General features: G+C 68.3%; 54 protein-coding genes and 1 tRNA gene (2 of these 55 only partly in view). 32 read left to right on the forward strand and 23 right to left on the reverse strand.

The window, feature by feature from the left end:
• The 4 genes from rsmA to ABD104_RS05710 all read right to left on the reverse strand — a co-directional run.
• Window positions 1–414 carry the 5' portion of a 16S rRNA (adenine(1518)-N(6)/adenine(1519)-N(6))-dimethyltransferase RsmA gene (gene rsmA / locus ABD104_RS05695; protein WP_087837699.1) on the reverse strand. 366 nt of this gene lie to the left of the window's left edge, so 414 of the gene's 780 nt are visible here — the first part of the coding sequence; its start codon is at window positions 412–414; its stop codon lies beyond the left edge, outside the window.
• Window positions 411–1,409 carry a 4-hydroxythreonine-4-phosphate dehydrogenase PdxA gene (gene pdxA / locus ABD104_RS05700; protein ID WP_132979926.1) on the reverse strand — a complete coding sequence of 333 codons (999 nt, stop codon included), beginning with the start codon at window positions 1,407–1,409 and terminating at the stop codon, window positions 411–413. Before pdxA ends, rsmA begins: the two co-directional genes overlap by 4 nt.
• A 149-nt stretch (window positions 1,410–1,558) precedes the next feature.
• Window positions 1,559–3,022 carry a peptidylprolyl isomerase gene (locus tag ABD104_RS05705; protein WP_165963183.1) on the reverse strand — a complete coding sequence of 488 codons (1,464 nt, stop codon included), beginning with the start codon at window positions 3,020–3,022 and terminating at the stop codon, window positions 1,559–1,561.
• Window positions 3,023–3,045: 23 nt separating this feature from the next.
• Window positions 3,046–5,322, reverse strand: a complete 2,277-nt coding sequence (locus ABD104_RS05710; RefSeq protein ID WP_279820480.1) for an LPS-assembly protein LptD — start codon at window positions 5,320–5,322, stop codon at window positions 3,046–3,048.
• Between the two features lie 165 nt (window positions 5,323–5,487).
• On the opposite strand from ABD104_RS05710, the gene ABD104_RS05715 reads away from it, so the two are divergent.
• From ABD104_RS05715 to ABD104_RS05805, 19 genes are all read left to right on the forward strand, one after another.
• Window positions 5,488–6,567, forward strand: coding sequence for an aminoglycoside phosphotransferase family protein (locus tag ABD104_RS05715; protein ID WP_343927241.1), 1,080 nt, complete (start codon window positions 5,488–5,490; stop codon window positions 6,565–6,567).
• A complete protein-coding gene (gene murU / locus ABD104_RS05720; protein ID WP_343927242.1) occupies window positions 6,567–7,244 on the forward strand; it encodes an N-acetylmuramate alpha-1-phosphate uridylyltransferase MurU in 678 nt (225 codons plus the stop codon). The genes ABD104_RS05715 and murU overlap by 1 nt, the downstream gene beginning before the upstream one ends.
• A gap of 33 nt (window positions 7,245–7,277) precedes the next feature.
• The gene (locus tag ABD104_RS05725) at window positions 7,278–8,627 is read left to right on the forward strand and encodes an aminopeptidase P N-terminal domain-containing protein (RefSeq protein ID WP_087837705.1); all 1,350 of its coding nucleotides are present in this window, start codon (window positions 7,278–7,280) and stop codon (window positions 8,625–8,627) included.
• A 7-nt stretch (window positions 8,628–8,634) separates the two neighbouring features.
• Window positions 8,635–9,813: a UbiH/UbiF/VisC/COQ6 family ubiquinone biosynthesis hydroxylase gene (locus tag ABD104_RS05730; RefSeq protein ID WP_343927243.1), complete on the forward strand. Its 1,179-nt coding sequence runs from the start codon at window positions 8,635–8,637 to the stop codon at window positions 9,811–9,813.
• Window positions 9,814–9,913: 100 nt separating this feature from the next.
• On the forward strand, window positions 9,914–10,912 hold the full coding sequence (dusB, locus tag ABD104_RS05735; protein WP_087837707.1) for a tRNA dihydrouridine synthase DusB: 999 nt from the start codon (window positions 9,914–9,916) through the stop codon (window positions 10,910–10,912).
• Window positions 10,913–10,935: 23 nt separating this feature from the next.
• A complete protein-coding gene (locus tag ABD104_RS05740) occupies window positions 10,936–11,172 on the forward strand; it encodes a helix-turn-helix domain-containing protein (RefSeq protein WP_087781600.1) in 237 nt (78 codons plus the stop codon).
• Window positions 11,173–11,233: 61 nt separating this feature from the next.
• Window positions 11,234–12,820 (forward strand): bifunctional phosphoribosylaminoimidazolecarboxamide formyltransferase/IMP cyclohydrolase, encoded by a 1,587-nt coding sequence (purH, locus tag ABD104_RS05745; protein ID WP_087837708.1) that lies wholly within the window; start codon window positions 11,234–11,236, stop codon window positions 12,818–12,820.
• Between the two features lie 182 nt (window positions 12,821–13,002).
• On the forward strand, window positions 13,003–13,551 hold the full coding sequence (gene ruvC / locus ABD104_RS05750; protein WP_279820493.1) for a crossover junction endodeoxyribonuclease RuvC: 549 nt from the start codon (window positions 13,003–13,005) through the stop codon (window positions 13,549–13,551).
• Between the two features lie 30 nt (window positions 13,552–13,581).
• Complete coding sequence (ruvA, locus tag ABD104_RS05755) at window positions 13,582–14,157, forward strand: Holliday junction branch migration protein RuvA (protein ID WP_343927244.1); 576 nt, start codon at window positions 13,582–13,584, stop codon at window positions 14,155–14,157.
• A 16-nt stretch (window positions 14,158–14,173) separates the two neighbouring features.
• Window positions 14,174–14,821, forward strand: coding sequence for a glutathione S-transferase family protein (locus tag ABD104_RS05760; RefSeq protein ID WP_338615999.1), 648 nt, complete (start codon window positions 14,174–14,176; stop codon window positions 14,819–14,821).
• 70 nt (window positions 14,822–14,891) lie between these two features.
• Window positions 14,892–15,962: a Holliday junction branch migration DNA helicase RuvB gene (ruvB, locus tag ABD104_RS05765; RefSeq protein WP_087837712.1), complete on the forward strand. Its 1,071-nt coding sequence runs from the start codon at window positions 14,892–14,894 to the stop codon at window positions 15,960–15,962.
• 486 nt (window positions 15,963–16,448) lie between these two features.
• Complete coding sequence (ybgC, locus tag ABD104_RS05770) at window positions 16,449–16,886, forward strand: tol-pal system-associated acyl-CoA thioesterase (RefSeq protein ID WP_243724537.1); 438 nt, start codon at window positions 16,449–16,451, stop codon at window positions 16,884–16,886.
• Between the two features lie 50 nt (window positions 16,887–16,936).
• Window positions 16,937–17,614, forward strand: coding sequence for a protein TolQ (tolQ, locus tag ABD104_RS05775; protein ID WP_087837714.1), 678 nt, complete (start codon window positions 16,937–16,939; stop codon window positions 17,612–17,614).
• A complete protein-coding gene (gene tolR / locus ABD104_RS05780; protein ID WP_087837715.1) occupies window positions 17,614–18,060 on the forward strand; it encodes a protein TolR in 447 nt (148 codons plus the stop codon). Before tolQ ends, tolR begins: the two co-directional genes overlap by 1 nt.
• A 6-nt stretch (window positions 18,061–18,066) precedes the next feature.
• Window positions 18,067–19,032, forward strand: coding sequence for a cell envelope integrity protein TolA (gene tolA, locus ABD104_RS05785; RefSeq protein WP_343927245.1), 966 nt, complete (start codon window positions 18,067–18,069; stop codon window positions 19,030–19,032).
• Window positions 19,032–20,393: a Tol-Pal system beta propeller repeat protein TolB gene (gene tolB / locus ABD104_RS05790; protein ID WP_087837717.1), complete on the forward strand. Its 1,362-nt coding sequence runs from the start codon at window positions 19,032–19,034 to the stop codon at window positions 20,391–20,393. The genes tolA and tolB overlap by 1 nt, the downstream gene beginning before the upstream one ends.
• 157 nt (window positions 20,394–20,550) lie before the next feature.
• Entirely contained in the window at window positions 20,551–21,087 is a 537-nt protein-coding gene (locus ABD104_RS05795; protein ID WP_087837718.1) for an OmpA family protein, read from the forward strand.
• 12 nt (window positions 21,088–21,099) lie between these two features.
• Complete coding sequence (gene ybgF, locus ABD104_RS05800; protein WP_087837719.1) at window positions 21,100–21,873, forward strand: tol-pal system protein YbgF; 774 nt, start codon at window positions 21,100–21,102, stop codon at window positions 21,871–21,873.
• A gap of 136 nt (window positions 21,874–22,009) precedes the next feature.
• Window positions 22,010–22,086, forward strand: a tRNA-Lys gene (locus tag ABD104_RS05805).
• Between the two features lie 88 nt (window positions 22,087–22,174).
• On the opposite strand, the gene ABD104_RS05810 is transcribed toward ABD104_RS05805, so the two are convergent.
• The 5 genes from ABD104_RS05810 to ABD104_RS05830 form a co-directional block, all read right to left on the reverse strand.
• Window positions 22,175–22,465, reverse strand: a complete 291-nt coding sequence (locus ABD104_RS05810) for a hypothetical protein (protein WP_207958647.1) — start codon at window positions 22,463–22,465, stop codon at window positions 22,175–22,177.
• A 254-nt stretch (window positions 22,466–22,719) separates the two neighbouring features.
• Window positions 22,720–23,727: a Bug family tripartite tricarboxylate transporter substrate binding protein gene (locus tag ABD104_RS05815; RefSeq protein ID WP_132979925.1), complete on the reverse strand. Its 1,008-nt coding sequence runs from the start codon at window positions 23,725–23,727 to the stop codon at window positions 22,720–22,722.
• Between the two features lie 40 nt (window positions 23,728–23,767).
• Entirely contained in the window at window positions 23,768–24,622 is an 855-nt protein-coding gene (locus ABD104_RS05820) for a metal-dependent hydrolase (RefSeq protein WP_343927246.1), read from the reverse strand.
• Between the two features lie 154 nt (window positions 24,623–24,776).
• Window positions 24,777–26,024, reverse strand: coding sequence for a LysR family transcriptional regulator (locus ABD104_RS05825; protein WP_343927247.1), 1,248 nt, complete (start codon window positions 26,022–26,024; stop codon window positions 24,777–24,779).
• Window positions 26,021–26,800 carry an IclR family transcriptional regulator domain-containing protein gene (locus ABD104_RS05830; RefSeq protein WP_343927248.1) on the reverse strand — a complete coding sequence of 260 codons (780 nt, stop codon included), beginning with the start codon at window positions 26,798–26,800 and terminating at the stop codon, window positions 26,021–26,023. Before ABD104_RS05830 ends, ABD104_RS05825 begins: the two co-directional genes overlap by 4 nt.
• A gap of 126 nt (window positions 26,801–26,926) precedes the next feature.
• On the opposite strand from ABD104_RS05830, the gene ABD104_RS05835 reads away from it, so the two are divergent.
• The 5 genes from ABD104_RS05835 to ABD104_RS05855 all read left to right on the forward strand — a co-directional run bounded on the left by ABD104_RS05835 (window position 26,927) and on the right by ABD104_RS05855 (window position 31,427).
• On the forward strand, window positions 26,927–27,904 hold the full coding sequence (locus ABD104_RS05835; RefSeq protein ID WP_087837723.1) for a Bug family tripartite tricarboxylate transporter substrate binding protein: 978 nt from the start codon (window positions 26,927–26,929) through the stop codon (window positions 27,902–27,904).
• 17 nt (window positions 27,905–27,921) lie between these two features.
• Window positions 27,922–29,070 (forward strand): M24 family metallopeptidase, encoded by a 1,149-nt coding sequence (locus ABD104_RS05840; protein WP_343927249.1) that lies wholly within the window; start codon window positions 27,922–27,924, stop codon window positions 29,068–29,070.
• Window positions 29,071–29,087: 17 nt separating this feature from the next.
• Window positions 29,088–29,930 (forward strand): TauD/TfdA dioxygenase family protein, encoded by an 843-nt coding sequence (locus ABD104_RS05845; RefSeq protein WP_343927250.1) that lies wholly within the window; start codon window positions 29,088–29,090, stop codon window positions 29,928–29,930.
• Window positions 29,931–29,954: 24 nt separating this feature from the next.
• The gene (locus ABD104_RS05850; RefSeq protein ID WP_087837726.1) at window positions 29,955–30,914 is read left to right on the forward strand and encodes an alpha/beta fold hydrolase; all 960 of its coding nucleotides are present in this window, start codon (window positions 29,955–29,957) and stop codon (window positions 30,912–30,914) included.
• An 87-nt stretch (window positions 30,915–31,001) separates the two neighbouring features.
• The gene (locus tag ABD104_RS05855) at window positions 31,002–31,427 is read left to right on the forward strand and encodes an OsmC family protein (RefSeq protein WP_343927251.1); all 426 of its coding nucleotides are present in this window, start codon (window positions 31,002–31,004) and stop codon (window positions 31,425–31,427) included.
• Here the strand turns inward: ABD104_RS05855 and ABD104_RS05860 are convergent.
• Both ABD104_RS05860 and kynU read right to left on the reverse strand, forming a co-directional pair.
• Window positions 31,399–32,817, reverse strand: a complete 1,419-nt coding sequence (locus ABD104_RS05860) for an amino acid permease (protein ID WP_343927252.1) — start codon at window positions 32,815–32,817, stop codon at window positions 31,399–31,401. The two genes, ABD104_RS05855 and ABD104_RS05860, sit on opposite strands and share 29 nt — an antisense overlap.
• A 66-nt stretch (window positions 32,818–32,883) precedes the next feature.
• Entirely contained in the window at window positions 32,884–34,113 is a 1,230-nt protein-coding gene (gene kynU / locus ABD104_RS05865; protein ID WP_087837729.1) for a kynureninase, read from the reverse strand.
• A 402-nt stretch (window positions 34,114–34,515) separates the two neighbouring features.
• Between kynU and ABD104_RS05870 the strand changes: the two genes are divergently transcribed.
• The 3 genes from ABD104_RS05870 to ABD104_RS05880 all read left to right on the forward strand — a co-directional run bounded on the left by ABD104_RS05870 (window position 34,516) and on the right by ABD104_RS05880 (window position 39,508).
• The gene (locus tag ABD104_RS05870) at window positions 34,516–35,577 is read left to right on the forward strand and encodes a porin (protein ID WP_343927253.1); all 1,062 of its coding nucleotides are present in this window, start codon (window positions 34,516–34,518) and stop codon (window positions 35,575–35,577) included.
• A 59-nt stretch (window positions 35,578–35,636) separates the two neighbouring features.
• Window positions 35,637–37,412 carry an LVIVD repeat-containing protein gene (locus ABD104_RS05875; RefSeq protein WP_343927254.1) on the forward strand — a complete coding sequence of 592 codons (1,776 nt, stop codon included), beginning with the start codon at window positions 35,637–35,639 and terminating at the stop codon, window positions 37,410–37,412.
• 347 nt (window positions 37,413–37,759) lie between these two features.
• Window positions 37,760–39,508: a sensor domain-containing protein gene (locus tag ABD104_RS05880; RefSeq protein ID WP_343927255.1), complete on the forward strand. Its 1,749-nt coding sequence runs from the start codon at window positions 37,760–37,762 to the stop codon at window positions 39,506–39,508.
• A gap of 53 nt (window positions 39,509–39,561) precedes the next feature.
• On the opposite strand, the gene ABD104_RS05885 is transcribed toward ABD104_RS05880, so the two are convergent.
• The 4 genes from ABD104_RS05885 to ABD104_RS05900 all read right to left on the reverse strand — a co-directional run bounded on the left by ABD104_RS05885 (window position 39,562) and on the right by ABD104_RS05900 (window position 43,724).
• A complete protein-coding gene (locus ABD104_RS05885) occupies window positions 39,562–40,431 on the reverse strand; it encodes a proteasome-type protease (RefSeq protein WP_279820508.1) in 870 nt (289 codons plus the stop codon).
• A gap of 89 nt (window positions 40,432–40,520) precedes the next feature.
• Window positions 40,521–41,312: a transglutaminase family protein gene (locus ABD104_RS05890; RefSeq protein WP_279820510.1), complete on the reverse strand. Its 792-nt coding sequence runs from the start codon at window positions 41,310–41,312 to the stop codon at window positions 40,521–40,523.
• A gap of 13 nt (window positions 41,313–41,325) precedes the next feature.
• Window positions 41,326–42,279 carry an alpha-E domain-containing protein gene (locus ABD104_RS05895; protein WP_087837735.1) on the reverse strand — a complete coding sequence of 318 codons (954 nt, stop codon included), beginning with the start codon at window positions 42,277–42,279 and terminating at the stop codon, window positions 41,326–41,328.
• Entirely contained in the window at window positions 42,273–43,724 is a 1,452-nt protein-coding gene (locus tag ABD104_RS05900; protein ID WP_343927256.1) for a circularly permuted type 2 ATP-grasp protein, read from the reverse strand. The genes ABD104_RS05895 and ABD104_RS05900 overlap by 7 nt, the downstream gene beginning before the upstream one ends.
• Window positions 43,725–44,044: 320 nt before the next feature.
• Between ABD104_RS05900 and gtdA the strand changes: the two genes are divergently transcribed.
• The 3 genes from gtdA to maiA are packed head-to-tail and all read left to right on the forward strand — an operon-like array spanning window position 44,045 to window position 46,489.
• Window positions 44,045–45,097 (forward strand): gentisate 1,2-dioxygenase, encoded by a 1,053-nt coding sequence (gene gtdA, locus ABD104_RS05905; protein ID WP_343927257.1) that lies wholly within the window; start codon window positions 44,045–44,047, stop codon window positions 45,095–45,097.
• A gap of 38 nt (window positions 45,098–45,135) precedes the next feature.
• Entirely contained in the window at window positions 45,136–45,834 is a 699-nt protein-coding gene (locus tag ABD104_RS05910) for a fumarylacetoacetate hydrolase family protein (RefSeq protein ID WP_087837738.1), read from the forward strand.
• Between the two features lie 16 nt (window positions 45,835–45,850).
• Complete coding sequence (gene maiA / locus ABD104_RS05915) at window positions 45,851–46,489, forward strand: maleylacetoacetate isomerase (RefSeq protein WP_087837739.1); 639 nt, start codon at window positions 45,851–45,853, stop codon at window positions 46,487–46,489.
• Between the two features lie 304 nt (window positions 46,490–46,793).
• Here maiA and aptA read toward each other — a convergent pair whose 3' ends face one another.
• Entirely contained in the window at window positions 46,794–48,116 is a 1,323-nt protein-coding gene (gene aptA, locus ABD104_RS05920; protein ID WP_343927258.1) for an omega-aminotransferase AptA, read from the reverse strand.
• A gap of 62 nt (window positions 48,117–48,178) precedes the next feature.
• Between aptA and ABD104_RS05925 the strand changes: the two genes are divergently transcribed.
• Together ABD104_RS05925 and ABD104_RS05930 are read left to right on the forward strand one after the other, a co-directional pair.
• Window positions 48,179–48,859, forward strand: coding sequence for a Fe2+-dependent dioxygenase (locus tag ABD104_RS05925; protein WP_087837741.1), 681 nt, complete (start codon window positions 48,179–48,181; stop codon window positions 48,857–48,859).
• Window positions 48,860–48,879: 20 nt separating this feature from the next.
• Entirely contained in the window at window positions 48,880–49,995 is a 1,116-nt protein-coding gene (locus tag ABD104_RS05930; protein WP_343927259.1) for an alpha-hydroxy acid oxidase, read from the forward strand.
• Between the two features lie 4 nt (window positions 49,996–49,999).
• On the opposite strand, the gene ABD104_RS05935 is transcribed toward ABD104_RS05930, so the two are convergent.
• The 7 genes from ABD104_RS05935 to ABD104_RS05965 form a co-directional block, all read right to left on the reverse strand.
• Window positions 50,000–50,980: a tripartite tricarboxylate transporter substrate binding protein gene (locus ABD104_RS05935; RefSeq protein ID WP_132979919.1), complete on the reverse strand. Its 981-nt coding sequence runs from the start codon at window positions 50,978–50,980 to the stop codon at window positions 50,000–50,002.
• 209 nt (window positions 50,981–51,189) lie between these two features.
• On the reverse strand, window positions 51,190–52,392 hold the full coding sequence (gene fdhA / locus ABD104_RS05940) for a formaldehyde dehydrogenase, glutathione-independent (RefSeq protein WP_087837744.1): 1,203 nt from the start codon (window positions 52,390–52,392) through the stop codon (window positions 51,190–51,192).
• 67 nt (window positions 52,393–52,459) lie between these two features.
• Window positions 52,460–53,194 (reverse strand): alpha/beta fold hydrolase, encoded by a 735-nt coding sequence (locus ABD104_RS05945; protein ID WP_420495795.1) that lies wholly within the window; start codon window positions 53,192–53,194, stop codon window positions 52,460–52,462.
• Window positions 53,191–53,904 (reverse strand): ABC transporter ATP-binding protein, encoded by a 714-nt coding sequence (locus tag ABD104_RS05950; protein ID WP_087837745.1) that lies wholly within the window; start codon window positions 53,902–53,904, stop codon window positions 53,191–53,193. Before ABD104_RS05950 ends, ABD104_RS05945 begins: the two co-directional genes overlap by 4 nt.
• Window positions 53,897–54,655 (reverse strand): ABC transporter ATP-binding protein, encoded by a 759-nt coding sequence (locus ABD104_RS05955; protein WP_087837746.1) that lies wholly within the window; start codon window positions 54,653–54,655, stop codon window positions 53,897–53,899. Before ABD104_RS05955 ends, ABD104_RS05950 begins: the two co-directional genes overlap by 8 nt.
• Complete coding sequence (locus ABD104_RS05960) at window positions 54,652–55,638, reverse strand: branched-chain amino acid ABC transporter permease (protein WP_087837747.1); 987 nt, start codon at window positions 55,636–55,638, stop codon at window positions 54,652–54,654. The genes ABD104_RS05955 and ABD104_RS05960 overlap by 4 nt, the downstream gene beginning before the upstream one ends.
• A gap of 2 nt (window positions 55,639–55,640) precedes the next feature.
• Window positions 55,641–56,394, reverse strand: partial view of a branched-chain amino acid ABC transporter permease gene (locus ABD104_RS05965; RefSeq protein WP_343927260.1) — the 3' portion only. The gene runs 116 nt beyond the window's last position; only the last 754 of its 870 coding nucleotides appear in the window; its start codon lies beyond the right edge, outside the window — the gene reads right to left on this strand; its stop codon occupies window positions 55,641–55,643.

Consider the following 56,394-nt stretch of genomic DNA (forward strand, 5'->3'; position numbering starts at 1 on the left):
CACCATGCGGTCGATGACTTCCCGCTGCAGCATGAAATGCTGGTCGCGCACCTGGTCGGCATAGGCCATCAGGTGAAACAGCAGCGGGCTGGAAATGTTGTAGGGCAGGTTGCCCACCACGCGCAGCGCCTGGCCGAACGGCGCGAAATCCACCGTCAGCACGTCGGCCTCGGTCACCTGCAGGCGCTCGGGCGGATACTGCCCCCGCAGCCGCGCCGCCAGGTCGCGGTCGATCTCGACGACCTTCAGGCAATCGAGCCTGTCCAGCAGCGGCCGGGTCAGCGCCGACAGGCCGGGACCGATCTCGACCACGTTGTCGGACCGGCGCGGGTTCACCGCGCGGACGATGGAATCGGTGATGCTTTCGTCGACCAGGAAGTGCTGGCCGAAGCGCTTGCGCGCCTGATGTTTCATGCGGAAGCTCCGGAGCCGGCGGCCTGGGCACCCGCTCGTATCATCTGGAGGGCCGTGACGATGGCCTCCTGCAAACTGCCGGGATCGGCCTTGCCCGTTCCCGCCAGGTCCAGCGCGGTGCCGTGGTCCACCGAGGTCCGCACATAGGGCAGGCCCAGGGTGATGTTGACGCCGTGCCCGAAACTCGCGTGCTTGAGCACGGGCAGGCCCTGGTCATGGAACATGGCCAGGGCCGCGTCGAACTGCGCGACGTGCGCGGGCACGAACAGCGTATCGGCGGGCAGCGGCCCGCGCGCGTCGATACCCGCGGCGCGGGCGCGCGCGATGGCAGGTTCGATGACCTCGATTTCTTCACGCCCCAGGTGGCCGCCTTCGCCGGCGTGCGGATTCAGGCCGCACACGGCGATGCGCGGGTTCGCCAGCCCGAAGCGCCGGCGCAGGTCGGCGTCCAGGATGCGCAGGACCTGGTCCAGCGTCTGCGCGGTGACCGCATCGGGCACCGCCCGCAGCGGCAGGTGCGTAGTCGCCAGCGCCACCCGCAGGCCGCCGCCGGCCAGCATCATGACGACCTTGTCGACGCCCGCCCGCTCCTGCAGATATTCGGTATGCCCCGAGAAGGCCACGCCGGCATCGTTGATCACGCCCTTGTGGACCGGCGCGGTAACGATGGCCTGCGCCCGGCCATCGGCCACCATGGCGATGGCCGCATCCAGCGTGTCGAGCACGTAGCGCCCATTGGCCACCGCCAGCCTGCCCGGCTCGGAGGGCACGCGCAGCGGCACATGATGCACCGCCACCCCCGCCAACGCCGCGGCATCCCGCCCGCCGCGCTGCGCGAGCAGATCGCGATCGCCCACCAGCACCAGCTCCACGTCCGCCGGCACCCGCCCCGCCCCGCGCTCGCCCGCGAACCACGCCGCGGCCGCGACCGACAACTCAGGCCCGATCCCCGCCGGTTCGCCGGTCGTCAAGACCAGCCTGCGCATCGCACTCATCTCACTCATCCGCCAGCCCAACGACCGGCCATCACAAAAAAACAAAAAACGGCGCCCAAGACGCCGTCCCCCACCCGCCGGGTAGTACCCCAGGGCACCGCGGATCCGGCTCCGCCGGTCCGCCAGTGCCGCCCCCTGGGGGGCGCCCGTCAGGGCGTAGGGGGGGGATTCAGTCTCATTTCGACATAGGCCTTGTCCCGCAACTGCCGCGCCCAGTCTTCGTACGCCTGGTCCAGCTTACGCTGGAACAGCGTCTGGCGCGCCTCGGCCCGCTGCCGTTCGCGGCCGACGTCCTGCGTGCGACGCTCGACGACCTGGATCAGGTGCCAGCCGAACGGCGACTGCACGGGCTCGCTCACCTGGCCGGGCTGCAGCGCGTCCATGGCGCGCTCGAACTCCGGCACGGTTTCCTGGGGCGACAGCCAGCCCAGGTCGCCGCCCTGTGGCGCCGACGAATCGTTGGAATACTGGCGGGCCATGTCGGCGAAGTTCGCCCCACCCTGCACGATGCGCTGGCGGATGTTCACCAGCCGCTCGCGCGCCTGCTCGGCGGTCAGCACCTCGGTGGGCCGGATCAGGATGTGGCGGGCATGGGTCTGCCGCACCGGCATCGCGCCGCCCGTGCCGCCGCCGGACGACTTGCGGTCGACCAGCTTGATGATGTGGAAGCCGTTGCCGCTCTGGATGATCTCGCTGATGCCGCCGGGGCTCAATTGCGCCACCGCGTCGACGAACATCGACGGCCAGCGGTCGGCGGGACGGGAACCGAGATCGCCGCCGCGCAGGGCCTCTTCGCCATCCGAGGACGACGCCGCCAACTGGGCGAAGTCGGCGCCGCCGCGCGCCTGCTGGAGCAGGGTCTCCGCCTTGCGGCGCAGGCGCGCCACCATGTCCGACGAGCTGCCCTCGGGCACGCGCACCAGGATCTGCGCCAGCGTCAGGTCGGAAGGCGCGGCTTCGTGCTGCTCGGACAGATAGGCATCGATCTCGGGTTCCGAGATCTGGATCTGGCTGTCCACCGCGCGTTCGCGCAAGCGCAGCAGCGTGATCTCCTGCCGCAGGTCTTCGCGATAGACCGAGAACGGCAGCCCGTCGCGTTCGATCTGGTCGCGCATCTGCGACACGGACACGTTGTTCTGCTGGGCGATGCGGCTGATGGCGCGGTCCAGTTGCAGGTCGTCGATGCGGATGCCGGTCTGCGCCGCTTCCTGCAACTGGGTCTTCTCGACGACCATGCGTTCGAGGACCTGCCGCTCGAGCGTGGCCGCGTCCGGCGGCGCGATCTGCTGGCGCGCCAGCGTGGCCTGGGCGGCGTGCACGCGGGCGTCGAGTTCGCGGCGGGTGATGACGTCGGTGTTGACCACCGCGACGATGTTGTCGCCCATCTGGATGCGCGAACCGTTCGTGCTGCGCGGCGCCTGCGCGGCGGGAGCCGCCGGGGCCGCGGGAGCCTGGCTGGCGGGCGGCGCGGATTGAGGTCCGAGCAGGGTGGGACCGTTGCCGCCCGGCGAGCCGCCGAGGTCGCCGGGCATGCGCAGCCCCTGGGCCACCGCCGAACCGCCCGCCAAAGCGGCCAGGCAGCAAAGGGCGACGCCGTGGGCCGCTTTCGTCATTCTGGGCAATACCTTGGAAACCATCATTCGTACCTTTCGAACACCGTCCCTTTCTCAGGCGGCGGGTTGATTACCTGATAACCCGGGATGCTCCGGCGCAGCGTCGTCATCGGGCTCGCCCCGATGCCGCCGAATCCGGTCAGCTCGAGCTGGAAGAACATCGCGGTCGTGGCGTTGTCCTTGGCCACCGCGTAGCGCTGGCCGACCAGGCGGAAAGCCCAGCAGCACCCGCCGTTGTATTCGATGCCGGCCACCGCCTCGGCAATCCGGTTCTCGAGCAGCGAATAGTTGATGCGCCCGATGCCGAACCAGCGGGGCGCGAGCGGCCACTGGAAGGCGATGTCGATCAACTCCTGCCCCGGCACGCTGATCGTCTCCCGCTTGTAGCGGTAGGCCAGCGATATCGTGCTGAGGCGTTGCGGGCTCCATCGCGCGCCGATCGTGGACCGGGTCACCCGCTCGATCTTGGGATTGTATTGCACCGTCGTCTCGCCGCTGAGCGTGGACGTCAGCGCGCCATAGACCGACACCAGGAAATCGGAACGGCCGTCGGAACTGGGCTCCTCGCCCGGCAGCGTGACCCGCTGGTCGCTGAAGTACAGCCGCTGGGCGCCCATGATGCGCGCGCGCTCCACGCCGGTCTTGGGATCGAGCCAGCGCGTGGTCAGCGCCGCGGTCAGCTGGTTGGCCTCGGCGATCCGGTCCCAGCCCGAGTAAAGGTTCTCGGAGAAGATCTGGGCGAAGTTGAAGTCGGCCAGCGCCGTGTCGTAGATGGGCAGGTTCGACTGGTTGCGGTACGGCACCCGCAGGTAGTACAGGCGCGGCTCCAGGGTCTGGCGGGCTTCCTTGCCGAGCAGCGTGCTGTCGCGCTCGAAGATCAGGCCGGTGTCCAGCGACATGATGGGCACCGTCCGGTTCGCGGTGTAGGACGCCGCGCCCTGGTAGGAATCGGTGTTGTAGCGGGTGGAATGGATGCCGATCTTGGGAATGAAGAAACCGCCCGGCCGGATGATGGGGTACGACACCGACGGATACGCATAGGCGCGCGAACCGTTCACCAGCGTATTGCTGCGAAAGCGCGTGGCGTCGGCGTCCATGCGCACGTCGAAACCGTTCCAGTCGTAGCGCTGGCCGGTCAGGTGCAGTTGCGGCTCGCGGCCGTACGGCGGCACGATGGGCGCCAGCGGATCCTGCAAGGTCTGGTAGCTGATCACGCGGCCATAGGCTTCCCAGTATCCCTGCTGCCAGTTCAGCGAGAACGAGCGCTCCAGCGTCGCGGTCGAGGCCAGGCCCGTGCCCAGCACGGACAGGTCGCGGAAATAGGCGTCGTCCGAGGCCTTGGAGACGTTCCAGTTGAAACCCAGGTTGGGCGTCAGTTGCTGCCGGTGCTGCGAACTGAACAGATAGCGGTCGCGCTGCGCGACCCGGTCGTCGGGCAGGTAGCTCAGCCGCGTCACCCCGCTGAACGAAGGCTCCAGGTAGCGGAACTCGCCCGACAGCTGCAGCCCGCGGCGGGTCATGAACTTGGGCGTCAACGTGGCGTCGCGGTTGGGCGCGATGTTGAAGTAGTACGGGATCGAGAATTCCGGACCGCTCTTGCTGGTCAGGCCGAACGTGGGCGACAGGAAGCCCGACTTGCGCTCGTTGTTCAGCGGGAAGGAAATGATGGGCGAAGCCAGGATGGGGACGTTCTTGAAATAGAGCACCCCGCCGTAGCCCACCCCGGTGCCGGCGTCATAGTCGAAGTCGGCCCGCCGGGCGCGAAGCTCCCAGTCAGGCGTCTCGCACGCGCATCCCGAATAGCGCACCCTGTCGGCGCGGACCCGGTTCTGCCCCAGCATGCGGATGCGCTCGGCCGAACCGCTGCCGCCATTGAGGCCGAAGAAGAACCGGGCGTTGTCGATCTCGCCCGTGCCGCTGCTCATGTTGAGCTTGAGCCTGGGGCCGGTCAGCAGGTTGCCGTCGCGGATCAGCCGTACGTTGCCCAGCGCGTCCAGTTCGTCCTCGACCTGGTCGTACTCGATGGCGTCGCCCTTCAGGATGATGTCCTGGCGCCGCACCTGCGCATTGCCTTCCAGCCTGAGCTTGTCCTGGTCCTCGGCCGTGAGCGTGTCGGCCTGCATGAACACCGGCAACTGGTCGGGATCATAGGTATGTTCGCGCAGGCCCGGCGACAGGCGCAGGCCGGGGCCGGATACCGGCCCGGCACCGGCCGGGGACTCGGACGGACCGTCTTGCGCATAGGCCAGCGGCGCTACCGCAAATGCTGCAAACAGGCTGAACCACCGGATCAATCGCACGGGCCTCGAGGAATGAAAAAACGGAAAGTCGAAGAATACGCGAGCCGGCGGCCGCGCGCGGTAAAAAAAGATAGCGGCCCGCCGGCTTTCGCCGGGGGCGCCGGACCCCGCCGAAAAGGGGCCGGTTCGTTCCGGGAACCGATATCGGTCGGTATTATAGGAGGCATGAATGCCATCCCCGATCAAGCCGCCGGCCAGGCCGGCGCCGACCCCCGGCGAGCCCAGGCCGCCGCCTGGCTGTCCAGCCTTCCCCCCGAGCTCGAACTCGACCCGTCCAGCCTCCAGCCCGCCTCCAGCGACGCCAGCTTCCGGCGGTATTTCCGGGTCGCCATGGGCCCGGGCACCGCGGTCGTGATGGACGCCCCGCCCGACAAGGAAGACTGCCGCCCCTTCCTGCACGTGGCCGGACTGCTGCACGACGCCGGGGTGCACGTGCCGCGCGTGCTGGCGCAGGACCTGGGCCAGGGCTTCCTGCTGCTGTCCGACCTGGGGCGCACGACCTACGTCGATTACCTGCGCGGCACGCCGACCCCGCACGATACCCACCGCATCTACATGGACGCGCTGGCGGCGCTGGTGAAGTTGCAACAAAGCGCAACCACCGGCCTGGTGCGCTATGACAAGGCCCGCCTGGCAACCGAACTCGAGCTGTTTCCCGACTGGTACGCCGCGCGCTACCGCGGCCTGCCCCTGGACGCGGCCGACCGGACCGCGCTCGACGCCGTGTTCCAGACGCTGATCGATGCCAATCTGGCCCAGCCCTTCGTGCTGGTGCACCGCGACTACCACTCGCCCAACCTGATGCTGACCGACCTGCCGGCGGGCGGCCCCGACTACGGCCCCAATCCCGGCGTCATCGACTTCCAGGACGCGGTCGTGGGCCCCATCACCTACGACCTCGCCTCGGTGCTGACCGACGCCCGCACCACCTGGGACGAGTCGCAGCAGCTCGACTGGGGCATCCGGTACTGGGAAATGGCGCGCAAGGCCGGCCTGCCGGTGGCGGCCGACTTCGCCGATTTCCATCGGGCCTACGAATGGATGGGACTGCAGCGCAACCTGCGCATCCTGGGCGTCTTCTCCCGCCTGGCCCACCGCGACGGCAAGCTCGGCTACCTGGACCACATGCCGCGCGTGAACACCTACGTGCGGCAGGTCGCCGGCCGCTATCTGGCCTTCAAGCCGCTGATCAAGCTGCTGGACAAGCTGGACGGGCGGACTCCCGACACCGGGTACACGTTCTGATGCGTGCCATGATCCTGGCGGCCGGACGCGGCGAACGCATGCGGCCGCTGACCGACACCACCCCCAAGCCGCTGCTGCCGGCCGGCGGCAAGCCCTTGATCGTCTGGCACATCGAACGGCTGGCGCGCGCGGGACTGCGCGACATCGTCGTCAATCATGCCTGGCTGGGCGCGCGCATCGAGGAAGCGCTGGGCGACGGCTCGCGCTGGGGCGTGCGCGTGCGCCATTCGGCCGAGGCCACCGCGCTGGAAACGGCCGGCGGCATCCGCCAGGCCCTGCCCCTGCTGGGCGACGAGCCCTTCCTGGTGATCAACGGCGACATCTGGACCGATTGGGATCCCGCCCTGGCACAGGCCGCCGCCGGCGACCTGTCGCGGCAGGACCGCCTGGCCTGGCTGGTACTGGTCGACAATCCCGCCCACCATCCCACCGGCGATTTCCACCTGGCATCCTGCGGCCTGGTCCGGGACGGCGATCCGCGGCTGACCTTCGCCGGCATCGGCGTCTACCAGCCGGCCTTGTTCGCCTGCCTGCCGGCGGGCGAGCCGGCCAGGCTGGCGCCCCTGCTGCGCGCCGCCATGGCCCGCGGCCAGGTCGGCGGCATGCACCACCGGGGGCGCTGGACCGACGTGGGCACGCCGCAGCGCCTGGCCGACCTCGATGCCAGCCTACAATAAACCCTGGTCATTCCCGCGCACGGATCCATCGCCATGAGCATTCCCGCCCAGGACCTCTCCCCCTTCGCCGCGCGCCGCCGCCGCGTGCTGGACGTCATGCGCGCCCGAGGCGGCGGCATCGCGATCCTGCCCACCTCGCGCGAGCTCGTCCGCAACCGCGACGCCGAATTCCCGTTCCGCTTCGACAGCGATTTCTTCTACCTGACCGGCTTTCCCGAACCCGAGGCCTGGCTGGTCCTGATCGCGGGTGCGCAAGACCGCAGCATCCTGTTCTGCCGCAGCAAGAACCTGGAACGCGAGATCTGGGACGGCTACCGGGTCGGCCCGGACGCGGCCGCCGAGCAGTTCGGCTTCGACCGCGCGCTGCCGGTCGAGGCGCTGGCCGACGAACTGCCCAAGCTCATCGCCGACCAGCCCGCGCTGTTCGTGCCCATGGGCAGCGACCGCCTGTTCGACACCCACCTGCGCGGATGGCTGGAGCGGGTGCGCGCCATGGGCCGGTCCGGCGCCACCGCGCCCGCCAGCAGCTACGACCTGCGGGCCATCCTGGCGGAAATGCGCCTGGTCAAGGACGCCTTCGAGATCGAAACCATGCGCCGGGCCGGCGCCATTTCCGCAGGCGCCCACGTGCGCGCCATGCGAGCGTCGCGCCCGGGCCTGCGCGAATACGAGATCGAGGCCGAACTGCTGCACGAATTCCGCCGCCACGGCTCGCAGTCGGTCGCCTACAACTCCATCGTCGCCACCGGCCACAACGCCTGCGTGCTGCACTACCGCGCCGGCGACGCCGAGCTCAAGGACGGCGACCTGCTGCTGATCGACGCCGGCTGCGAACTGGATGGCTATGCGTCGGACATCACCCGTACCTTCCCCGTCAACGGCCGCTTCAGCGGACCGCAGCGCGCGCTGTACGACCTGGTGCAGGAAGCGCAGAACGCTGCCGCCGCCCTGACCCGTCCCGGCGCGCGCTGGAACGAGGGCCACGACGCGGCGGTCCGCGTGCTGGCCCAGGGCATGATCGACGAGGGCCTGCTGACCGGCACGCTGGACGGCGTACTGGAATCCCAGCAGTACACCCGCTTCTACATGCACCGTACCGGCCACTGGCTGGGCATGGACGTGCACGACGTGGGCGACTACCGCGAACCGGGCGCGGCGGCGTCCGCGGACGAGCCCCGCCCATGGCGCGAGCTGCGGCCGGGCATGGTGCTCACCATCGAGCCGGGCATCTACGTCCGCCCCGCGGCCGACGTGCCCGAGCGGTTCTGGGACATCGGCATCCGCATCGAGGACGATGCCGTCGTGACCGAATCCGGCTGCGAACTGATCACCCGCGGCGTCCCCGTTGCCGCCGACGAGATCGAAGCCCTGATGCGGGGCTGAAGCGGGCATGCAAGCGGACGTCACCATCCTGGGCGGCGGCCCGGTCGGGGCCACGCTGGCGCTGCTCCTGGCCCGGGCGACCTCCCGGCCCGAGCGCATCGTGCTGTGCCGGCCCCGGCGCCCCGCGGTCGTCTCCGCCGACACGACGGCCGACCCGCGCTCGATGGCGCTCAACCATGGCAGCCGGGTGCTGCTGGCGTCGCTGGGAGCCTGGCCGGCCGGCGGCGCCGACATCCTGCACGTCCACGTCTCGCAGAAGGGCCGCCTGGGCCGCACCCACATCTCGCACGCCGATTTCGGCGTGCCGGCGCTGGGCACGGTGGTGCCCTATCCGGGCATCGTCGAAGCCCTGGACGCCGCGCTGGCGCTGTCGGGCATCACCATCCGCGCGGGCGAGCCTGCCGCCATCCTGCGCCAGGAGGGCGACGCCGCGGTGGTCGGCCAGGACGGCCAGGAATGGACCACCCGGGCCTGCGTCCACGCCGAAGGGGGTACCTTCGACCACCAGGCCCGCAACGACCTGCACCGCGACTACGGCCAGCATGCCGTGCTGGCCATCGTCCGCGCCAGCCGCCCGCGCCCGGGCTGGGCCTGGGAACGCTTCACCACCGAGGGCCCGCTGGCGCTGCTGCCCTACCCCGCCGGCCCCGCCCACGACACCGGCCGCTACGCGCTGGTCTGGTGCTGCCGCCCCGGCCATGCCGAGCGCCTGGCGGCCCTGGACGACGGCGCCTTCGCCGACGCCCTGGGCCGGACCTTCGGCACCCGGCTGGGCGGCTTCGCCGCCGCCGGCCCGCGCCACCGCTATCCCTTGGGCATCAATCTGCGCCGCCACGTGGTCGATGGCGTCACCGTGGCCATCGGCAACGCCGCCCAGACCCTGCACCCGGTGGCCGGCCAGGGCATGAACCTCGGCCTGCGCGATGCCGCCCGGCTGGCCGAAAGCCTCGCGCCCCTGCTGCGCGACCCGTCCGCCCGCGCGGCGCCGCTGCTGTCGGCCTATGCCCGCGCCCGTGGAGCCGACCGCTGGCTGACCAGCGGCCTGACCGATTTCATGCCGCGCATCTTCGCGACCGGCCTGGCACCGGTCGAGCATGCCTGCGGCCTGGCCTTGCTGGGCCTGGACGTGTCGCGCACCCTGCGCGGGCCGCTGGCGCGACAATTGATGGAAGGGCTGCGGGCCTGATCGCCGCGGCGCCCCGACAGCGGTACAATCCCCGCCTTCCTCGGACATTTTTGCCCACGCGCCGCAACCCCCATGAATGGGGCTGACGGCGCATCCAGCCATGCGCATCGGCCCCTACGACCTTCCGAACAACGTTTTCGTCGCTCCCATGGCCGGCGTGACGGACCGTCCGTTCCGCCAGTTGTGCAAGCGGCTGGGTGCCGGCCACGCCGTGTCCGAGATGGCCGCCAGCAACCCGCGCCTGTGGAACAGCGTCAAGACTTCGCGCCGCCTGGACCACGAGGGCGAAAGCGACCCCATCGCCGTGCAGATCGCCGGCAGCGATCCCGGGATGATGGCGCAGGCCGCCGTCTTCAACGTCGGCAAGGGTGCCCGCATCATCGACATCAACATGGGCTGTCCGGCCAAGAAGGTCTGCAACGTGGCCGCCGGCTCGGCCCTGCTGCGCGACGAGGATCTGGTCGCGCGCATCCTGGAAGCCGTCGTGCGCGCCTGCGAGCCGCTGGGCGTGCCCGTCACGCTCAAGACCCGCACCGGCTGGCGCCGGGCCGACCGCAACGTGCTGCGCGTGGCGCGGCGCGCGCAGGACATCGGCATCGCGGCCCTGGCCCTGCACGGCCGCACCCGCGAGGACCTGTACATGGGCGAGGCGGAGTACGAGACCATCGCCGCGGTCAAGGCCGAGCTCGCCATTCCCGTCATCGCCAATGGCGACATCGACTCTCCCGAGAAGGCGCGCAGCGTGCTGGAGGCCACCGGCGCCGACGCCGTCATGATCGGCCGGGCGGCCCAGGGCCGGCCCTGGCTGTTCCGGGAAATCGACCACTACCTGCGCACCGGAACCCGCCTGCCCGCTCCCACGCAGTCGGAGATGCGCGAACTGCTGCTGCAGCACCTGGACGACCACTACCGTTTCTACGGCGAGTACACGGGCGTGCGGACCGCGCGCAAGCATATCGGCTGGTATCTGGGCTCGCTGCCGGGAGGGCCGCAGTTCTGTGCGCAGCTGAATTTGATAGAAAACACGCGCGACCAATGGCAGGCGGTGGCCGACTGGTTCGATCGCCCCGCAACGCCAGCCTCGCGGCTGGCCGCCTAGGCCGCGCATCAAGGAAACAACCAATGAAAGAACATACGCTTGAAGAGTGCGTACGCCACACCCTGGACCGCTACTTCAAGGATCTCGAAGGCGAGACGACCAGCGGCATCTGGGACATGGTGCTGACGGCCGTCGAGCGTCCCATGCTGGAGGTCGTGCTGGAGAAGGCCGACCGCAACCAGTCGCGCGCCGCCGAGATGCTGGGCATCAACCGCAACACCCTGCGCAAGAAGCTCGACCACTACCAGATCAAGGTCTGACGCGGCCCCCTCATCCCCATTGTCCCGTGCCGGCCCTGGCACGCCATTCTGCCCCACACTCATGAAAATCGAACGCGCGCTTCTTTCCGTTTCCGACAAATCCGGCATCGTCGACTTCGCCAGGGCCTTGCACGACCGCGGCGTGCAACTGCTGTCCACCGGCGGCACGGCCAAGCTGCTGGCCCAGGCCGGCCTGCCCGTGCAGGAAGTTTCCGACTACACCGGTTTTCCCGAGATGATGGACGGCCGCGTCAAGACGCTGCATCCGAAGATCCACGGCGGCCTGCTGGCCCGCCGCGACGCCCAGGCGCACCTGGACGCCATCGCCAGCCACGGCATCGGCCGCATCGACCTGCTGGTGGTGAACCTCTATCCCTTCCGCGAGACCGTCGCCAAGCCCGGCTGCACCTTCGCCGACGCCGTCGAGAACATCGACATCGGCGGACCGGCCATGCTGCGCGCGGCGGCCAAGAACCATGGCACCGAAGCCGGCGGCGTCACGGTCGTCATCGATCCGGCCGACTATGCCCAGGTGCTCGAGGAAATGGACGCCACCGGCGCGACCTCCTACGCCCTGCGCCTGAACCTGGCCAAGAAGGTGTTCGCCCATACCGCCTCGTACGACGGCGCGATCGCCAACTACCTGACCAGCCTGACCGACGCGCCGGCCCAGGAGGCCGTGCCCGTGCGCGAGGCCTACCCCGAGATCCTGAGCTTCCAGGCCACCAAGAGCCAGGCCATGCGCTACGGCGAGAACCCGCACCAGTCCGCGGCCTTCTATCGCGACACCGCGCCGGCCGCCGGCCTGCTGGCCAACTACCGCCAGCTGCAGGGCAAGGAACTGTCCTACAACAACATCGCCGACGCCGACGCCGCATGGGAATGCGTACGCACCTTCGATGCGCCGGCCTGCGTCATCGTCAAGCACGCCAATCCTTGCGGCGTGGCGGTATCCACCGACGCGCTCCACGCCTACCAGCAGGCGTTCAAGACCGACCCCACGTCCGCCTTCGGCGGCATCATCGCCTTCAACCGTCCGGTGGACGCCGCCACCGCGCAGGCGGTCAGCAAGCAGTTCGTCGAAGTGCTGCTCGCCCCCGCCTACGAGGCCGGCGCGCTGGAGATCTTCGCCGCCAAGCAGAACGTGCGCCTGCTCGAGATCCCGATGGGCGACGGCGTGAACGCTTTCGACGTCAAGCGCGTGGGCGGCGGCTGGCTGGTGCAGCAGCCCGATTCGTTCAACGTCGCGCGCGACCAGCTCAAGGTCGTCACCAAGGTCGCGCCCACCGAAGCCCAGATGGACGACCTGCTGTTCGCCTGGAAGGTGGCCAAGTTCGTCAAGTCCAACGCCATCGTGTTCGTGGGCGGCGGCATGACGCTGGGCGTGGGCGCCGGCCAGATGAGCCGCGTCGATTCCGCCCGCATCGCGTCGATCAAGGCCGAGAACGCCGGCCTGTCGCTCAAGGGATCGGCCGTGGCTTCCGATGCCTTCTTCCCGTTCCGCGACGGCCTGGACGTGGTCGTGGACGCGGGCGCGAGCTGCGTCATCCAGCCCGGCGGCAGCATGCGGGACGCGGAAGTCATCGCGGCGGCCGACGAACGCGGCATCGCGATGGTGCTGACGGGCACCCGCCACTTCCGCCATTGAAAATGCCCCCCCCCTACGCGCTTACGCGCGCCCGGCATGGTGAGCCCCCAGCCGCTACGCGACAGCCCCCCGAGGGGGCCGGGACCCGCCTTGGGGCGGCCCGGCGCCGGGTCCCGAGGGCGGCGCTGGCGGACCGGCGGAGCCGGATCCGCGGCGCCCTGGTTATGGGGTAGGCTGACGTTATGCGTATTCTGGGGGTGGATCCGGGATTGCGGCGTACGGGGTTCGGCGTGATCGAATCGGAGGGGCCGCGGCTGCGCTATGTCGCCAGCGGGACCATCGTGGTGCCCGCCGACGACGACCTGTCGGCGCGGCTCAAGATCATCCTGGACAACCTGCGGCAGGTCGTGCGCGACACCGCGCCCGACTTCGCCGCCGTCGAGAAGGTGTTCGTCAACACCAACCCCGCCTCGACGCTGCTGCTGGGCCAGGCGCGCGGCGCGGCGCTGTGCGCGCTGGCCGACACCGGGCTGCCGGTGCACGAATACACCGCGCTGCAGATCAAGAAATCGGTGGTGGGCACCGGGCGGGCCGCCAAGACCCAGGTACAGTCCATGGTGCAGCACCTGCTGTCGCTGGACGGCGCCCCCGCGGCCGATGCCGCCGACGCGCTGGCCTGCGCCATCTGCCATGCGCACATCTCCCCCATGGCCGACCGCCTGCGGGAGCATGGCAGCCATCCCGCCTTCGCCCGCCGCGGCACCCGGCTGCGGGCCGGAAGATTAGTATGACGCGCGACGACAAGTCGCCAAGGTGAATTCATGATCGGACGCCTGACCGGAACGCTGGTCGAGAAACAACCGCCCACCGTCTGCCTGGACGTGAACGGCGTGGGCTACGAGCTGGACGTGCCGATGAGCACGCTGTATTCCCTGCCCGAGCTCGGCGCCCGGGTGACGCTGCTCACCCACCTCGCCATACGCGAGGATGCCCACGTGCTGTACGGCTTCGGCACCGCGGCCGAACGCGCCACTTTCCGCGAACTCATCAAGGTCAGCGGCGTGGGCGCCAAGATCGCACTGGCCGTGCTGTCGGGCATGACGGTGGCCGAGCTGTCGCAGGCCGTCACCCTGCAGGAGGCCGGCCGCCTGACCCGCGTGCCGGGCATAGGAAAGAAGACGGCCGAGCGGCTGCTGCTGGAACTCAAGGGCAAGCTGGGCGCCGACCTCGGCGCCGCGGCCGGCCACGCGGTGGCGGACGGACAGGCCGACATCCTCAACGCCCTGGTGGCGCTGGGCTATTCCGAACGCGAGGCCGTGGCCTCGTTGAAGAACCTGCCGGCCGGCGTGGGCGTCTCGGAAGGCATCAAGCTGGCGCTCAAGGCGCTGGCACGCTAGGGCCGGCGGAGGCCGCATGCTCAGGATCTGGGGACGGCGCAGCTCCTTCAATGTACAGAAGGTGCTCTGGTTCGCGGGCGAACTGGGCCTGGCCTACGAGCACATCCCCGCCGGCGGCGAGCACGGCCTGGTCGATACGCCGGCGTTCCGGGCCCTGAACCCGCACGGCAAGGTACCGGTCATCGACGACGACGGCACCGTCGTCTGGGAATCGCACACCATCCTGCGCTACCTGGCGGCCCGCCACGGCGCCCCGGCCTTCTGGCCGGCCGACCCGGCCGCGCGCTCTCGGGCCGAACGCTGGATGGACTGGGCCCACACCGCGCTGCAACCCGCCTTCCTGACCGGCGTGTTCTGGGGCTACTACCGGACGCCCGAGCCCTTGCGCGATCTCGATGCCATCCGCGCCCGCGTCGAGGAATGCGCCGGGTATTTCCAGTTGCTGGATGCGCGACTGGCGAACCGGCCGTTTCTGGAAGGCGAACGGCTGACGCTGGCCGACATTCCCGCCGGCACGGCGCTGTACCGCTATTTCAGCCTGGACATCGCCCGGCCCGAGGTGCCCCATGTCAGGGCCTGGTACCAGCGGCTGCAGCAGCGGGCGCCCTATCGCGAGCACGTCATGGTGCCCTTCGGCGAACTGTACGGGCGGCTGGACTACTGAACCGGCGGCGCCCTCCGCAGGCCGGCGCGGAACGGGCTAACATACCAGCAGTTCAAGGCAGAATACCTCCATGGCGATCCAGCCCGACAAGCTTTCCATCCGAGACGACGCCCCCGACATGCGGGTGATCTCTCCGCGCGCCTCGTCTCCCAACGAAGAGGCCATCGAACGCGCGCTGCGCCCCAAGGCGCTCGACGAATACGTCGGCCAGCGCCGCATCCGCGAACAGCTCGAGATCTTCATCGCCGCCGCGCGCAACCGCCAGGAGTCGCTGGACCACGTCCTGCTGTTCGGCCCGCCGGGCCTGGGCAAGACCACGCTGGCCCATATCGTCGCGCGCGAGATGGGCGTCCAGTTGCGCCAGACCTCGGGCCCGGTGCTGGAGCGGCCGGGCGACCTCGCGGCGCTGCTGACCAACCTGGAACGCAACGACGTCCTGTTCATCGACGAGATCCATCGCCTGTCGCCGGTGGTCGAGGAAATCCTCTACCCCGCGCTCGAGGACTTCCAGATCGACATCCTGATCGGCGAAGGTCCCGCCGCCCGCAGCGTCAAGCTGGACCTGCAACCCTTCACGCTGGTCGGCGCCACCACCCGCGCGGGCATGCTGACCAATCCGCTGCGGGATCGCTTCGGCATCATCGCCCGGCTGGAGTTCTATACCGCCGACGAACTGTCCTCCATCGTGACCCGCAGCGCCGGCCTGCTCAACGCCGCCATCGCCGAGGACGGCGCCCGCGAGATCGCGCGCCGTTCGCGCGGCACGCCCCGCATCGCCAACCGGCTGCTGCGCCGGGTGCGCGACTACGCCGAGGTCAAGGCCGGCGGCCGCATCACCGGCGAAGTCGCCCACGCCGCCCTGTCCATGCTGGACGTCGACCCGGCCGGCCTGGACATCATGGACCGCAAGTTGCTGGAAGCGATCGTCTACAAGTTCGACGGCGGCCCCGTCGGCCTGGACAGCCTGTCCGCGGCCATCGGCGAGGAACGCGACACCATCGAGGACGTGATCGAGCCCTACCTGATCCAGCATGGCTACGTCCAACGCACCCCGCGCGGCCGCATCGCCACCCAGGGCACCTACCGCCACCTGGGCCTGACCCCGCCCGCGCAAACCGGTGGCGATCTGTTCTCCAGTTGATACGGAAATGATCAACGCAGGTCCCGGCCCCCTTGGGGGGCTGCCGCGTAGCGGCTGGGGGCTCACCCTACTGGGCGCGCGCAAGCGCGTAGGGGGTACAAAAACAAAACCCGTGCCTGGGCATCCCCCAGGTCACGGGTTCTACTGTGCAGGGCACAGCGACATCAAGTCGGACGAAATCATGAACGGCGTCGATGACGCAGCCATGACAGCACGAAGCGGAATCGTCCAACCATAAAAATAAAGGGTGGAAGCGTCGATAACCCGGACGGCGCCACCCACGCACCCGAAGCCGCACAGGCTTGCAATCAACGCTTCCTGGCGTCTGACGGCGCCGGCGCGCTAAAGTTTCCCGCTTTACAAGCCGTCACATTTGGCACAATGCCCGGATGGCGGCCGGGTGCCCAGGGCCGGCGGGTTGTTTACAATTTCGCCCCAGGGCCTCATCGGCCTCCAAGCTTGCTCGACTCATCCAAGGTTCGCCTCGTGCCCCAACCCGCCAGTGCAGATTTCCGGTTCCCCATCCGGGTCTACTACGAAGATACCGACGCCGGCGGCGTGGTCTACTACGCCAACTATCTCAAGTTCTTCGAACGCGCCCGCACCGAGTGGCTGCGCGCGCTGGGCGTGGAACAGCGCGCGCTGGCGGACGAAACGGGCTGCATCTTCGTCGTGCGCGGCATCGACACCCAGTACCGGCGGCCGGCCGCCCTGGATGATTCCTTGACCATACGCAGCCAGGTCTCCCGCCTGGGCAAGGCATCGATCGATTTCCTGCAGTTTTGCGAACGCGGCGATGAACTGCTCGCAACCGGCAAGGTCCAGGTAGGATGCGTCGATCGCGCGACGCTGCGTCCGCGCGCGCTGCCGTCCGGACTCGTCCGGACGCTGGCGCCGCTGGCGGCCGGACCCGCAACCGATTAACCCCGACATCAACCCCCAGGCATTCTCTTTCGCCCCCCAAAGGACTCTGCATGAACGTCAACCAGGACATGTCCATCCTGTCCCTGATCACCCAGGCAAGCTTTACGGTCCAGTGCGTGATGGCCATCCTTGCCATCGTGTCGCTGATGTCCTGGACCTACATCTTCCGCAAGCATTTCGCCATCAAGCGCGCCAAGCAGCAGACCGAGCGCTTCGAGGCCGACTTCTGGTCCGGGGGCGACCTGAACATGCTGCACCAGGCCGTCGCCACCCGGCGCGGCGAACAGGGCGCGCTGGCGCGCATCTTCGAGGCCGGCATGGCCGAATTCGTCAAGGGCCGCCAGAGCAAGCTGAGCGACGTCAACACGCTGCTGGACGGCTCCCGCCGCGCGATGCGGGCCGCCTACCAGCGCGAGATGGACTCGCTCGAATCCCACCTCGCCTTCCTGGCCTCCACCGGCTCGGTCAGCCCCTACGTCGGCCTGTTCGGCACGGTCTGGGGCATCATGCACGCCTTCCGCGGCCTGGCCAACGTCGAACAGGCCACCCTGGCCAGCGTCGCGCCCGGCATCGCCGAAGCGCTGGTGGCCACGGCCATCGGCCTGTTCGCCGCCATCCCCGCGGTGGTCGCCTACAACCGGTTCTCGCACGACATCGACCGGCTGTCCATCCGCTTCGACAGCTTCATCGACGAGTTCCTGAACATCCTGCAACGACAGGTGCGCTGATGCCCTCGATCCGCTCCAGCAACCGCGGCGGCCGAGGCGGGCGCCGCTCCATGAACGAGATCAACGTCGTCCCGTACATCGACGTCATGCTGGTGCTGCTGGTGATCTTCATGGTCACCGCACCCATGATGTCGCCGGGCGTCATCGACCTGCCCACGGTGGGCAAGGCCTCGCAGGTGCCGGTCAAGCCGCTCGAGGTCATCCTGGCCGCCGACGGCAGCGTCACCATCCGCGACCGCGAACGCGGCGACAGCACGCCGCACGCCATCCCGCGCAACGACCTCGCGCGCCTGGCGCGCGAACGCCAGTCCGAACATCCCGACCAGCCCGTCGTCATCTCCGCCGACCGCAAGGCGCAATACGAGTCCGTGCTGAAAGTCATGGACGACCTGCAGCGCCAGGGCGTCAAGCGGGTCGGCCTGCTGGTCAAGCAACAAGGCTCCTGATCGCCCATGGCGCCCAACGACCGATCCAACCGACCTCTCCGACGACCGCCGGAACCCGGCAAGTGGAAAGCCTTCGCCCTGGCGGTGCTGATGCACCTGCTGCTGGCCGCCGCCCTGATCTTCAGCCTGGACTGGAACCGGCGCGCGCCGGGCCCGGTCCAGGCCGAACTGTGGACGGCGCTGCCCGCGCCCAACCAGCCCGAGCCCGACCCCACCCCCACGCCCGAACCGCAGCCAGAACCGGTCAAGCCTCCCCCGCCGCCGCCTCCGCCACCCGAACCCAAGGTGACGCAGGAGAAACCCGACATCGCCATCGAGCAGGAAAAGAAGCGCCGCGAGGCTGAACGGCGCGAGGCCGAGGAGCGCGAGGCCGAGCGCAAACGCGAGCAGCAGAAGCTGGAAGAAAAGAAGCTGGCCGAGAAGCGCGCGCAGGAAAGGAAGGAAGCCGAGCAGCGCGAGGCCGAGAAGAAGAAGGCCGAGCAACTGGCCGCCGACAAGGCCGCGGCCGAAAAGAAAGCCGCGGCCGAGAAAGCCGCGGCGGAGAAGAAGGCCGCCGCCGAGAAGAAAGCCCAGGCCGAGCGCGACCGCAAGCTGCGCGAAGCCTTCCGCAACGACACCGCGCGCGCCGCCGGCCTGGAAGGCGGCCGCGAGGGCGGCACCGCCAGCCGCAACCAGGCGGGCGGCGGCGGGGGCGATCCCGGCTATGCGGACCTGGTGCGCGCTTGCATCAAACCTGGAGTCATTTATAGTGCAAGTGGCAGTTCCTCCGACGGGAACCCCACAGCCGTGTTCCGGGTCCAGTTGCTACCCACCGGGGACCAGGCGGGCGCGCCGCGCCTCCTCCGCTCCTCCGGCGTCCCGGCTTTCGATCGCGCGGTCGAGACCGGTATCCGGCGTTGCGACCCCTTCCCGCGGCCGTCCTCCGGCCGGTACGAGTCCAACATAGAAGTTCAATATCGGATGTTCGACTGATGACATTTGCAAATCCCGCTTTCCCCCCCTCGTCCGCCCTGTCCGGCAGCGCCCGCCTGCGTGACCTCGGCAACCGGCTAGGACGGCGGCTCCTGCAATGCGCCGCGGCCCTGGCCGCGACGGCGTTCGCCCTGGGCTCCGCTCCGGCCCGGGCCCAACTGACCGTCCAGATCTCCGGGGCCGGCGCCAACCAGTACCCGGTGGCCATCGCCAACTTCGAATCGGCCGACCCGCAGGGCAAGGCGATCGCGGAAATCATCCGCGCCGACCTGAACCGCACCGGCCTGTTCCGCATCATCGATGCCGGGGAAACGCCGCTATCGGACTCGGCCGTCATCGGTTTCGCGGCCTGGAAGACCCGCGGCGCCGACGCACTGGCCGTGGGCAGCGTGCAGCGCACGGGCGACGGCCGCTACGACGTGCGCTACCGCCTGGTCGACACGGTCAAGCAGGCACAGATCGATGGCGTGGCCTTCGCGTCGGGCGCGAACGAGATGCGCCGTACCGCCCACCAGATCGCCGACCGCATCTACGAGAAACTGACCGGGGATCGTGGCATTTTCGCAACACGCATCGCCTACGTCCTCAAGCGCGACAACATCTACGAACTGCAGATCGCCGACGCCGACGGCCAGAACGCCCAGACCGCCCTGCGCTCGCGCGAGCCCATCATCTCGCCCGCCTGGTCGCCCGACGGCACCCGCCTGGCCTATGTCAGCTTCGAATCGCGCAAGCCTGTTGTGTACGTGCACACTATCACCACGGGCCAGCGGATACCGGTTGCCAATTTCAAGGGCAATAACAGCGCCCCCGCATGGGCGCCCGATGGCAACCGCCTGGCGGTCGTTCTGACCCGCGACGGACTGTCCCAGCTCTACATGCTGAACGCCGACGGCTCGGGTTTGCGCCGCCTGACCCAGTCTCCGGGCATCGATACCGAACCCACTTTCACGCCCGACGGCCGCGCCATTCTGTTTACCAGCGACCGCGGCGGCAGCCCGCAGATCTACCGCCTGAACGTGGACAGCAATCAAGTCGAGCGCGTCACGTTCAAAGGGACTTACAATATTTCTCCCCAGTTGTCGCCTGATGGCAAAACCTTGCTGTACGTCACCCGCCGCGCCGGCTTCCAGATAGCTTCCCTAGACCTCGCCACCGGTAATGAGCTCGTCCTCACCAACGGCGGCCGGGACGAATCCCCCAGCTTTGCCCCCAACGGAAAGATGATTCTTTATGCAACATCGCAGTCCGGCCGCGGTGTGCTGGCTGCGGTTTCGAGCGACGGTCGCGTTACCCAGACTCTGTCGGTGCTCAACGGTGACGTACGCGAACCCACCTGGGGGCCTTTCCTGAACAATTGATTACCTGAAACGGGCCTCGCTGTCGCGGCGCCGCATCGTTGTCACGTCTTGCAACCTTGCGCGCCGTGGGGCTCATGTGACACTTTAGGATCACGTTTCGGTCTGGTCATCGTCTTTTCCAACCCACTATCGTCCCTCGGAACCCAAGGAAAAAATCATGTCTACTCGTGCATTCAAAATGTTCGTCGTGGCGAGCGTTGTCGCGGTAGTCTCGGCTTGCAGCAGCCCCGTCAAGCTCGATGAGAGCAGCAACGTCCCGGTCGAAGACCGCTCCGGCCAGAACACCGGCGCCAACGCCAACGGCGTCGCCCGTGTCGATACCACCCAGCAAGGCCTGGATCCCCTGAACGATCCGAAGGGCGTGCTGGCCCAGCGCTCGGTGTACTTCGATTTCGACAGCTATGCGGTCAAGGACCAGTACCGTCCCATCGTCGAAAACCACGCTCGCTTCCTGAACAACAACCGCAACCGCAAGGTCGTGATCGAGGGCAACACCGACGACGTCGGCAGCAGCGAATACAACCTGGCACTGGGCCAGCGCCGCTCCGAAGCCGTGCGCCGCATGATGCTGCTGCTGGGCGTGCGCGACGACCAGGTCGAGGCCATCAGCTTCGGCAAGGAAAAGCTCAAGTCCACCGGCACCGATGAAGCCTCGCGCGCCGAAAACCGCCGCGCCGACATCGCCTACCGCTAAGGATCTGCCCTCATGACGCTCCGCACTTCCCGCCTCCGGCTGCTGGCCGCCACCGCCTGCATCGGCGCCAGCTTGACGGGTTTCTCGGCCCACGCGGCCCTGTTCTCCGACGACGAGGCGCGCCAGGCCATCATCGACCTGCGCAAGGAAGTGCGCGAGCGGTCCGATCAGCAAAGCCGCAAGCTGGCCGACGACCTGGCGCAGAGCCAGCGCAGCCAGCTGCAGCTTGCATCGCAGATCGAGCAGTTGCAGCAGGAAATCGCCCGCCTGCGCGGTCAGATCGAGATCCTGACCAAGCAGGTAGCCGATACCCAGCAGGCCCAGAAAGACATCTACCTGGACGTCGACACGCGCCTCAAGCGCCTCGAGCCCCAGACGGCCTCGATAGACGGCCAGCAGGCCACCGTGGGCGCCGACGAAAAGCGCGCCTATGACGCCGCCATCGACCTCTTCCGCAACGGCAACTACGCCGACGCCATTCCCGCCCTGTCGAACTTCGTCCGCCAGTATCCCCAAAGCCCCTATGCGCCCGCCGCCCAGTTCTACATCGGCAGCAGCCACTACGCGCTCAAGGACTACAAGGCGGCCATCGCGCAGCAGCAGGCCCTGGTCAAGAACTTCCCCACCAACGTCCGCGCGCCCGACGCGCTGCTGGTCATCGCCGGCAGCCAGGTCGAACTGAACGACCGGCGCGGCGCGCGCACCACGCTCGAACGCATCGTCCGCGACTATCCTGGCGTACCCGCCGCGCAGACCGCGAAAGACCGTCTCGAATTGCTGAAGTGACGCGAGATCCGTTCAAAATGAAAAGGGCCGGTTCATACCGGCCCTTTTCATTTGACAAAGCGTCGTCAGGTTGCCATAATTTTGGGCTTCGGGTCGCAAGCCCGGCTTAGCCGGGCAGCGAACTCCGTGAGTACGGGGGGTGGTAACTCAGTTGGTTAGAGTATCTGACTTTTAATCAGAGAGTCGAGGGTTCGAGTCCCTCCCACCCTACCAACCATCCTCGGATGGTTGAATGAAGCCTCCCATGCGGAGGCTTTTTTTTGCCTTGGGCCGCCCCAAGGCAAAAAACGCCCCTCGAGGACTACTCGTTCGTGACCGCCTTCGGGTGCAGCCGCAACGTCGCCTGCGAGCCACCGGTCTGTCCCGCATACGGACGCATGGCCCGCATGTCGGTCACGTTCTCGATGCCTTCTTCCTTGACCCGCTTCAGGAAACTGACCCGCTCGCGGTAGTACTCGGCGTACATGATCGCATCGCGAACCCGCTGCTCGGCACGATACAGCGCCAGCCGCGCCTCGTTCAGCGCCTTCTCCGCTTCTCTTTCCGGGGTCGGGGCGTGACTCAGCACCCACCTGCGAAGCCACTCGAGCATCATGCCCTCCAATTGAAGTGAGGTTGGGCAAAGCTTAATCCATGGTCTCCGCTGCCAGCCGATTTTCGCGAATGTTTTACCTTCTCAGATGTAACGCTTTCCACCGCGGCGCGGGCCAGGGCCGGCACGGGCCGATTTATCGCGGGTCCCGCGCCATCGGATGACGACCCGATGACCGCGCGCGTGTCGGCAACGCAACAAGGGCCCGGCGCGAAAACACCGGGCCTGCGGCCCAACCGTGATGGAAAGAACGCTCAATCCACCTTGACGCCTCCCTTCTCTATCACCGGCCGCCAGCGGGCGATCTCGGTGGCAATGAGCCTGGCAAAGACCTCGGGCGGATTGGGCGTGGCTTCGGCGCCCTCGCCGGCCAGGCGCTGCTCGATCTCGGGCGAGGACAAGGACCGGTTGATCTGCCGGTTCAGCTTGGCCACCACCTCGCGTGGCGTGCCGGCCGGGGCAACCACGCCATACCACTGGTCCGCCTCGAAGCCCGGATAGCCGCTCTCGGCCACGGTGGGCACGTCGGGCAGCATCTTGATGCGCCGGGGCGAGGACACCGCGATCGGCCGCAGCTGGCCGGCCTTGATCTGCGCGATCACGGCGGGCACGCCGGTGAACATGACCTTGATGTGGCCGGCGACAAGGTCGTTGACCGCCGGCGCGGTGCCCTTGTAGGGCACGTGCTGCATGCTCGCGCCGCTTTGCAGCTTGAGGTATTCGGTGGCGATGTGAGCGGCGCTGCCGTTGCCGCCGGATCCGTAGTTGAGCGCGTCGGGATGGGCCTTGGCATAGGCGATCAGTTCCGGCAGGTTCTTCGCCTGGACCGAGGGATGCACCACCAGGACGTTGGGGACGCGCGCCACCCAGGCCACCGCGGCAAAGGCCTTCACCGGATCGTATGGCAGCTTGGCGTACAGCGACGGCGTCACGGCCAGCGTGCCGATGTGGCCCATCAGCAGCGTGTAGCCATCGGCGGGCGCCTTGGCCACCTTGTCCGCGCCGATGCTGCCGCCGGCGCCCGGCACGTTTTCGACCACCACGGCCTGGCCCCAGGCCTGGTTCAGTTGCTGGCCGATGGTGCGGCCCAGGATATCGGTGGAGCCGCCCGGCGTGAACGGCACCACCAGGCGCAGCGGGCGGTTGGGATAGCCGCTGGCGGCATCCTGGGCGTGGGCCACGCCGGCGGCCGCACTGGCCATGAGGGCCGCGAACGCCGCGGCACGCCGCGCGCGCGGCAGGAGGAAGAAAGAGGGCGTCATGATTGGTCTCGTTCTGGTTGGAGAAAGACGGCCGGGGCCGTCAGAAGCTCGTCGGCTGCCCCGGGGCGGGCACGATGACGCGCACCGCGCTCTGCCCCATAGCCTGGGTGAACTGGGCGGCGGTGCCGCGCGCCAGGGGATTGGTGCCGTAGTGCATGGGCATCACCGCCTTGGGCTTGATCAACTCCTTGACGGCCCAGGCCGCTTCTTCAGGATCCATCGTGAAGTTGCCCCCTATGGGGACCAGGGCGAGGTCGGGCCGGTAACGCTCCCCGATCAGCCGCATGTCGCCGAAGGCCGCGGTATCGCCGGCGTGGTAAATGCGGAATCCGTTCTCCAGCTCGATGATCCAGCCCACGGGTTCGCCGCCGGGATGGGTCTCGTCCTTGCTCGAGGCCGGATTGCGCCAGACGTAGATGGAGGAATGCTCGGCGCGCACCGCCGTGACCTTGATGCCGGGCGCCGGTTCGATGGTGCCGCCCTTGTTCATGCGAGGCAGCAGCCTGGGAGGCAAGACCGCCAGCGTCGTCAGCGTCTGGTTCAGGTCGCCCGGCGCGCGGACCGGCACGTCGTGGCGCTGCGCCAGCGCGGCCGCATCGGCGATGTGGTCGAAATGCCCGTGGCTGACCAGGAGGACGTCGATGCGATCGAATGCATCGGGCCGCTTGTAGCGCTCGGGCGTCAGGGGATTGGTCTTGAGCCAGGGGTCCGTGACGATGACCTTGCCTTGCGGCGTCGTGATCTTGAAGGCGGACTGGCCCAGCCAGACCACTTCGGTCCTGCCGCCGCCCCCGCCGGCGTCGCCCTGGACCGGGACCTGTCCCGCGGGCGTCGCGCAGCCCGCCGCCAGGCCGGCAAGCACCACGCAAATCGTTGCGCGCAAGCTATTCCACATGTCGTGGCCTCCTCTTTTTTCTTGTCGTTTCCGCCAGCGGCGAAGGCGTGGACGAGCCGCGCATCGCCGGAGCTTTTCCTTGCCGGGCAGTATACGAACTGCGCCCGCGCCGGGGCGGGCCCTGCCTTGCGTGTTGGGGAGCCTGCGTTGCGTTCTACTTATCGAAAGGGGTGCCGATGGTTTCGGCGGCGGCCTGGCGCAAGGCCGCCATGGCGGCCAGGCAGGCCGACGATGCCAACGCGTCCCGGCGCTGGGTGATGCCGATGCCCCGCTCGGTCCCGGCCAGGGGACCGCTTGCGTGGACCAGCAGCCCGGCCTCCACCTCCGCGCGTACCTGCAACGGCGAAACCAGCGCCACATGGTCGCCGGACAACAGGACCGACCGCACCACGGCCGTGCTATGGGCCTGCATGGAGACACCAGGCATGGGAATGCCCGCCTGCTCGAACAAGTGGTCGAACACCCGCTTCGCCGGCGTGCCGGGCAAGGGCCCCACCCAGGGATAGGCCGCCATCCGGCGCAACGAAGGGTGCCGGCGGCGCGCCAGCAGCGGATGGCCGGCGCGCACGACCGCCACGAAGCGATCGACGAACAACACTTCCTCGACGAAGTCGGCGGCCAACGCGGCGCCGCGCAAGGGACCGACCATGAAATCGATGTCGGCGGCGCGCAGCATCTCGGTCAAGGCCTCGTAGGTACCGCCCTTGATGGTCAGCGAGATGTCGGGCTCGGCGCCGATCGCGAGCGCGGCCGCGCGAGGCACCAGTACGTCGCCGGCCATCGGCAACGAGCCTATCGACACGCTCCGCCCTCCCAGTCCTCGCCAGCGGGCCAGTTCCTCGTGCCCGATCCTAATCTCGGCCATGGCCCGGCGCGCGTGCAGCAGGAGCCAGCGGCCCGATTCGTTGAGCCGCGTGCCGACGCGCGTCCGCTCGAACAAGGGAAGCCTGGCCAGATGCTCGAGCCGGCGCAGCGCCTGATGCAGCGCCGACTGGGAAATGCCCAGCGCATCCGCCGCGGCCCCTTCGGTGGCATGTTCCGCGCGCAGGGCCAGCGCCGCCAGCGAGGTATCGCCGACCAGACGCGGCAAGGCCATCGCCGACTCCGGCGCACCGCGCAACCGCAAACCTTCGGCGGCCGCACGCAGCAAGGCCATCGCGCGCGCGACCCGCAAGGCCAGAACCTCGCCGGCCGCCGTGGCCGCCATGCCCCGGGCGCCGCGATCGAACAGGCGTACGCCCAGCAGCGACTCCGCCTCCTGGACGGCCCGGGTGACCGAAGAAGCGGACTGGTGCAGCGCCCGCGCGGCCGGCGTCACGCCCCCGGCCTGCGCCACCGCGGCGACCGCGCGCAGCACGCGCAGCGGCACGACGGCCCGCGCGTCGGCCTCGGCCCGGTTCATCTGGGCATCATCGACTGGATCCGCTCGGCGGCCTTCAACAGCACCGGCAGGCATGCGCTCTTCAATTCGGATGCCTTGCGGCTTCCCAGCACCATGCTGACGCTCAGCCCGGCCACCATGCGCCCGTCGCTGCCGCGCAGCGGCACCGCCACGCCGGCGAAGCCGTCCACCAGTTCGCTGATGGAGATGCAGTATCCATCGCCGCGCACCTGCCTGACCAGCTTGCGCAGCGCGGCCTTGGACACCGTCGTGGTGGACGTCAGGCGCTTGGGCTCCACCGTTTGCAGGTACTTTTCCAGCGCGTCGTCCTCGAGTCCCGACAACAGCACGCGCCCGAGGGAATGGGGATAGGCCGGCAGCCGGCTCCCCACCGACAGATCCAGCCGGAACGGCTTGGGCGCATCCTCGCGCGCCAGGAACACGACGTCCTCGCGGTCCAGCACGCCCAGCGAGCAGGTCTCCCCCAGCACGTCGGCCACTTCCCGCATCGCCGCGCGCGCGAGCTGCGGCAGCTTCATCGCGGCGAAGTACGCGTACCCCAGTTCCAGCACCTTGGGCGTTACCGAGAACTGCCTTCCCTCCTGGCCCACGTAGCCCAGCTTCTCCAGCGTCAGCAGGATGCGCCGCGCGGCCGCGCGCGTCACGCCCAGTCGCTCGGCCACGTCCTGCATGGTCAGCGACGGCACGCCGCCCGCGTAGATCTGCAACACCTGCAGGCCGTTGGCCAGGCCGTCGAGGAACTCCTCTTTCTTTTCCTTTTCTTCGCTCTGCGTCATGTCCGTTCGTGTCCCGTGGCACCGCGTGGATTGTAGTTTGACAGTCTCGCCCTCCGGGCGTAAATTTAATTAGCGAACTTTTGTTCGCTATTTAAGGGTGTTTTCAGAACCCGACCAGGAGACCTCATGCGCAAGACCTTGCGACTCACACTGGGGCTGGCCTGCCTGGCGGCGGCCGGCTTCGCCACCAGCGCGGCGGCGGCCGACGCCTATCCGGCCAGGCCGATACGCTTCATCGTTCCCGCGGCCGCGGGCGGACCGACCGAGATCGTGACCCGCATGCTGGCCGAGAAAATGTCCGACAGCATGGGCGTGCCCGTGGTCGTCGAGGCCAAGCCCGGCGCCGGCGGCAACATCGGCGCCGACCTGGTGGCCAAGGCGGCGCCCGACGGCTACACCATCCTGATGGGCACCATGGGCACGCACGCGATCAACCAGACGCTGTACCGCTCGCTGCCCTTCGATCCTATCAAGGACTTCGCGCCCGTCACGCAGGTCGTGTCCTATCCGCTCATGGTGGTGAGCAACCCCAGGCTGCCGGTGCACGACGTGGCCGGGCTCATCGCCTACGCCAAGGCCCATCCCGGCGCGCTGAACCGCGCCTCGGGCGGCAGCGGCACGTCCATGCACATGTCGGGCGAGCTGTTCAACGAGATGGCGGGCGTGTCCATGCAGCACATTCCGTACAAGGGCAGCCTGCCGGCGCTGACCGACGTCATGGGCGGCCAGGCCGACCTTGCCTTCGACAGCATGGTGGTGGCGCTGCCCCTGGTGAAGGCGGGCAAGCTGCGGGCGCTGGCCGTGACCGGCCCCAGGCGTTCGCCCGCCGCGCCCGACGTGCCGGCCATCGCCGAGACCGTGCCGGGCTACGCGATGACGTCGTGGATAGGCGTCTTCGCCCCCGCGGGCACGCCGCGCCCCATCGTCGACCGGTTGCAGCGCGAAATCGCCAAGGCGCTGACCGACCAGAAGATCAAGGAACAACTCACTTCGCAGGCCGCCGACCCCGTCGGCAGCACCCCCGACGATTTCGCCCGCTTCGTGCGCGAGGAAACCCAGAAGTGGGCCCCCGTCGTCAAGGCGTCCGGCGCGTCGGTTTCTTGAACCACGGAGACACACTCATGCAGTCCATCGATTTTCCAGCGCGGCGCCGCAACGTCTCGCGTCACGTTCGCGAAGCGGGCTTCGACGCCTACCTCGGCACGCGCCAGGGCGCGCTGCACTACCTCAGCGGCGCCTTCATGCCCTGGCGTGGCGCCGTGCTGGTCACGGCCGACGGCAGCTGCGAATTCCTGTACTGGGCCATGGACGCGGCGCGCGTGGCGGCCGAAGGCCACGACGTGGCCATGCACACCTTCGAGTTCTCCGACTTTCCTCAGTTGATCGCGCAGCGCCTGCGTCACCATGGACTGGACCGGGGGCGCATCGGCCTCGACCTGGCCCACCCCGGCGCGGCGCAGGTCGCGCCCGGCATGCTGACCGCGGCCGAGTATTTCGAGATTTCCTCGCACCTGCCCGGCGCGAAACTGGAAAACGGCGTCGACCTGCTCGATGAAGCGATGCTGATCAAGGAGGCCGCCGAGATCGAGCGCCTGCGCCATGCGGCCCACGTGTCGGACTACGGCTTCGAGCGCGGACTCGCGGCCGTCCGCCCGGGCGCGACCGAGAACGAGGTAGCGGGCGAGATCGAACGCGCGATCCGGCAACGCGGCAGCACCTGGTCCTGGGCCGTCACGGGCGGCACCGAGGTGGGCGCGGGCGAACGCACCGGCTTCCTGCGCGGCGTGACCCAGCAGGCCACCGACCGCCCCATCCGCAACAACGAGTTCGTCATCCTGGACCTGCACCCCATGCTGGACCTGTATCTGGCCGACACCGCGCTGCCAGTGTTCCTGGGCAAGCCGGACGCGCGGCAGCAGACCATGATCGACTGCTGGGAAGCCACCGTGGACACGATGCTGGCATCGCTGCGGCCCGGCCGCCCCATTCCCGACTGCGTCAAGGAAGGCCTGGCCGTGTTCGAGAAATTCGGCCTGGGCGAATTCGGCCTGCCGCTGTTCGGCCACGGACTGGGCACCTGCGCGCGCACTCGCCCCTTCATCAATCTGCGCAGCCAGGACACCGTGCGACCCGGCATGGTGGCGGCCCTGGGCACCCATCTCTACCAGCCCGGCGTGGGCGGACTGCGCCTGGAGTACCCCGTGCTCATCGGCGAGCACGGCGCCGAGCCGCTGGTGCGCACGCCCGCGCGCGTGCAGCGCCTTTCCTGACACGCAAGGAGCCAGACATGCAAGCCACTCCACTCAGTCCGCTGATCGGCGCCGCCCTGCGCGGCGTCGACCTGGGCAACCTGGACGACGCGACCTACGACGCGGTCTACCGCAGCTTCCTGGATCATCAGCTGCTGGTCTTCAAGGACCAGGCCCTGACCCCCGAGAAGCAGCTGGAATTCAGCCGCCGGCTCGGGCCGCTGGACATCCACGTGCTGTCCCAATACAACCATCCCGAATACCCCGAGATCTTCGTGCTGTCCAACGAGGTCAAGGACGGCGTTCCCGCCGGCATCGCCGACGGCGGCTCATACTGGCATTCGGATTTCGCCTTCCGCGAAAAACCGTCCAAGGCGACCATCCTCAACGCCCAGGTCATCCCGCCCGAAGGCGGCAACACGCTGTTCGTCAACATGTATCGCGCGTACGAAGAACTGGACGACAGCCTGAAGACGAGGCTGGAGGGGCAGCTCGCGGTGCATCGCTACCGGCCGCGCAGCGACAGGACCGACGACGGCACGCGCGTGGTCATGAATCGCAGCCAGCTGGCCCAGACGCCCGACGTCGAGCACCCCATCGTGCGCACCCATCCCGAGACCGGCCGCCGCGCGCTGTTCGTCCATCCCGGCATGACGGCCGAGATCGTGGGCTGGCCCGAGCGCGAAAGCCGCGAAATGCTGGACCACCTGTTCGCCCACTGCACGCAGGACCGCTACCAATACGCGCTGCAATGGTCGCCCGGCGACGTGGTCATGTGGGACAACCGCTGCGTCATGCACAAGGCGACCACGCGCGACCTGCCCGCGCACCTGAAGCGGACCATCCTGCGCACCACCGTGCTGGGCGACCGGCCGGTCTGAAGGCACCTCGCCCGGGCCAGCACCATGACCGACCTTCCCGCCGCGACCGGCGTCCACATCGAACCGGGGCTGCCCCTGGACCTGGGCGGGCGCCTCGCGCCCGCCCGGCTATCCTGGTGCCGCTACGGGCCGGAACCCGCGCAGGCCTCGCGCGTGGTGCTTTTCCTGCACGGCATCTCCGCCAGCCCGCAGGCGCTGCCGATACCCGGAGCCGATCCGGCTCCCGACGCGGGCTGGGGCGCCGGGTGGATAGGGCCCGGCCGCCACTACGACACGCGCGATTGCTGCGTGCTCGTCCCCAACGCGCTCGGATCCTGCTTCGGCTCCAGCGGACCGTCGTCGCAAGCCGACCCGGCCGGTTTTCCCGCCGTCACCATCGGCGATACCGTCCGCCTGCAAGGACGCTGGCTCGCCTCGCTGGGCATCTCGCGGCTGGACGAAGTCATCGGCTATTCCTACGGCGGCTACCAGGCCTTCCAATGGGCGGTGGCGGCTCCCGCGGACACCTCGCGCGTCGTCGTGCTGGCCTCCGGGCCGGCGGGCAACGGAACGCCCGCCGAACTGGACCGGTTGCGCGCCCTGGCCCGGGCCTGGCAGGCCGGCGAGCCGCAAGCCCGGGCGCAATGGCAGCGGCTGCGCGAGGCGACGCTGACCCGCTACGGCCAGGCCGATTGGCTGGCCGCCAGCGGCGTGGCCGATCCCGCGCCGGCCATCGCCCACGAAGCCGCCCGCTGGACCGAGCGGTTCTCCCCCTGGTCGCTGGCCGCCCTTCGGAAGGCGGCCATGAGCTTCGATGTGCGGGCGAGGCTGCCGGCTTGCCGCACGCCGGTACGCTGGCTGCTGGGCAGCGGCGACCGGCTCTTCCCGCCGGAACACGGGCTCGTCCTTTCCCCGTTCATCCGCCAGGCCGTCGTCCACGGCCGGGCGGGGCATCTCTCACCCATGCTGGAAAGCGCCGCCTGGCAGCGAGCCCTGCACGCCTGAGGCGTTACAGCCGCTTGCGATTGCCTCCCGGCCGGGGCCGGCCGCCAGGCGTTAAGCTGGATGGCTCTGTCAACCAGGAGGCGTCTCATGAAGAAATCGGCTTCGGCCGTCTGGAAAGGCGGCATCAAGGACGGCAAGGGTACGCTCAGTACCGAAAGCGGCGTGCTTTCGCAAACCCCCTACAGCTTCCACACCCGGTTCGAGGGAGGCAAAGGCACCAACCCCGAGGAATTGATAGGCGCGGCCCATGCCGGCTGCTTCTCGATGGCCCTGTCCGCCGAACTCGGCAAGGCGGGCATGACCGCGGAAAGCATAGCGACCACCGCCACGGTCACGCTGGACAAGGTGGGAGACGGCTTCTCGATCACCGCGGTGCACCTGGACGTGGAAGTCGCCATTCCCGGCGCCTCCCAGGCGGCCTTCGAGACCGCGGCCAATTCGGCCAAGGCCGGCTGCCCGGTGTCCAAGGTGCTGAACGCGCAGATCACGATGGATGCCCGGTTGAAGGCCTGAGGCCGGGCTGGCCTTTCGGGGCGTGCTTCCTGTACCAGCCGGCGTAGACCGCCGACAGCAGGACCAGCATGGGCACGCCGCACAGCAACGTCATCCGGAACTCGCGGGTGAAATAAGTGGTGGCCAGCGCGGCCAGCATCAGGGCGGCCCCGAGCACGGACGTCGACGGGAACCCCCACATCCTGAAGACCAGCGCCTGGCCGCGGTAGCGGCGGCGGAAGAACAGGTGCGTGAGGAAGATCATCAGCCACGTGAACATCGCGCCGAACATCGATACCGACATCATCAGCGTGAACGCGGCCTCGGGATAGGCCACGTTCAGCACCGCGGCCAGCGCGATGCCGATGGCCGACAGGAACAGGGCCGCCGCCGGCACGCCCCGTGCGTTCACCCGGCCCAGGCGTTCGGGAGCATAGCCGGCGCGGGACAGGCTGAACATCATGCGCGTGGTGATATAGAGCTGGCTGTTCATGGCCGACAACGCCGCCACCAGGACCACGAAGTTGATGACGCTGGCCGCGCCAGGCACCCGGGTAGCCGCCATGACCTTGACGAAAGGACTTTCATCCACGCCCGCGGCGGTCCACGGCACGATGGCCAGCATCAGCGCGAGGGTCAGCAGGTAGAAGAACACCAGCCGGAACAGCGTCGCGCGGAAGGCCCGCCTGACGGCCTGCTGCGGGTCGCGCGCCTCGCCGGCGGCGACCGCGATCATCTCTATGCTCAGATAGCTGAAGATCGAGACGATCACCGCCACCCACATGCCCCACCACCCCTTGGGAAAGAACCCTCCATGCGACGTGTAATTGGCCAAGCCGACGCCTGAACCGGCGGGCGCCTCATACACCAGGTGGGCGCCCAGCAGGATGAAGCCGACGATGGCGGCAATCTTGAGCATCGAGAACACATATTCCACCGCGCCGAAAACCTTCACGCTCAGGGCGTTCACGCCGATCAGCGCGGCCGAGAACCCCACGATCCAGTACCAGCCGGGCACCGCCGGAAACCAGAACTTCATGTAGACCGCGATGGCGGTCACCTCGGTGCCGACCGCGAACACGATGGACGCCCAATAGGCGTACCGGACCAGGAACCCCGCCCATGGGCCGATGTAGTGCTCGGCATAGGCGCCGAACGAACCGGAGGTGGGATGGGCCACGGTCATTTCCGCCAGGCATCCCATCAGCAGCAGGGCGATCAGCGCGCCGATGGCATAGCTGACCAGCACGCTGGGGCCGGCGAATCCGATGGCGAAGCCGCTCCCCAGGAACAGTCCCGTCCCGATGGCACCGCCTATCGCGATCATCGACAGCTGTCCCGTCGACAATCCGCGCTGTAGTCCTTGCTCGCGCTCGACGATCGTGTCGAAGCCCCGAGGCTGCTGCGTCATGAGTATCTCCTCCATGGGCCGCGCCCCGCGGCGCGGCTGTTGATTTCTTGTGGCCGGGGAAAGCGGTCAGGTCACCGACTTGCGCGTCTTGAACGCCTCGGTGTTCCAGGCACCCGTGCGGACAATGTCCTCGAGCGCGGCGATGGTGTCCCAGATGTCGACGTAGCGGACGTACAGGGGCGCGAAGCCGAAGCGCAGGATGTCGGGCGCGCGGAAATCGCCGATCACGTTGCGGGCGATCAGCGCCTGCATGATGGCGTAGCCCTCCTCATGCGCCAGCGACACCTGGCTGCCGCGCTCCCGTGGATCGCGCGGCGACGCGAGCCGGCACCCCAGGCCGGCGAGCTGCTGGTCGGCCAGGTCGATGAACAGGTTGCCCAGCGCGACGCTCTTGGCACGCAGCACGTCCAGGTCCACGCCGTCGAAGGCCTCCAGCGCGCTTTCCAGCGCGATCACGCCAAGCTGCGGCGCCGTCCCGGTCAGCATCCGGTCTATGCCCGGATGCGGTTCGTAGTCATGGGTGAACGCGAAGGGCCTGGCATGGCCGTGCCAGCCGGTCAGGGGCTGGCGCACCTGTGCCAGGTGGCGCGACGCCACGAAAACGAAGGCCGGCGCGCCAGGCCCGCCGTTCAGGTACTTGTAGCCGCAGCCCACCGCGAAATCGACGCCGCAGTCGTTCAGGCGGACCGGCATCGCGCCCGCCGAATGACACAGGTCCCAAACGATCAGCGCGCCCGCCTCGCGTGCCCGTCGCGTTACCTGCGCCATGTCGTAGCACCAGCCGCTCTTGTAGTTCACGTGGGTCAGCGACACGATCGCGACAGTCTCGTCGATGGCGCCGAGCACGTCGGCCGGATCGACGCAGCGCAGTTCTCGCCCCGTCATCTCGGCCACGCTGTCGGCCACATAGACATCGGTCGGGAAGTTGGTGCGCTCGGCCAGGATCACCGGACGCCCCGGACGCATGCGGGTGGCCGCCACCAGCACCTTGAACAGGTTTACCGAGGTCGAATCGGCCACGATCACTTCGTCCCGGCCCGCGCCGATCAGCGTGGCGATCCGGTTGCCCGTGCGCTGCGGTGCCGGGTACCAGTCGGCGTCGTTCCACGAACGAATCAGGCCGTGCGCCCATTCCTGTTCGAGCGCGCGCCTGATGCGGGCCGGGACGTTGGCCGGCATCGCTCCCAGCGAGTTGCCGTCCAGGTAGATCGTGTCGGGCGGCAGGTCGAAGCGCGCCCGGCAATGGGCCAGAGGGTCGGCCGCGTCGAGCGCGGCGCAGTGTTCGCGAGTAATCATCGGACGGATCGCTGAAGAAATGGACGGGAAGTCGCCGAGCCGGGATAGCTGACGGCCATGAAGTATACATATCAAAATATATGTATTCTCAATAGCAAATAAGGAATACGGTATTCGACAAAGGAATAGCTAACGAATTTTTCGCCCAGCCGCCCCGGATTTCCGGCCAACAGCCCATTTTCATGAGTTTTTCGCGAATTTCCGTCACTTCCTCCCTTCCAGTCCGTTTTCCTATCTTGTATTCCTTAAATGAATAATGTATTTTTAATAATCTATATGAACTTTTTTATATTCATATGTATACACTTGACGCCGACAGGAGATAAGCCTGCAACGAAGCCTGGCCAACCGCGTGCCGGCGCGTCTACCTGCGCACGACAACAACGAGCATTTGGAGGGAGTATGGAAAGAAGATCATCCACGCGATGCGCCAGGCTGTCCGCGTCCTGCGCCATGGCGGTGGCCTGCGCGGGAGCGCATGCGCAATCGGGCGTGACGCTGTCGGGCTTCGTCGACCTGAACATCGAACACCTGCGCGCTTCCGGCGCGGGCGGCAACCGCACCGGAGTATCGAGCGGCGGCCTGAACAACTCGCGTTTCAACATCAGCGGCTTCGAGGAACTGGGCAACGGCAACCGGGCCATGTTCACCATCGAACCGATGTTCTCGGCCGATACCGGCGCGCAGTCGGCGCAGTTTCGCCAGTCGTTCGTCGGCCTGAAGGGCAACTGGGGAACGCTGACGCTGGGCCGGCAGTTCACGCCCTCGTTCTGGATCGCGGGCTACGCGGACCCGTCCTATGCGGCCGCGTTCAGCATGGTCAACAACATGCAGTTCTTCTACTCGTCCTACCGGGTCGACAACGCGGTCAACTACACCTCGCCGTCGTTCGGCGGCTTCACGGTGCGCGCCATGTACGGCGCCGGCGCGGAAGACGGCACCAGATCGGGACGCTTCCTGAGCGCGTCGCTCGAATACCGCAACGGTCCGCTGTACCTGGGCGCGGTCAGCCAGTTGCAGCGCACGCGGGACATCTTCCAGTCCTCGCAGATCCGCACGGCACGCGACAACTTCGTGTCGATGGTCTACCGGGTGGGCAACCTCGAACCGACGATCAGCTTTCACAACTACAGCGGGTACTACGCCTATCCGCCCTATGTCGCCTTCGATTCCCAGGGCTGGGACGTCCAGGCCGGCGTGCGCTGGAAGATCAACGACCGCCATCGCATCTTCGCCAGCCTGGTCCATCGCCACGACGACCACAACCAGGCCATCTCCAACGCCACGGGCGGCGTGCTTGGCTACATCTACAGCCTGTCCAGGCGGACCGACCTGTACGGCACCGTGGCCCACGTCCAGCACCGCAACAAGACGCCCGTGCCCTATCCGGTCACCTGGCAGGCCTATCCCGAAGGTGGGCAGAACCCGACCGGCTTCCAGCTCGGCATCCGCCACGCGTTCTGATTTTCCCGCCATCCGGCCCAGCGTTTGAAAAACGTATCGATGTCATAAAGGAGGAATCGATGCACAGGCTCTCCCCTCGAATCCAGCACGCCGCCACGGCCCTGGCCGCCATCCTGGTGGCGGCCTTCCCGCCCGCGTGGGCCGCCGGCCCCTCGGCCCCGCCCACGACCGGCCAGGCCACGCCCGGCACCCCCAACGTCAAGGACCGCTACCTGGCCGATTGGCTGCGCCTGACGCCCGAGCGCCGTCCCGCACCGCTCAAGCCCGGCGTCGACTACGGCATGGATCCCGCCACCGGACGATTCATCTGGCCCAAGGCCACGCCGGAGGTCCACGAGGGCCAGCCCTTCCCCGGTGAAATGACGAGCTGGGACAAGAACAGCTACGCGAAGAACGTCAAGGTGCTGGCCTTCTATCCGGGCGTGAATTCTCCCTTCCATGCCTGGAACAACATCATCGATTTCGAAGGCAAGCGCTATCTGTACATCCATGATCGCGACTACCTGCGCATCATGGACGTCACCGATCCGGCCAACGGCAAGATCGTCTTCTCCAGCGGCGGCGTCTGGGGGCCCAAGGGCTCCAGCGAGTGGTACGACGCGGCCAACGTCAAGGACTACCTGGGCGGCGCGACCATCGCGTGGAGCAAGAAACTCGGCAAACCGGTCCTGGTGGCCTCGTACGAGATCGGCCGCTATGGCCTGATGTCCGAGAAGCTGGACGAGCCGGACAAAGTGGCGGCCCAGCGCAGCTACAACTCGCTCAAGGGCTTCAAGGTATTCGCGATGGACGGTCCGCTGCCCAGCCAGTGGCGGCTGCTCGCCACGCGTACCACCGACGTCCGGCATCCCGACGCCCCCATTGGCCAGCAGCAGGGATCGGGCTCGCTCGATGCGCCCGAATACTACGGCGGCAAGTACATGATCGTGGCGGCGGCCCCGGACGACACCTACGCGCTGACCGAATATCCCAACTACCTGTACTCGCCCGGCTACCAGGTCTGGGACATGTCGGATCCGGCCGATCCGGTGTTCGTGTCGCAGATCGCCGTGCCGGGGCAGATCCTGGGCAACCCGGAGCACGAATCGGCCTATCTGATGAACCCTCGCGCCGGCAACCGCACCTCGTGGATGGGCGCCCGCAATCCGATCTTCCTGCCCAAGGCGCTGGAGGATGGCGGCAAGATCGGCTTCGGCGCCATGGGCGGCCTGGGCATCTATGCCTTCGATCTGTCCAATCCGGCCAAGCCGCGGATGCTCAGCGGCGTGAACACGCCACCGAGCTTCGCCGGCACGGAGTTCGACAACGCCGACGTCAGCCAGTACGCGCGCACGGGGTACGTGTTCACCAACGGCTACCCGATGAACCGCGATTGCTATGAACCGTACAAGGACATCTTCGTCATCGATGCGCGCGACCCGTCCAATTTGAAGGTCGCGGCCAAGATGCCCGAGCCGGAAGTCCCCAAGGGCGCGCCGTTCACGCACTTCTGCCAACGCGGCGGCAACTACGGTCCCAAGCGCGCCAACGCGATCGGCCAGCCCGGGCAGTGGCGCCAGGGCATCGTCCCGTACTCGTTCTACAACGCCGGCGTGCAGATCTACGACGTGAAGGATCCGGCCAAGCCGACCATCGCCGGCTACTTCGTGCCTGCCCTGGCCGATGAGACGCAACTGCCCAAGTACACCCTGGGCAAGGGCATCTTCGCGATCTATACCGAGTACGACCGCAACATCATCTGGGCCTTCGCGGAAAACGGCGCCTACGCGCTGTCGACCCCGCTGCTGGGAGAACCGGTGCTGGGCGCCCCCGCCAGGCCCTGGCCCCACCGCTGATCCGGCACCGGACCGTGCGACCGCCATGCCCCGGGATGGGGCATGGCGGTTTTTTGCCGCCGGGCCGCGCCGCCGCGTAGCGGCATGCGTGGCGGCATTTTTTGCCGCCGGGCCGCCCCAAGGCAAAAAGCGCCCCCTCGGGGGGCAGCGCCGCCGCGTAGCGGCAAGCGTGGGGGCATTTTTTGTAACCAAGGTCCACGGCCGGCCTGACGCTACCCAGGGAGATCCCTGACAGACGTGGCGCGGCGCCATCATCGCCCGCCGCGCCCAGGCCGCTTGTGATTCAATATATGCCGCGCCGGCGGGGCCGGCACAACAGAATGTCCTGGTCGTGGAGGAATGAGACCGTGCACAACGATGCGGGCGCCACGACGGCGTGGTCCGCTCAGCAATGGACCGCCACCGCCTACCAATTGGCGATGCAGTCGGCCCCTTGCGGCATATTCATGTGCGATGCGCATGGCGTGTTCACCATGGTGAATCCCGCCTACGAACGCATCACGGGTTATTCCTCCAGCCAGTTGATCGGCAAGCTGCGCTTCGACGCACTGCATGACCCGTCGGAACTGGCCTTGCGCCAGGGCGAACTGGCTTCGCCGCCGGTGCGCGACATCGTGGGCCTGCATCCCGACTCTGAAATGATCGCCAGCCAGGGCGCCGAAGCCGACTGGACCTACCTGCGCCGCAACGGCGCGCGTGTCACCGTCACGCTGGCCCTGAGCCGGCTGACCCAGGCCGACGGCCAGACCGCCGGCTACGTGGGCACGGTGTTCGACAACTCGCGCCGCCCCCGCAATGGCCTGCAGCTCTGGCATCTACTGCACCACGACCCGCTGACGGGCCTGCCCAACCAGGAACTGCTGGAGGAGCGCCTGGGGCTGGCGCTGGAACGCGCGAAAACCGGCAGCGATCCGGTCCTGCTCGTGCTGCTGGAGCTGGACAACCTGCGCAAGCTGCGCGATACCCTCGGCCATGCCGCCGCCGACATCGCCATCAAGCAGGTGGCTGCCCGCCTGAAACGCCTGTGCGGCGACGAGCATGTGCTGGGGCTGATGCGCGGCTCGCTGTTCGTCATGATCTCCACCGGCCGCAACACGCTGTCCGCCGAGCGCGAAGCCGCGCTGCTGGCCGAGGTATCGCGGCCCATCCCGTTCGCGTCGGCGACCCTGCACGTCAGCGCCAGCATCGGGGTCAGCTCCTATCCCACCGCCGGCAATGACGCGCGCGCGCTGCTGCAACGGGCCATGCTGGCCCTGCACGCCGCCAGCCGCAGCGGCGGCGGCACCGCCCGCCACTTCGACTTCGGCATGCAGACCCAGTCGGCGCGCCGCAACCATCTCGAAAGCCTGCTGCGCGAGGCGGTGGAAACACGGCAGTTCTCGCTGGCCTACCAACCGCAGGTCGACCTGCGCACCGGCCACATCACCCGCACCGAGACGCTGCTGCGCTGGCAGCACCCGCGGCTCGGCGCCGTGGGGCCCGCCGAGTTCGTGCCCATGGCGGAAGACCTGGGCCTGATGGACGAGCTGGGCGCGTGGGTCGTCGATACCGCCTGCCAGCAGGCCGTGCGCCTGCATGCCAAGTTCGGCCAGTCGCCGTGCATGGCCATCAATATCTCTCCCACCCAGTTGCGCGATCGCAAGCTTTACGGCGTGGTCGCTTCCGCGCTCGAACGCTGGCAATTGCCGCCGGGCTATCTCGAACTCGAGATCACCGAAGGCCTGCTGCTGGACAACACCCGCCAGGTCTCGGACACGCTGCAAAGCCTGCGCAAACTGGGCGTGGCCATTGCCATCGACGATTTCGGCACGGGCTATTCCAGCTTCGCCTACCTGGCCCGCTTCCCGGTCAACCGCATCAAGATCGACCGCTCGCTAGTGCGGGCGATCTCGTCGGTCAAGAACGGCGACGCCATCATCAGCGCCATCATAGGCATGGCCCATGCGCTGGGCATCAAGGTCACCGCCGAAGGCGTGGAGACCGCGGCCCATGCCCGCCGCCTGGGCGAACTGGGCTGCGATGAGGCGCAGGGATTCTGGTTCCCGCGGCCGCTGACCGCCCAGGCGCTGGAGAACGCGCTGGCGCCCATCGCCTGAAGTCTAGGGCCTGTTCACGCGGGAAGGAGGCTCGCACAGGCCGGGAATGGGTCCTAGTCCGGTCCGGACGGCCCGCCCTGCGCTTGCGCCAGGGTCTGCGCCTGGGCCGGCTCGTGCACCGATCTATAGGGCCCATGCCCCGGTGCCAGGGGCGGTTCCGAGCGCATCGGCGACTTGCCTTGCGGCAGCGCCGAGACCGGAGCCCATTGCGGGTCGGGAATCTCGGCGAACACCTGACGGAGCCGCTCGCCCCACGACGAGTGGATCATCCGGAAATAGTCGTTGTCGTGGTCGATCATCGCGAATTTGGTCACGCACAGGCTGTCCTTCTCGTACACCAGCAGGTCCAGCGGCAGGCCGACCGACACATTGGACCGCAGCGTGGAATCCATCGAGATCAGCGCGCACTTGGCCGCCTCGTCCAGCGGCATCGAGGGCGTCAGCACGCGATCCAGGATGGGCTTGCCGTACTTGGCCTCGCCGATCTGGAAATACGGGCTCATGGTCGAGGCCTCGATGAAATTGCCCGCGGCATAGATCTGGAACAGCCGCATCGGCTGTCCCTGGATCTGGCCGCCCAGCAGGAAGCTGCAATTGAACTCGATGTTGAAATCGCCCAGCGCGCTGCCGTGCATGCGATGGACTTCGCGCACGGCCCGGCCCACCAGGCAGGCCGCCTCGAACATGTTGGGCACGTTCCACGGCGTGGGCAGGTCCGGGTCCGAGGGTTCGGACAGCAACTGCACGACCGACTGGGTCAGCGCCAGATTGCCGGCCGTCAACAGCACCATGACGCGCTCGCCGGGCTGCTCGAACACGGTCATCTTGCGGAAAGTGCTGACGTGGTCCACGCCCGCGTTGGTACGCGTGTCCGCCAGGAACACCAGGCCCTGGTCCACGCGCGTCGCCACACAATAGGTCATACCGGAATCATGCTGGTCGGAATATTGAACAATTCTAGCGCCGGCTTCCGAGGGGCGCATGGATGGGCAGGCCCCCGCCGTGCGGGGGCTCATTGCCCGGCGCCCACCCTGACGTCGACCGCCATCGCCTCGGCGCCGCCCCCCACCCGCATGCCGCGGACCGGCGCGGCGCTGTCGTAGTCGGCACCGACAGCGATGCGGCAATAGGGGCCGGAAGCATAGCGGCCATGGGTCACGTCCACGGAAACCCAGCCTTCGTCCAGCCAGACATCGGCCCACGCATGGCTGGCCGCATGCGGGACGTCGCCCGGATCGATATAGCCGCTGACATAGCGCGCCGGCACGCCCTGGGCGCGGCAGCAGGCGATGAGCAGGTGGGAATGGTCCTGGCATACGCCCTGGCCCAGCGCCAGCGCCTCGGCCGCGGTGCTGGTCACCTGGGTGATGCCGGAACGGTAGGCCACGCGCTCCTGGATGCGGCACGCCAGCTCGAGCAGGGCCGACGGCCTGTCCAGCGGCCCGGTGTCGCCCGCCAGTTCGCGCACGGCCGCGTCGGCCTCGGTCAGCCGCGTCGCGCAGGTGAAATGTTCGAGCGGGATGCGCCCCGGGCCTTCCCCCAGCCGCCCGTCGCGCAGCGGCGTCGTCTCGACCTCGCCGCGCACGGCGAACTTCATCTCCGACAAGGGCCGCGTCATGACCAGCATCTGGACCGCGTTGCCATAGGCGTCCGTGGCCATGTCCAGCTTGCCGGGCGCGTTCAGGTCCCAATGGACGACGACCTGCGCCGGACCCGATCCCGGCACCAGCCGCAGTTGCTGGATCGAGTAGAGCACCGGCGCATCGTAGCGATAGGTGGTCTCGTGATAGATGAACAGGCGCATGATGGATATCCCCTCAGACGGTCAAGGGCAGGAGGAAGGCCGCGCTGATCTTGTTGCCCAGGATGGCGATGCGCCCCAGGAACTCGGTCAGGTACAGGTGCAGGCCTCGGGACAGGATGGGCCGTATCTCGGCATACAGCAATTCGGCGCGCAGCCGGCCGGCCTCGCGCTCGCAATCGCGGGAGTTGTCCGTCCTGAGCATGGCAAGGTTCTCGCACACGTGGTCCAGCGAGGCAAGCAGCGATCTCGGCATGGACGGGTTCAGGATCAGCAGCTCGGCCACGCGTTCGGGGACCAGCACGTCCCGATAGACTTGCCGGTATGTCTCAAGCCCCGACACCGAACTCAGGATGGAGGTCCAGTAATAGAAATCGTCGAGCGGCGCCCCGGAGGACGCGCGCGAGGCCGGCGCGCCGTCGGCGAAGCGCACGTCCAGGATGCGCGCGGTATTGTCCGCGCGCTCCAGGAAGGTCCCCAGCTGGGTGAAATAGAAAGCCTCGTCCTTGAGCGCGGTGCCCAGGGTCACGCCGCGCGACAGGTGCGAACGCAGCTTGACCCACTCGAACACCGAGTCCGGATCCACCGCCAGCATGCCTTCGTCGATCTGGCGGTTGAAGTCCAGCCAGGTATGGTTGATGGTCTCCCACGACTCCGTCGTCAGCGCGCCGCGCACCGCGCGGGCGTTTTCCCGGGCGGCGCGCAGGCTGGACAGGATGCTGGAAGGATTGCCGGGGTCGGCCACCATGAAACGCAGCACGTTGTCCGCCGTCACCGCGTCGTAGCGGCCGGCGAAAACCTCGCCCAGTTCGGATATCGCCAGCACGGCCCGCTGGCTGCGCAGCGCGCTCTCGTCGGTCTGGGGCAGCAGCAGCGCCTTCATGGTGACGTCCAGCATGCGCGCGGTGTTCTCGGCCCGCTCCATGTAGCGGGCCATCCAGAAAAGATGGTCGGCGGTGCGGCTCAGCATGTCTTTTCCTCCGTGCCGGCGCCTTCGACGGCGTCGAGTACCCAGGTATCCTTGGTTCCGCCGCCCTGCGAGGAATTCACGACCAGCGATCCCTCGTGCAGCGCGACGCGTGTCAGGCCGCCCGCCACCATGGAGACATTCCGGCCCGACAGCACGAACGGCCGCAGGTCGATGTGGCGCGGCGCGACGCCTTGCTCGACGAAGGTCGGGCAGGTCGACAGTGCCAGCGTGGGCTGGGCGATGTAGCCCTGCGGCCTGGCCAGCAGACGGGCGCGGAAGGACTCGATCTCGGCGCGGCTTGCCGTCGGGCCCACCAGCATCCCGTAGCCGCCCGCTCCATGCACCTCCTTGACCACCAGCTCCGGCAAGTGCGCGAGCACGTGCGAGAGTTCGTCGGGCTTGCGGCACTGCCAGGTCGGCACATTGCTCAGGATGGGTTCCTCGGACAGATAGAATGCGATCATGTCCGGCACGAAGGGATAGATGGACTTGTCGTCGGCCACCCCGGTCCCGATCGCGTTGGCCAGCGTGACGCGGCCCGCGCGGTACACGGACAGCAGCCCCGGCACCCCCAGCGCCGAGTCGGCGCGGAAGGCGATCGGGTCGAGGAAGTCGTCGTCCAGCCGGCGATAGATCACATCCACCCGCCTGGGCCCGCGCGTGGTGCGCATGAAAACGGTGTTGTCGGCAACGAACAGGTCGCTGCCCTGCACCAGTTCGACGCCCATCTGCTGCGCCAGGAACGCGTGTTCGAAGTAGGCGGAATTGAAGATGCCCGGCGTCAGCACGACCACGGTGGGATCGTCCACGCCCATGGGCGCGACCGAACGCAGGTTCTCCAGCAGCAGGTCGGGGTAGTGGGCCACGGGCGCGATCCGGTTCTGCACGAACAGCTCCGGGAAGAGCCGCATCATCATCTTGCGGTTCTCCAGCATGTAGGACACGCCCGACGGTACCCGCAGGTTGTCCTCGAGCACGTAGAACGTGCCGTCGCGGTCGTCGCCGGCCTTGACGATATCGACCCCGGCGATATGGGCATAGATGTCGCGCGGCACGTCCACGTCATGCATCTCGGGCCGGTACTGGGCATTGGTGTAGACCTGCTCGGCGGGCACCACGCCGGCGCGCACGATGTGGCGTTCGTGGTAGACATCGTGGATGAACATGTTCAGCGCGCGCACCCGCTGGGCCATGCCCCGCTGCAGCAACTGCCATTCGTCCGCGGGGATGATGCGCGGGATCAGGTCGAACGGGATCAGCCGTTCCACGTCGCCGGCATCGCCCCCCAGCGCGAAAGTGATGCCGACCCGCCGGAACACCAGATCGGCCTCCGCTCGCTTGCGCGCCATGGTGTCGCCGCTCTGGCGGTCCAGCCAGGCGCAGAACCGCTGGTAGTGCCGGCGCACGACGCCGGTCTCGAATTGCATCTCGTCGTAGGACAGCATGGGCACCTTCGTTCCTGGCCATATCCGAAGCTGCTCAAGCAAGGGCCGTACCGGGATGGCATGCACGCGCATCGTGCGCGGACACGTCCCGCGGCGGCAGGGCCGCCGGAAAACGCACCATGCGGAAGAACGCGTGCGCCGATCGGAAACCATGCGGCACCAGGGCGGTGCACGGTGCCTCGCCGCATCGATCGGCGAGCCATATTCTTATTGATATGGTTGATAAGATAATTTCATATCATTTTGCATACCTCGACGCATACAATGGCCCGGACACGGACGCGGGCATGCCGCGCCACCCTGCCAGACACGGAGACCCCATGCTCGACAAGACCGCTCCCGATGCCGCGCGCCGCGAATACTACGACCGCATCGCGCAGAAGAACCTGAGCCCCCTCTGGGAATCCCTGCACACCCTCGTCCCGCCCCAGCCGCAGCCGCGATGCGTGCCCGCGATCTGGAAGTACGAGAAGCTGCGCGCCGACGTCATGGAGTCGGGCTCCATCATCAGCGCCGAGGAAGCCGTGCGCCGGGTGTTGATCCTGGAGAACCCCGGCCTGAAGGGCCAGTCGGCCATCACCCAGACGCTGTACGCGGGCCTGCAACTGATCCTGCCCGGCGAGATCGCTCCCAGCCACCGCCACACCCAGTCGGCCCTGCGCTTCATCGTCGAAGGCAAGGGCGCCTACACGGCGGTCAACGGCGAACGCACCACCATGCATCCCGGCGACTTCATCATCACGCCGTCCTGGACCTGGCACGACCACGGCAATCCCGCCGAAGCCGAAGGCGGCGAGCCGGTGGTGTGGCTGGACGGCCTGGACATCCCGCTGCTGCGGTCGCTGGATGCCGGCTTCGCCGAGAACTATCCCGAGGCCTCGCAGCCCGTCATGCGTCCCGAGGGGGACAGCTTCGCGCGCTACGGCTACAACATGGCGCCCGTGCGCCACACCTTCAGCGGCACCTCCTCGCCCATCTTCAACTATCCCTACGAACGCTCGCGCGAAGCCCTCGACCAGTTGGCGCGCCGCGGCGAACTCGACCCCTGGGACGGCGTCAAGCTGCGCTACGTGAACCCCGCCACCGGCGGCTACCCCATGCCCACCATGGCGACCTTCATGCAATGGCTGCCGGCCGGTTTCCAGGGCAAGACCTACCGCACCTCGGACTCCACCGTGTTCAGCGTGGTCGAGGGCCAGGGCAGCGTGCGCATCGGCGACGAAGTCTTCCAGTTCGGACCGCGCGACGTGTTCGCGGTCCCGCCCTGGAAGCCGGTGCAACTGGCCGCGCTCGAAGACGCGGTGCTCTTCAGCTATTCTGATCGTCCGGTGCAGGCCGCGCTGGGGCTGCTGCGCGAAGAGCGCATCGCCTGATCTCCTTTCCCATCCCTACACCCAAAGGTTATCCGCCCATGTCGTACGTATTCCAACCCGAAGCGGTCACCACGCTGCCCGTCGCCGGCAGCAACGAACAGTTCCCCGTGCGCCGCGTCTACTGCGTCGGCCGCAACTACGCCGCCCACGCGCGCGAAATGGGCTTCGACCCCGACCGCGAACCGCCGTTCTTCTTCTGCAAGCCGGCCGACGCCGTGGTGGCCGTGCCCTACGGCACGACGCTGGACCTGCCCTACCCGTCCGAGACCTCGAACTTCCACTACGAGATCGAACTGGTCGCCGCCATCGGCAAGTCCGGCTCCAACATCCCCGTCGAACAGGCGCTGGAATACGTCTGGGGCTACGCCGTCGGGCTGGACATGACCCGCCGCGACCTGCAGATCAAGATGCGCGAGGTCGGCCGTCCCTGGGAACTCGGCAAGGCCTTCGACCAGAGCGCGCCCACCGCTCCCCTGCACAAGGCCTCCGACGTCGGCAACATGGACAACGCCGAGCTGTGGCTCAAGGTGAACGGCCAGGACAAGCAGCGCAGCGATACTTCCAAGCTGATCTGGTCCATCGCCGAGACCGTGGCCTACCTGTCCAAGTACTTCCGCCTGGAACCGGGCGACCTGATCTTCACCGGCACCCCCGAAGGCGTGGGCCCGGTGGTCAAGGGCGACCTGATGGAAGGCGGCGTGGCCGGCCTGGGCGAACTGAAGGTCCGCGTGGTCTGAGGCCGGACGAGCCGACATGGAACTCTACAGTTTCTTCAACAGCTCGACCTCGTACCGGGTCCGCATCGCGCTAGGGCTCAAGGGCCTGGCCTACGAATACCGCGGCGTCAACATCCGCAAGCTGGAACACCGCGCGGCGGACTACGTGGCCAGGAACCCCTCGGCCAACGTCCCACTGCTGGTCGACGGCGAGGTGCAACTGGGGCAGTCGCTGGCCATCATCGACTACCTCGACGCCACCTATCCCGAGCCGCGCCTGATCCCCCAGGACAAGATGCGGCGCGCCCGCGTGCTCGAGGTCGCGCTGGCCATCGCCTGCGACATCCATCCGGTCAACAACCTGCGCATCCTGAAGTACCTCACCGACGTCATCGGCGTCACCGAGGAACAGAAGAAGGCCTGGTACGACCACTGGATCCAGGACGGCCTGGCCGCCGTCGAGCGCCTGCTCCAGGCCCACGGCTCCGGCCCGTACTGCTTCGGCGACGCGCCCACGCTGGCCGACTGCTGCCTGGTCCCCCAGGTCGGCAACGCCCAGCGCATGGGCTGCGACACCTCGGCCTACCCCCGGGTGATGGCCGTGTACGAGCACTGCCAGCAGCAGCCGGCCTTCCAGCAGGCCGCGCCGGCCAAACAGCCGGACTATAGTAGTTAGTTACCCCCCCCTACGCCCTTACGGGCGCCCCCCAGGGGGCGATGCGGGTGGACCGGCGGAGCCGGATCCACCGCATCCTGGGTCTAGTACCCGTTTCTTGGGTTGTGGCAGCCGTGCTTCGCTGGCTGCCAGCGGTAGCAACGGTGTGGCGTACCAAAAAAACCGGTACTAGATCCAGGGCGCCGCGGATCCGGCTTTGCCGGTCCGCTAGTGCCGCCCCTTGAGGGGCGCGGCCATAGGCCGCGTGGGGGTGGGTTTCCCCGACCGGCGGAGCCGGATCCACCGCATCCTGGGTCGTGGGGCGCTACCGCACGGAGTCGAGCGCCGTCTTCACCACGGAAAACAGCACGCCTATCTGCTCTTCGTCGATGATGAGCGGCGGCGAGAACGCCAGGATGTCGCCGGTGAATCGCACCAGCACTCCCGCCTTCAGGCAGGCCAGGAACGCCTCGTAGGCGCGCGCCCCCGGCTGTCCCGCGCGCGGCTCCAGCTCGATCGCCGCCGCCATCCCGATGTTGCGGATGTCCTTCACGTGCGGCGCTCCCCGCAGGCCGTGCACCGCGGACTCGAACGCCGGCTCCAGGCTGGCCGCGCGCGCGAACAGCCCTTCCTTCTCGTACAGGTCGAGCGTGGCCACCGCGGCCGCCGCCGCGGCGGGGTGTCCCGAATAGGTGTAGCCGTGGAAAAGCTCGATCGCGTTGCCCGGCCCCGCCGCCATGATCGTGTCGTGGATCTCCCGCGACACCGCCACCGCGCCCATGGGAACGGTGGCATTGTTGACGCCCTTGGCCATCGTCAGCAGGTCCGGCGTCACCCCGAAGCGTTGCGCCGCGGTGGCCGCGCCCAGCCGGCCGAAGGCGGTGATCACTTCGTCGAAGATCAACGGAATGCCATGGCGCGTGCACAGCTCGCGCAGGCGCTCCAGGTAGCCGACCGGCGGCACGATCACACCCGCCGAACCGGCCATGGGCTCGACGATGACCCCCGCCACCGTGGAAGGATCGTGCAAGGCCAGCAGCCGCTCCAGGTCGTCGGCCAGGTGGGCGCCCCAGGCCGGCTGCCCGCGCGTGAACGCGGCCTGGGCGATGTTCAGCGTGGCCGGCAGGTGGTCCACGCCGGGCATCAGGTTGCCCGCATAGGCCTTGCGGTTGGCGCCGATGCCGCCCACCGACATGCCGCCGAAGCCCACTCCGTGATAGCCGCGTTCGCGGCCGATGAAACGCGTGCGCTGGCCTTCGCCGCGCGCGCGGTGGTAGGCCAGCGCGATCTTGAGCGCGGTATCGACCGATTCGGACCCCGAGTTCGTAAAGAAGATGCGGTCCAGCCCCGGAGGCATCAGCGCGGCCAGCCGGCCGGCGGCCTCGAACGCCAGCGGATGCCCCATCTGGAAAGGCGGCGCATAGTCCAGCGCGCGCATCTGCGCGTGCACGGCTTCGATGATCTCCTCGCGCCCGTGCCCGGCGTTGCAGCACCACAGGCCGGCCGTGCCGTCCAGGACCCGGTGGCCATCGGCATCGGTGTAGTACATGCCCTTGGCCGATACCAGCAGCCTGGGCGCGGCCTTGAACTGGCGATTGGCGGTGAAGGGCATCCAGAGGGATTGCAGGTCGGGCAACTCGGCGGGCATGCGGGGCTCCTGGTTGGGCGGCAAGGGTAAACTTGCCGGGATACCCACGAGGATACTCCGCCATGATGCTGACCCTTCCCGACGTGCTGACGGCCGAGCAGGTGGCGCGCTGCCGCCAGGCGCTGGCGGGCGCCTCCTGGACCGATGGCCGAACCACGGCCGGCCACATGGCGGTCCACGCCAAGCACAACCGGCAACTGGCCGCCGACGACCCGCTGGGCGCGCAACTGGGCAACCTGATCCTGGACGCGCTGGGCGCCAACCCGCTGTTCATTTCCGCCACGCTGCCGCTGAAGGTGCTGCCGCCGGCCTTCAATCGCTACGAAGGCGGCGGCAACTACGGCAACCACATCGACAATGCCATCCGCAGCCTGCCCGGCACCGCGCACCGCGTGCGCACCGACATCTCCGCCACGCTGTTCCTGACGCCGCCCGAGGACTACGACGGCGGCGAGCTCGTGGTCGAGGACACCTACGGCGCCCACCGCGTCAAGCTGCCCGCTGGCCACCTGGTGATCTATCCCGGCACCAGCCTGCACCGGGTCACCCCCGTGACCCGCGGCGCCCGCGTCTCGGCCTTCTTCTGGGTGCAGAGCCTGGTGCGCGACGAAATCCGGCGCGAAACCCTGTATCGCATGGACACGGCCATCCAGCAGTTGTCCCGCGAAGTCCCGGGCAGCGATGCCCTGGTCCAGTTGACCGGCATCTACCACAACCTGCTGCGGCAATGGTCGCAGACCTGACCCGGCGCCCGGGAACCGACATGCCGCTGCCTCCCCTGACGCAGATTCCGCCGCAGATCGCCGCCGTGGCCGACTACGAGGACTATGCGCGCGAGCGCATGAGCGATGCCGCCTGGGCCTATCTGTCGGGCGGCGCTGCCGACGAACACACGCTGCGCGCCAACCGCGAAGCCTATGTCCGCGTGCGCATCCAGCCCCGGGTGCTGCGTGACCTGGCCGGCGGCGGCACCGGACTCGATCTGCTGGGCACGCCGCTGCCCTTCCCCGTCCTGCTCGCCCCGGTGGCCTACCAGAAGCTGGTCCATCCTCAGGGCGAACTGGCCAGCGTGCTGGCGGCATCGGCCATGAAAACCGTGATGGTGGCCAGTACGCAGTCGAGCATCGGCCTCGAGGACATGGCGCGGGCGGCCGAGGCGCCGCTGTGGTTCCAGCTTTATTTCCAGCGCGAGCGCGACGATACCCTGCGGCTGGTCCGGCGCGCCGAAGCCGCCGGGTACCGCGCACTGGTGGTCACCGTGGACGCGCCCATCAACGGCGTGCGCAACCGCGAACAGCGGCTGGGCTTCGGCCTGCCGCCGGACGTGGAAGCCGTCAACCTGCGGGGCATGCGCCCCATGGCGGGCGCCGTGGCGCGGGCCGGCGAAAGCGCCATCTTCGGCAGCGGCGCGCTGGACGGCGCCCCGTCCTGGGACGACATCGCCTGGCTGCGCTCGGCCACCCGGCTGCCCCTGGTGCTCAAGGGCATCCTGGCGCCGGCCGATGCCCGGCTGGCGATCGACGCCGGCGCGGCCGCCATCGTCGTGTCCAATCACGGCGGCCGCGGCCTGGACACGGTGCCCGCCACGCTGGAGGCCCTGCCCTGGGTCGCGGCCGAAGTGGCCGGCCGCCTGCCCGTCCTGATGGATGGCGGCATCCGGCGCGGCACCGACGTCTTCAAGGCACTGGCGCTGGGCTCCACCGCCGTGATGGTGGGCCGGGGCTACGTGCATGGATTGGCGGCGGCCGGTGCCGTCGGCGTCATCCACGTGCTGCACATGCTGCGCACCGAGTTCGAGATCGCGATGGCCCTGGCTGGCTGCCGCACGCTGCAGGACATCGGCCGCAACGCGCTCTGGCCCCACCCGGCCATCGCCTGAAGCCTTACATCGGCTCGATGCCCGCGGCCTTCACGAGCTGGGCGTTCGACTCGATTTCATCCTTGATGTAGGCATCGAACTTCTCGGGCGTCAGCACGAAGGCATCGGCGCCCACCGCGGCGAAGCGCGTCTTGACTTCTTCCGTGGCCAGCGCCTTGGCGACCTCGGCCTGCAGCTTGTTGACGATGGAGCGCGGCGTCTTGGACGGCACCATCATGCCTATCCAGAAGTTGAACTCCGATCCCGGCACGCCCGCTTCCGCGGTGGTCGGCACGTCGGGCAGGATGCTGGAGCGGCGCGGCGACCCGACCGCCAGCGGCACCAGGTGGCCTTCCTTGATCTGGCCGATGACCGGCGCCACCGGCGAGAAGTAATAATCGACGCGGCCGCTGATGACCTCGGCGACAGCCTCGGGCGATCCCTTGAAGGGGATGTGCGTGGCATCGATCTTGGCCTGCAGCCGGAAGCGCTCGGCGTTCAGGTGCGTGGCGCTGCCGGTGCCCGACGATGCGTAGTTGAGCGTGCCCGGGCGGCTGCGCGCGGTGGACAGCAGTTGCGACAAGGACTTGATGTTCTTGGACGGCGCGATCACCAGCACGTTGGGCAGCGTCGAGATCGGTGTCACGCCGGCGAAGTCCTTCACCGTGTCGAAAGGCAGCTTGGCGAAGGTGGACGGGTTGACCGTATGCGACGAGGAGTGGATCAGGATCGTGTAGCCGTCGGGCGCGGCCTGGGCGACCTGGGCCGCGCCTATGGTGCCGCCGGCCCCGGCGCGGTTCTCGACCACCACCGGCTGGCCCAGGCTGGCGCCGAGCTTGTCGGTGATGGCGCGGGCGATGATGTCGGTCGTGCTGCCCGCCGTGAACGGCACGATCACGCGGATGGGCTTGGTCGGGTAGGCGGCATCCTGGGCACCGGCCGGCGCGTGGGCCAGGGCGATCAGGCACGATACCGGAGCGAGTGCTGCGGCGCGGACGAAGTTCATGGTTGTCTCCTGGTGCGGTGTCTTTATACGCATGCGACCGGTGCGGCACGAACGCCGGACCAGCCGTTCGCGCTTAATTCACCTTTTGGTGAATTGCAGGAGAATAATGAAACACGGCGCCCCCAACGTCAATCGTTGGCGGGCGCCGTGGGCCTCGGTACATTCCCTAGGGTGGAGGAAACGCGGGCGCGAGCCCGCGTCCAGGACGGTCAGGCGGCCTTGGGCAACTGGCCGTGCGGATCGATGACGAATTTCTTGGGCGCGCCGGCGTCGAATTCGGCATAGCCCTTGGGCGCCTCGTCCAGCGTGATGACTTCCACGCCGACGACCTCGGCGATCTTGATGCGGTCCCACAGGATGGCCTGCATCAGCGCACGGTTGTACTTCATCACCGGCGTCTGGCCCGTGAAGAAGCTGTGCGACTTGGCCCAGCCCAGGCCCAGGCGGATGCTGAGCGAACCGTGCTGGGCGGCCTTGTCGACGCCGCCGGGATCGTCCGTCACGTACAGGCCGGGAATGCCGATCTTGCCGGCGGCGCGCGTGACTTCCATCAGCGAATTGAGCACGGTGGCCGGCGCCTCGTGGCGAGCACCCTCGTGTCCATGCCCCCGGGCCTCGAAGCCCACCGCGTCGACGGCGCTGTCCACCTCGGGTACGCCCAGGATCTGCGCGATCTGATCGCCCAGCGACGCATCCTGCGAGAGGTCCACGGTTTCGAAGCCCACCTTGCGCGCGTGCACCAGCCGCGCGGGGTTCACGTCACCGACGATCACCACCGCCGCGCCCAGCAGGCGGGCCGAGGCGGCGGCGGCCAGGCCCACCGGCCCCGCGCCGGCCACGTACACCGTACTGCCCGGCCCCACGCCCGCCGTGACCGCCCCGTGATACCCGGTCGGCAGGATGTCCGACAGGCAGGTCAGGTCGCGGATCTTGGCCAGGGCCTGGTCGCGGTCGGGAAACTTCAACAGGTTGAAGTCGGCGTACGGCACCATGACGTATTCGGCCTGCCCACCTATCCACCCGCCCATGTCGACGTAGCCGTACGCGCCGCCGGCGCGCGAGGGATTGACGTTCAGGCAGACGCCGGTCTGCTGTTCCTTGCACAGCCGGCAGCGGCCGCATGCCACGTTGAACGGCACCGAGACGATGTCGCCCTTCTTCAGGGTCTCGACGTCGCGCCCGGCCTCGAGCACCTCGCCGGTGATCTCGTGGCCCAGCACCAGTCCCGCCGGCGCGGTGGTCCGCCCCCGCACCATGTGCTGGTCCGAACCGCAGATGTTGGTGGAGAGAACCTTGAGGATGACTCCATGCTCGATGGACTTGCCGGCCGGATTCACCAGTTTGGGGAAGGCGATGCCTTGCACCTCTACCTTGCCTGGACCTACGTAGACGACACCGCGATTGGACGACATGTGAGTCTCCTCTGTGATGACTTCGCGCCGCGGGCCGCGAGCCGGCCCCGCGCGAAGGGTTGCGAAATCAGTGGCGAACCTCCGACCCCAGCCATTGCGCGAGGGCTTCGTTGACCGCGCCGGGTTGCTCCATCGTGGTCATGTGGCCGGCGTCCTCGATGGCGACCAGCGTCGCGCCCGGGATCGCGGCGGCCAGCGTCTCGTGGCGCGACAAGGGGCTCCAGGTGTCCTGCCGCCCGCACAGCACCAGCGTCGGGCAGGCGATGCCCGCCAGTTGGCCCGAGGCGTCGGGCCGGTTCAGCAGGGCATGGATCTGCGCTTCGAACACCTCGGGGGTACGGCGCTCGATCATGTCCAGCACGGCCTCGAACACCGGGCCGTCCAGCCGGTCGGGATGCACCATGCCGCGTGCCCAGACCCGCCCCATTTCGCGCATGCCCGATTCGCGCGCGGTCTTGAGCAGCGCCAGCCGCCCGGCGCGCTCGGACTCTCCCGCGATGCCCTTGGCCAGGCCCTGGTAGCCGGTATCCATCAACGCCAGGCGCAGCACGCGCTGCGGCGCCAGGCGCGTGACCTCCAGGGCGACGCGCCCGCCCATGGAATGGCCGGCCAGGTTGAACCGCTCGGCCGGCGCATGCCGCAGCACGTGCTCGGCCATCGCCGTGAGCGTATCCAGCGTGCCATAGTCGGGCACCTGGCATTCGCACTGCGCGCCGAAGCGCGCGCGCTGCCCTTCCCAGACAGCGGCATCGCACAGCAGGCCCGGCAGCAGCACCAGGGGCGGATTCGACAGACTGCTCATTGCACTTCCTCCAAACCTATCAACGACGCCAGCCGCTCCGGATCGCCGCGCAGATCGGGGCTGGCGCCCTGCCAGACGATGCGTCCCCGATCCAGCACCACGGCGCGCTCGGTCAGGTCCAGCGCCAGTTCGGCATGCTGCTCGACCAGCACGATGGACAGCGCGCCGCCCTCGCGCAGCTTGCCGAACGCCTCGACCAGCGCATCGACGATCACCGGCGCCAGCCCTTCGAAGGGTTCGTCCAGCAGCAGCACCCTGGGGTTGCCGATCAGCGCGCGGCCGATCGCCAGCATCTGCTGTTCGCCGCCCGACAACTGGTAGCCCAGGTTGCGCCGCCGCTGCGCCAGACGCGGAAACAATTCGTACACCCGCTCCAGGGTCCAGGTTCCCGCCGTCGCCGCCACGGTCAGGTTCTCCTGCACGGTCAACGACGGGAAGATCTCCCGCTCCTGCGGCACCAGCCCCAGGCCCTTGCGCGCGCGCACGTGCGCCGGCCAGGCGGCGATGTCCTGGCCCACGTAGCGCACGCTGCCGCCGTGCACCGTGTTCAGGCCCAGCAGGGTGGTCAGCAGCGTGGTCTTGCCCACGCCGTTGCGGCCCAGCAGCGCCAGCGCCTCGCCGGCGTCCACGTGCAGCGACACGTCCTCCAGCACCACGGTCTCGCCGTAGCCGGCGCACAGGTCGCGCAGTTCCAATACTCGTTCAGTCATGATGCCCCCGCTTGCCCAGGTAGACGTCGCGCACGCGCGGATCCGTCCGGACCTCGTCCACGCCGCCCTCGAGCAGTACCGCTCCCTCGACCAGCACGGTGATGCGCCGCGCGAAACGGAACACCAGGCTCATGTCGTGCTCGATCACCAGCACGGCGACGTCCTGCGGCAGGCGCTCCAAGAGTTCGAACAGGCGCTTGCCCTCGGTGGACGGCACGCCCGCCACCGGCTCGTCCAGCAGCAGTACCCGGGGCTTGAGCGCCAGGGCCAGCGCGATCTCGATCTGGCGGCGCTGGCCGTAGGCCAGCTCGCTCACCCGCTTGCCCGCCAGGTCGAGCAGCCCCAGTTCGCGCAGGCATTCCACCGCTTCCTGGACGAATGCCGGGCGCGCCGGCAACGGCCGCCCGATACGGCCGTCCAGGCCGCGATGCGCGGACAGCGCCAGGCCGATGTTCTCGGCGACGGTCAGGTGGTTGAACAGCGAGTTGATCTGGAAGGTTCGCGCCAGCCCGAGCTTGACGCGTTTCTCGGCCGGCATGGCGGTGACGTCCCGGCCCTCCAGCAGGACCTTGCCCGCATTGGGCCGGATCACGCCGGTGATCTGGTGCACCAGCGTGCTCTTGCCGGCGCCGTTGGGGCCGATCAGCGCGTGGCGCGCGCCCGCCTCCAGCGTCAGGTTCACGTCGCGGGTCACGCTCAGCGCGCCGTACTGCTTGCACAAGCCCACGAGTTGCAGCGGAGGGTTACTCATTGCGCGCCCCCCCTGCTCGTCCACCGGGCCAGGCAGCCCGACAGCCCGGTGGGCGCGAAGCGCACCACGACGATCAGCAGCACGCCCAGCGCCGCCAGCCAGTTGGTCGGGTCCAGCGCCGCCGCGCGGTCGGCCAGCAGCATGAAGACGATGGCCCCCAGGAAGGCGCCGTACAGCCGGCCCGTGCCCCCCAGCGCAAGCATGACCAGCACGTTGGCCGACATGGTGAAGCCCAGGCTGTCCAGCCCGACGATGTTGTTGACCTGCGCCGACAGCGCGCCCGCGGCCCCGCCCAGCGCGGCCGAGATCGCATACAGCGTCAGCAGGCGCCGGCGCACCGGCACGCCCAGCAGCGCCATGCGCGTCGGGTTCTCGCGCACGCCCTGCGCGGTGAGACCCAGCGGCGAGCTGACCAGGAACTTGCAAAAGACATAGACCAGCACCAGCACGGCCAGCGCATACCAATAGGCGGTGCGGCCTTCGATGTCGAACTGGAACAGGCCCAGCACCGGGGCGATCGAATAGCCGGTCAGGCCGTCGTCGCCCATGGTGAGCGGCTTGGCCACGTTGGCCAGCTCCAGCAGCAGCGTCGCGCAGACCAGGGTCAGCATGATCTGGGTCAGGCCCGCGGTGCGCAGCACCGCCAGGCCGGACAGCAGCCCCACGACGGCGGCCGCCGCCATGCCCACGAACAGGCCCGAGATCGGCTCGGACGAGACGTGCATGGCGTACAGGCCGGCGGCATAGGCGCCGGTACCGAAGAAGGCCGCGTGGCCCAGGGTCTCGATGCCGCCGTAGCCCTGCGCGATGTCCAGCGACAGCGCGAACACGATCATGATCAGCACGGCGGTGGCCAGGGCCAGGTACAGGTCGGCCAGGAAGAAGGTCGCGACCGCCGCGCCCAGCAGCACCAGGTCCAGCAGGTTGTAGCGATGGCGCGAGAATGCGCGCGCGACGGATGAGTTCAGGGAAGGTGTCGTCATGATCAGTTCGCCACGAGGCCACGGGGGCGCACCAGCAGGATCGCCAGCACCGCCAGGTAGATCACGAAAGCGCCCAGCGCGGGCAGGTAGTAGCGGCCCAGCGTATCGATCAGGCCCAGCAGCAGGGCCGCGTACAACGACCCGCGCAGGCTGCCCAGGCCGCCCACGGCCACCACGATCAGCACGATGACCAGATACTTCAGGCCATAGTAGGGCTCCAGCGGCAGCATGGGGCTGCCCAGCGCGCCGCCCAGCGCCGCCAGCCCGCAGCCGATGGCGAACGTGACCGAGAACACCGCCGGCACGTTGATGCCCACGCAGCGCGCCATGCGCTGGTTGTCGACCGCGGCGCGCAGGCGCGCGCCGAAGGCCGTGCGCTCGATGCCCAGCCACAGCGCGAATGCGACGGCCGCGCTGGCGCCGATCAGGAAGGCGCGGTAGACCGACAGCGTCAGGGAACCCAGGCTGAAGTTGCCCTGCAGCGACGACGGCAGCGGCAGGGATTGCAGTTGCGTGCCGGCCAGGTTCTTGACGATGGCCGTGATGATGAAGGTCAGGCCGATGGTCATCAGCAACTGGCCCAGCCCGTGGGTGCCGTAGACCCAGCGGTACAGCGTGCGTTCCAGCAGCGCGCCGATGGCCATCGTGGCCAGGACCGCCAGCGGCACGGCCAGGAAGAAATGGACGCCCGCGCGCTGGATGAACCAGAGCGCGATGTAGCCCCCGATCATGGCGAAGGCCGAATGCGTCAGGTTG

Source organism: Pigmentiphaga daeguensis, from assembly GCF_039523035.1.
Lineage (GTDB): Bacteria > Pseudomonadota > Gammaproteobacteria > Burkholderiales > Burkholderiaceae_B > Pigmentiphaga > Pigmentiphaga daeguensis.

Coding starts and splice junctions, on each gene's coding strand:
- pdxA (WP_132979926.1), bottom strand. CDS start 1,409: ATGAGTGCGATGCGCAGGCTGGTCTTGACGACCGGCGAACCGGCGGGG.
- ABD104_RS05705 (WP_165963183.1), bottom strand. CDS start 3,022: ATGACGAAAGCGGCCCACGGCGTCGCCCTTTGCTGCCTGGCCGCTTTG.
- ABD104_RS05715 (WP_343927241.1), top strand. CDS start 5,488: ATGAATGCCATCCCCGATCAAGCCGCCGGCCAGGCCGGCGCCGACCCC.
- murU (WP_343927242.1), top strand. CDS start 6,567: ATGCGTGCCATGATCCTGGCGGCCGGACGCGGCGAACGCATGCGGCCG.
- ABD104_RS05725 (WP_087837705.1), top strand. CDS start 7,278: ATGAGCATTCCCGCCCAGGACCTCTCCCCCTTCGCCGCGCGCCGCCGC.
- ABD104_RS05730 (WP_343927243.1), top strand. CDS start 8,635: ATGCAAGCGGACGTCACCATCCTGGGCGGCGGCCCGGTCGGGGCCACG.
- dusB (WP_087837707.1), top strand. CDS start 9,914: ATGCGCATCGGCCCCTACGACCTTCCGAACAACGTTTTCGTCGCTCCC.
- ABD104_RS05740 (WP_087781600.1), top strand. CDS start 10,936: ATGAAAGAACATACGCTTGAAGAGTGCGTACGCCACACCCTGGACCGC.
- purH (WP_087837708.1), top strand. CDS start 11,234: ATGAAAATCGAACGCGCGCTTCTTTCCGTTTCCGACAAATCCGGCATC.
- ruvC (WP_279820493.1), top strand. CDS start 13,003: ATGCGTATTCTGGGGGTGGATCCGGGATTGCGGCGTACGGGGTTCGGC.
- ruvA (WP_343927244.1), top strand. CDS start 13,582: ATGATCGGACGCCTGACCGGAACGCTGGTCGAGAAACAACCGCCCACC.
- ABD104_RS05760 (WP_338615999.1), top strand. CDS start 14,174: ATGCTCAGGATCTGGGGACGGCGCAGCTCCTTCAATGTACAGAAGGTG.
- ruvB (WP_087837712.1), top strand. CDS start 14,892: ATGGCGATCCAGCCCGACAAGCTTTCCATCCGAGACGACGCCCCCGAC.
- tolQ (WP_087837714.1), top strand. CDS start 16,937: ATGAACGTCAACCAGGACATGTCCATCCTGTCCCTGATCACCCAGGCA.
- tolR (WP_087837715.1), top strand. CDS start 17,614: ATGCCCTCGATCCGCTCCAGCAACCGCGGCGGCCGAGGCGGGCGCCGC.
- tolA (WP_343927245.1), top strand. CDS start 18,067: ATGGCGCCCAACGACCGATCCAACCGACCTCTCCGACGACCGCCGGAA.
- tolB (WP_087837717.1), top strand. CDS start 19,032: ATGACATTTGCAAATCCCGCTTTCCCCCCCTCGTCCGCCCTGTCCGGC.
- ABD104_RS05795 (WP_087837718.1), top strand. CDS start 20,551: ATGTCTACTCGTGCATTCAAAATGTTCGTCGTGGCGAGCGTTGTCGCG.
- ybgF (WP_087837719.1), top strand. CDS start 21,100: ATGACGCTCCGCACTTCCCGCCTCCGGCTGCTGGCCGCCACCGCCTGC.
- ABD104_RS05810 (WP_207958647.1), bottom strand. CDS start 22,465: ATGCTCGAGTGGCTTCGCAGGTGGGTGCTGAGTCACGCCCCGACCCCG.
- ABD104_RS05815 (WP_132979925.1), bottom strand. CDS start 23,727: ATGACGCCCTCTTTCTTCCTCCTGCCGCGCGCGCGGCGTGCCGCGGCG.
- ABD104_RS05820 (WP_343927246.1), bottom strand. CDS start 24,622: ATGTGGAATAGCTTGCGCGCAACGATTTGCGTGGTGCTTGCCGGCCTG.
- ABD104_RS05825 (WP_343927247.1), bottom strand. CDS start 26,024: ATGAACCGGGCCGAGGCCGACGCGCGGGCCGTCGTGCCGCTGCGCGTG.
- ABD104_RS05830 (WP_343927248.1), bottom strand. CDS start 26,800: ATGACGCAGAGCGAAGAAAAGGAAAAGAAAGAGGAGTTCCTCGACGGC.
- ABD104_RS05835 (WP_087837723.1), top strand. CDS start 26,927: ATGCGCAAGACCTTGCGACTCACACTGGGGCTGGCCTGCCTGGCGGCG.
- ABD104_RS05840 (WP_343927249.1), top strand. CDS start 27,922: ATGCAGTCCATCGATTTTCCAGCGCGGCGCCGCAACGTCTCGCGTCAC.
- ABD104_RS05845 (WP_343927250.1), top strand. CDS start 29,088: ATGCAAGCCACTCCACTCAGTCCGCTGATCGGCGCCGCCCTGCGCGGC.
- ABD104_RS05850 (WP_087837726.1), top strand. CDS start 29,955: ATGACCGACCTTCCCGCCGCGACCGGCGTCCACATCGAACCGGGGCTG.
- ABD104_RS05855 (WP_343927251.1), top strand. CDS start 31,002: ATGAAGAAATCGGCTTCGGCCGTCTGGAAAGGCGGCATCAAGGACGGC.
- ABD104_RS05860 (WP_343927252.1), bottom strand. CDS start 32,817: ATGACGCAGCAGCCTCGGGGCTTCGACACGATCGTCGAGCGCGAGCAA.
- kynU (WP_087837729.1), bottom strand. CDS start 34,113: ATGATTACTCGCGAACACTGCGCCGCGCTCGACGCGGCCGACCCTCTG.
- ABD104_RS05870 (WP_343927253.1), top strand. CDS start 34,516: ATGGAAAGAAGATCATCCACGCGATGCGCCAGGCTGTCCGCGTCCTGC.
- ABD104_RS05875 (WP_343927254.1), top strand. CDS start 35,637: ATGCACAGGCTCTCCCCTCGAATCCAGCACGCCGCCACGGCCCTGGCC.
- ABD104_RS05885 (WP_279820508.1), bottom strand. CDS start 40,431: ATGACCTATTGTGTGGCGACGCGCGTGGACCAGGGCCTGGTGTTCCTG.
- ABD104_RS05890 (WP_279820510.1), bottom strand. CDS start 41,312: ATGCGCCTGTTCATCTATCACGAGACCACCTATCGCTACGATGCGCCG.
- ABD104_RS05895 (WP_087837735.1), bottom strand. CDS start 42,279: ATGCTGAGCCGCACCGCCGACCATCTTTTCTGGATGGCCCGCTACATG.
- ABD104_RS05900 (WP_343927256.1), bottom strand. CDS start 43,724: ATGCTGTCCTACGACGAGATGCAATTCGAGACCGGCGTCGTGCGCCGG.
- gtdA (WP_343927257.1), top strand. CDS start 44,045: ATGCTCGACAAGACCGCTCCCGATGCCGCGCGCCGCGAATACTACGAC.
- ABD104_RS05910 (WP_087837738.1), top strand. CDS start 45,136: ATGTCGTACGTATTCCAACCCGAAGCGGTCACCACGCTGCCCGTCGCC.
- maiA (WP_087837739.1), top strand. CDS start 45,851: ATGGAACTCTACAGTTTCTTCAACAGCTCGACCTCGTACCGGGTCCGC.
- aptA (WP_343927258.1), bottom strand. CDS start 48,116: ATGCCCGCCGAGTTGCCCGACCTGCAATCCCTCTGGATGCCCTTCACC.
- ABD104_RS05925 (WP_087837741.1), top strand. CDS start 48,179: ATGATGCTGACCCTTCCCGACGTGCTGACGGCCGAGCAGGTGGCGCGC.
- ABD104_RS05930 (WP_343927259.1), top strand. CDS start 48,880: ATGCCGCTGCCTCCCCTGACGCAGATTCCGCCGCAGATCGCCGCCGTG.
- ABD104_RS05935 (WP_132979919.1), bottom strand. CDS start 50,980: ATGAACTTCGTCCGCGCCGCAGCACTCGCTCCGGTATCGTGCCTGATC.
- fdhA (WP_087837744.1), bottom strand. CDS start 52,392: ATGTCGTCCAATCGCGGTGTCGTCTACGTAGGTCCAGGCAAGGTAGAG.
- ABD104_RS05945 (WP_420495795.1), bottom strand. CDS start 53,194: ATGAGCAGTCTGTCGAATCCGCCCCTGGTGCTGCTGCCGGGCCTGCTG.
- ABD104_RS05950 (WP_087837745.1), bottom strand. CDS start 53,904: ATGACTGAACGAGTATTGGAACTGCGCGACCTGTGCGCCGGCTACGGC.
- ABD104_RS05955 (WP_087837746.1), bottom strand. CDS start 54,655: ATGAGTAACCCTCCGCTGCAACTCGTGGGCTTGTGCAAGCAGTACGGC.
- ABD104_RS05960 (WP_087837747.1), bottom strand. CDS start 55,638: ATGACGACACCTTCCCTGAACTCATCCGTCGCGCGCGCATTCTCGCGC.